This window comes from Mesorhizobium sp. YM1C-6-2, from assembly GCF_003666685.1.
Classification (GTDB): domain Bacteria; phylum Pseudomonadota; class Alphaproteobacteria; order Rhizobiales; family Rhizobiaceae; genus Mesorhizobium_K.
Genome location: NZ_RCIZ01000008.1, coordinates 1 through 57,671, shown reverse-complemented (window position 1 = coordinate 57,671; position 57,671 = coordinate 1). Strand labels below are relative to the sequence as shown.

The window sequence follows — 57,671 nt, the reverse complement described above, 5'->3', positions numbered from 1 at the left end:
ATCCAGACGCTCGGCCCAGTAGCGCTTCAGAAGGCCGATCCGCTGCTTGAGCGGAGGACCCGGCGCGCATCGCTGAAGGTGGCGCAGCTCTGCGACCGATATATGAGGGCGGCAGAGAGTGGGCTGATACTTGGTAGGCGCAAGAACCGTCCAAAGAAGGCGTCCACGCTCGAGATCGACCGCGGCAGAATTTGCCGACACATCAAACCGCTTCTCGGAAACAAGCTCGTGATCGACCTCACCCGCGCGGATATCACCAAGTTCATGCGCGACATTTCCGCGGGAAAGACAGCTGTGAAGAACCGCACCGGCAAAAACGGAGCTCGAGTCGAGGTGAAAGGCGGCATCGGTACAGCTGCACGCACCACGGGGCTCTTGGGCGGCATCCTAACCTACGCTGTCGACGAGGGTATCATTACTAGCAACCCGACTCAGGGCGTCAAGTTGCCAGCCGATGGCGTGAGGTCACGACGCTTGATAGCAGACGAATACAGGGCACTGGGACAGGCTCTGAGCCGGTCTGCGACGGAATATGACACACCCCAAGCCGTGACAGGCGCCTGGCTGCTGGCGCTCACTGGATGTCGCCTCGGAGAGATTGAAGCGCTGCGCTGGTCAGAGGTTGACGAAGAAGGCCAATGCTTCCGGCTGGCCGACAGCAAAAGCGGCCCATCAGTACGTCCGGTGGGCCGGGAAGCATTCGACGTGTTGCGGACCGCCCTGCGCGTTCCCGGAATCCCCTACGTTCTGCCCGCGCTACGAAAGACAGGCCACTACAAGGGCCTCGCCGGGGCATGGGTGAGGTTGATGAATCGGGCGGCACTGGAGGGAGTTACGCCACACACGATGCGCCATTCTTATGCGTCTGTTGCTGGCGACCTTGGCTTTGCTGAAAGCACTATCGCAGCCATGCTAGGCCATACCGCTGGGACGGTGACCAGCCGGTACATTCACCGGCTCGACACGGTGCTGGTCGCGGCAGCAAATCGGGTCAGCGGGGAAATCTGGCGCCAAATGACCGGCTATTCGGCAAAGGTATTGGATATGTCGAGGCGGGCTTAGTCTTTTTTCTTGGCCGATGGGTCGTGCTGCGACATTCGTTCCCCAGCGTGGGCGCCGGTCTCGACTTCACCTACTGCACGATCGGCGCCTGTCTCGGGCATGGACGGCAAGGGATCACGTCATGCTATACGCACCGGCTCGATGCCGTGCTGATCGCCGCGGCTGACAAGATTGCTGGCGAGGTCGAGCGCCAAGTGCGGGACTGAAGTCGGGCACCCTATTCGTTGGGTTTTTGAGGAACGTGTGATCGGGGCCTTCGGTGACTACCGGAAATATGCTATAAAAATAGTCGATCGCGAACAAGTTAAACTGAATGCATAAAAACGAGAAATAAGCGGCTCACGTTTGGCGACCTGACCGCTTATTCCCCGATGAAGCCCACTCTTTTTAGGGAGCCGACCATAATGTCGAGCATACCACTGGCCGCGCCGTCCGCAAACCCCATCGTGCCTGACGACGTGAAACCGAAACGCCTTTTGCGGCGTAGGGAAGTGCCAAAATATCTTGAAGAAAAGCACGGCATCAAAATGGCGGAGGCCACGCTAGCTAAAGCGGCATCCGTAGGTGGGGGGCCGCCGATACGGTATTTCGGGCGCATTCCCTACTACGAAGAGGATGCGCTCGACCGCCATGTGCTTGAGCGACTCTCAAAGCCGGTGAACTCCACGGCTGAGCGGGATCAGGCGTGATCGCGTCGGAGATGGACCCGAAGGTCCTTGAAGCCGCTCGCTGGCTCGTGCTCGGCGACCACGACAATCGGCGCCCTGCCGTCCCGCAGTTGCGCGAACGCTTCGGCGTCAACCTTCACGAAGCCGCCGCCCCAAGCAGGGAGGCGCACCTGATACGGGCGCGCACCCACTGATGAAGACGAAAAGCGGCAGGAACCGCTCACCGAGAGGTGAACATTGGACGAAAATGCTTCGTGTCACGATGGAAACGCCAGCTTGGAAGGCGCTCTCTTCTACAGCCCAGGCGCTATATCCTTGGATCAAGTTCGAATGGCGCGGGCCTGAAGCCAATAACAACGGAAAGCTTCGGCTAAGCGTCCGGCAGGCAGGCGAGAAGCTGGGTGTGCGCCCCGATACCGCGGCAGAGGCGTTCCGTGATCTCCAGCGCAAGGGCTTCATTGTCCAGACCGAGCCTGGCAGCCTTGGTGTTGACGGCGCGGCACGATCACCTGCCTACGAGATCACCGAATTGAAGATGCCGCGAACGGACGGTGACGGCCGTAAGCTATATCGAAGCTGGGAGCCTGGACGTGACTTCCCGATAGCAATGTCATCGGCAAACAACCCCAACGGAAAGAATGGCCACAGAACAAAAACCTGTCACGAAAACCGAGACGGCAACGTCACGAAAACCGTGACGAACGGTTCTCACGCTGTCACGGAAACCGTGACGCCCTGTCACGAAAACCGTGACGAAAAGGGCATTTCTCAGCCCCAGGCCGTCACGGAAAGCGTGACATCCTTATCCTACCATACACCTACGGCGGTGCGCGGGGCTGCGCGCCAGCCCGCCTCCAAGAGCGGGCAAGCGCAGAGCGCGCGCACCACGGCGGAAGCCAGGGCAGCTGTCAATGAACTCGTTCGCGCCACGGCGTCGTCTATGTCGCTGAGCGGAGGGGAGGCGCGCGAAGATGCAGCTTGATTTGCCCCATTGGTCGGCTCCCTGCAAAGTCATCGCATTCCCGGCTGACAAGCGGAAGGGGCATGCCTTCAAGGTGGCGCATCAACTTTCCAAGGCCCGCACGAACAAGGAAGCGGATTGGATCCTGACGAGGGCCCTAGTTTCGTATCACGATCATCTTATTCGGGCGGGCTTATCCGCGTCAGTCGCCAGCCGGCAAACGGAGGTGTTCAAGCGCTTAATCTTCGAACGATGCGAGGTCATCGACTCGCGGTGGCGTCCGACCATTGACATCCCTGAGCACGGCGGGGGAGCGGCATGACTCCGACGGATCGCCACAACACGTTCCCGCAAGTCAATGTACTCGCGATCAGCTCCAATGGATAAAGACGCATAACACAATGCCAGTTCTGAAGAACGCCAAGCACGAACGTGTGGCACAAGCACTCGCGAAGGGACTCAGTGCCGAAAAGGCATATGCCGCGGCGGGCTACAAACCTCACCGTGGCAATGCTGCGCGTTTGAGTGCAAATGAGAGCATCAAAGCCCGCGTCGCGCAGATCCAGCAAAAGCAGGTCAGCCGTATCGTCGAACATGCCGCCATCAACGCTCGCGAAGAGATGCAAATGTTGCGTTCGCTCGTCAGAGACGCCCGTGAGGCCGGCGACATCAGGTCAGCAATGCAGGGCCAGATGTTCATCCTGGAATGCTTCGGCTTCAAGGATCTTCCGACACTGACGCACGAGATGCTAGGCGATCGCAGCGCCAACACGGCCGCGGGACCGCCGACAGCCGAGCGCCAGGCTGAGGTGGTGAAGAAGAACGTCTTGCAGTTCGGGAGAGTGCATCAAGAATTGGAGCGCTTGGCCGGCCCGCGCGTGATCGAGCACGATCCAACGAGGAAGTAGTGTATTGCGCAATACGATCCGCTGTATTGCGCAATACACGTCCTCCGCTCGTTAGCGCGCAAGGCAGGAGTGATGTCAGCTTCGCGCCCCCATACCGGCCGTTCAGCCTGACCGGCCGTGCGCTCGAAAGCTGCCGTTCGCTAAGATGGTCAGCCATATTTGGTGGATCGGATTAATACTCAGTTTCCGGCTCAGCGTCGGGAGGCCGTCCGCTCAGCCTTGGCGAGCGGCGCGCGCTTCTTGTCCCGGATCCTGCATAGAGGATCCCTTTCTTTCCTCGCTATGCATCGGCACGCGGCCACCGCAACTTCCCGCGGCCGACGCGCTGGGCATCGACCAGCCTGGTGTCTCCCGGGAGCCGTCCGGAAAAGAGACTTGGCTTGGGATCCACCGCCGGCTTCCTGAACGGAGCGACCTGTTGGTAATCAGGGGTCGTGAGCCATGTCCGTCCGTCTCCCTCGTCGGTGATAATCCGATAGAGGCCTGCGGGCGGCGTGGCCTTCATATCCAGCAGGCGCTGGTAGCGTTCGACGGACCACTTCTGGATGCCGCCGCTAAGGGCCTCGGTGCGGAACCGCGCCCAAAGTGCGGCGGTTTCCGGCGTGGGCCAGTCACCGGCATCGGTGTGGGCGGTGATCTCGTCGGACTCGAGCCAAGCCCGCATCTCTGCCGGTGTGACGAAGACTGGTTGGGCGTCGGTAATGGCGGCAATGGCCGCACGCCGCGATGGAAGGCCCGCCCGGATCAGCATTGCCATCATGAACTGCGGGACACCGGTTTCGACCGCGGCAGCCGCGCCGCCCGCCACGGTCTCTGGCGACCAGCCGAGAGACACCCGGCGGGTGCGAATGGCTTCCAGCGCCCAGACCAACCGATAGGTGAAGGCCTCCTCGACCACTCGCATGTTCTGGGGTCCGATCGTCGAGACCTCTTCACCAGCGACCCAGGAGCGCAGGATCGCCTTCCAGTTGGCGGGCAGCGCATTTTTCTTGTCGGGAATGAAGGGACGCATGAACAGCAGGCGCTCGCCCAAGCCGGCGAGAGCATCGGCGAGTTCGTCGACGTCTCCGCTCAGCGCTGCGCCATCGGCCCGGTCGACCAGCTCGGCCAGGACATCGGCCATCGCGTCGATCGAAAGGCCCGCCTCGAGGCCTACCCCCATCGCGAAATGCCCGCGCCGCGATTGTTCGGTGGTGGTATTCCAGATGAGGTCCGCACGCGCCTCGAACACCTTCTTGTGCAGCGGCGCGACATCCTCTTCCTCGCGAGCGATCTGGCGGGCCCAGAGCGATCCCTTGAGCGCCTCATCCAGCAGTCTCGGAAGATCGGCGCGATCGGCATCCAGCGCTTCGATCAAGCCGAACACGGTTGCATCGAGGCGCTCCACAAGCTGCGACAGAGGTTCTTCGTCTATCGTTTCCTCTTCGTCTTCGCCTTCGTCCTCGTCATCGCCTTCGTCGTCGCCGTCGTCAGCATCGTACTCCGCGGCGGCTGCCAGACGTTCGGCCACCTCGGCCTCTTCACCCGGCGATCTCCAGGCCTCCCGGGAGTTGGCGAGATATTCCCAGGCGTCTACACGATCGAGAACACCCTCCCTCGACAGGCGCTCAAGAATTTCGGCGACGATCTGGATGAGGCCGCTCTTCAGGGTTCGAGCCTTCGCGGAGTCGACCAGCTTCTTCCATTCTCCTTTTCGCCAGTCGGTGTTGTCGAACATGACGTGGACGATCAGGCCCTCGACATCGACGAAAGCGCGTCCGGCTCGACCGGCCACGTTCGCGAATTCCTCGCCCTTGATCTTTTCACCGGCCCGGTACAGCGCCGGAACGAGCAGGACAGCAGCGTTGAGGTTGAGCCCTTGCGCGAGGGTGGGCGATGCGACGATGACCTTCAGGACGCCCTCAGACAGTAGGACCTCAAGCTCGCGCAGGAACGGGCTCGGCAGGCGGCCGTGATGAATGGCGACGCCAGCCTTGAGGCTCCCGATCGCCGGATGGTCGTCGCCCAGCCATTCCTTGCCGACCTCCAGTGCCCGGGCGATCGGGGCTTCATCCTCGAGAAGTGACTCAAGATAGCCGCGCTTGCACAGATCAACGACCTGCTTGCCGTAACTCTCGACCCAGTTGGCCTGGGTCGAGAAAATGAGGGTGCGCTTGCCCTGGCCGGCGAATTCCCACGCCGCGAACAGGGCGAGGTGCGAGTTCTTGCGCGGATAGGGCTTCTTCTCCCTGCCGCGGGCCGGCTTCTGCTCGACGAATTTGTCGAGGAAGGGCCCGCCGTCATCGAGGTCAAACCGCAAAAGCGCGTCCTTGCCGCGCCAGGTCAGTGCGCCGAACCTTTGGCGCGTGGGCCGCCAGTCGGAGCGCACCGGCTCGCCCGGTTCGTCCGAACGTATCCAGGCGGTGAGATCGTCCAGTTCGTCGCCGCTGGGCAGGATGGCCGAGAGGCAGACGATCCGGCGGTCGACGGCATCGGCGCGGCACAACAACCGCTGCACCAGCGTTTCGTAACGGATTTCGCGCTCGCTGGGTCCGATCATGTGACCCTCGTCCAAAACGATAAGGCCGACATCGTCGATAAGGGAAGGATCGCTCCGAAGCGCGAAGTCGAGCTTTTCGGGCGTGGCGATGACGATCTCGCGCGTGCGCAGGGCGTCCTCATCGCCCGCCGAAAGGCCGCTGGCGCCGTAGAGCGACGACACGCTGAACCCGAGGGGCGCAAAGGTCTTGCGGAAGGATCGTTCGGTCTGGGCGGACAACGCGCGCAGCGGCGTGACGATCAACAATCGCCGGGCCGAGGACAAGGTCATCAACGCGGCGATTTCCGCCACGCGCGTCTTCCCCGCGCTGGTAGGAAGCGCCACGACCAGATCGTCTGTGACATCGGTCGATCGCCGGGCGGCCTCGCGCTGGGAGGGCCAAAGCTCGACCTCGGACGTCTTGCGGGCGTACAACGAGCTGATGAACAGCCGCCGGAGCTCCGGATATTTCTCCTCCGTTCCGGCCGGCGGCTCGGTCGGCAAGTTCCGATGTAGCGAATGCTGCCAGAGGTCGTCAATGAGGTGCCGGCAGAGTTTCGAGATCCACCACAAGGGGACGTTCCCGGCGTTGTCAGCCAGCCTAATGGCGGTCGCGAGCAGATCGAGCGCTGCCTCGATCGGCTCATCCTCTCCCGTCTCCAGGGCAAAATCGAAGAAGGCTAGGGCTCGGCAGATCGTCGTGTTCAGGATGATCGACAATACGTCGTCAATGTCGGGGTCCTCGGCGCCGAGCGTTTCGGCCACCTGCTCGTCGCCATGTGCGGTGTCGCCAAGCCAATCGCGAACAAAGCGGCGCAACTGGTCGAGATTGCGCAGGATGAGATGGCGGATCGCCGTTTCGCCGGGCGATGAGTTGAGGTCTTCCGCCGTCTCATTGAACAGAGAATAGGCGACCGCGGAATAGCCGGCGAGATGATAGGCGGCAGCCGCTATGGTGCGGCGAAAACCGCGATCGGGCGCCTCGGGATCGCCGTTCGTCACCAGGGCCTCAAAGGCGTTGGCGGCGCGCTCAAAGGCCTTGTTCGTCAACTCGGACGCGCCAGTCTGGGCGCGCAAGGCCATCGCGCCTCGAAGCAGGGCGAAGCCATGTTCGGCAAGGTCGGTTTCGATCGCCGCGCCCAGCGCCGGCGCCGTCGCTGGCAAAACGCCCGATTCCCGCATAAGCGACCACGCAGCGCCTCGATAAAGCAGACGGCCGAGAATGCCGTCGGCAGTCGCGGTGGCCAGGAAGGCAGTCAGCTCCTCAGGCGTCTCCAAGATTTTGGGCTCCCTCGTACATGGCCGCGATGAAGTCCTGATGGTCTTCGACGTGAATGTTCACGACGTAGTGGTCGCGATTGGTCGCGGCAGCGTCGAGGTCCTCCTTCAGCGAGGCGTGAGGACCGTTGCCCGATACGGTGAAAAGCATGTGGTCGATGCGATCGGCGCGCAGCCTCTTCAGTCCCACTTCGTCGCGCAGGGCGCGACCTAATGCCTTTTCGTCGGGGTCGTTGCTCTCCAGCAGGCGGTTAGCGACGAACAGGAGGGAGTCGGGCGTGCAGCGGCCATTGTCGCGATCGAGCACCTTGCGTGCGCTTGTCACCGTGGCCTTGCCGAGCTTCTTGTTGCTTTTGGCTTCCCCTTTCAGGAGCCAGAGCTTCTCGTCGTCGCCGCCATATCCAGCCCCGATGAAGTCGTCGCCCCGCATGGCCATGTTCCGGCCGTCCTTGTAGCGGAGCCGGCGCACGGGGACGCGCAGGCCGATCTCTTCCTCCACCAGCTCCGTGGCAAGAATCTCGCCGAGGTCGCCGGAGCGACCATTGTCCGTCTGCGGCATCGACTCCTTCAGAATCTCGGCCGCAACCTTGTATCCGAGTCGCGCCACATCTTGGGCGATGAGCTCGAGCGGGTTGTAATGAGAGCGGATGGTTTCGGCGAGATCGCCGCTGATCTCGGCGCGCCCGCCGTCCTTCTCGACATAGGTCCAATAGCGCTTGCGCTTGTCCTTCTCCTTGGTGGCTTCGCACCACCGTTCATACAGCCCCACTCTGCCCCCCGAAGTTCATCCCGCCCACGATCTGCACGCTCGCCGATATCCTTGCGTCGTTCGATCAACTCGGCCGACCATTCTATGCGACGCTCCACCAATGCATCGCAGCGTAATGTCTCAAGGTAAATCGTCCGATCGAGTCGGCGGACCATGGTCGATTGACTGCATATATCGGCCGCTGCACAAAAGACAGCTACCTTCCGGTCTTGGCTTCCAGCGGTATGACCGCTTTTTGTATCGAGCTCCCCCAGAGCGGACAGACTGCTTCCGGCCCCATTTCGGTCATTGACCCTTTGGCGTTTATGGCGACCGATGGCTACAAGCCCCACAAGGCGAGCGCCTTTTCCGAACCGGCACGGTCGTTCCTGATGCGTAAGATCGATTGCCGCGTCAGACCGGTTTCCGCTGAGATGGCAGAAGCACCTTCGCCCGCATTGAGCATCGTAACGATCTTGTTGAACTGCGCGCGCGTATAGCTCGGCTTGCGACCACGATATGTTCGAGGATCGCCTTTGGCTGCTGCGATACCGGCCCGCTGAGCCTCCTTCGTCGCCATGGCCTGAGCTTCAGCGGTCGCAGCCATAAACGCGATCAGGGCGTCACGCACTGCCTGCTGAATGGGGTCTTTGGTCGATCCATCGAAGGTCATGCCATTTATGACGGTCTTGATCACCACGCCGTCTCGCATGAAGTGTCGAATGCTGTCGGAGACGTCGCGGTAGTCGCGGCCTAACCGATCGACCCATCGGACCACCAAAGTGTCTCCCGGTGCCAGCAGGTCGTATAGGCGTTTTCCCTGCGGTCTATCTGCCAGCCTGGTCGATACACCCGAGACACCGTTGTCGGCGACCACCTTGTCGATCTTAAACCCCGCAGCTTCAGCCTGGTCGCGTTGATGATCGAGCGTCTGGTCGGCGGTAGAGACACGGGCATAGAGGACGGTCTTAGGCATGGACAACTCCTGTACGGAAGAGTGTTGTCCATTAGCTAGCCTGTACGTTGATTAAAATCAACCTGTGCGTACGCATAGTTCGACCGCACGTGCTATGTACGCTGCGGTATACCGTAGCGTACATCGCGATTGTTCAGGGAACGGCCGAAAAGGGGCCGGAAGCTGACCGACAGCTTTGTGACAAGAACAGTTGAAAGCCGACACGGGCGTCCCTTTCCGACGCGGCTCAAGAAGCGAATGGCTTTCTGGCAATCGCGGGCCGCGCCGTGCTTCTTCTCATATCCGTTTGCGTCCGGTGTGCTATATTCACCACCGCGCATATCATTAGCCGTGCGAATGGCTGGCACTAGTCGTTGTCAACGGGGATGGAGAACATGAACGCCGATGCTTTGGACACCCTTAGAAAAGAAAACGAACTGGTCGAACTGCTCGCCGCGGTCGCGAGAGTCTTCACGGCCCAGCGCGCTAAGACACCGCTCGACGAATTGGCGTTGGGTGCATGGGAACCGGATTTGTTGAGACACATGGAAATCAACCAACAATTGATCAACCACGCGATGAGCGACCGGGCCGACGCTTTCGACGCGATGGCGAAGCAGGAACTTGTTGTCCTGTCACGGTTCGTGGAAAGCCTCGATCCGGGAGCCAACACCATAGAGAAAGGCTTCAGTCTGCATTTCGAGGACGACCGCAAGGTGATTGCGGCTATGCTCTAGCCCAGTCTCAAAGGCTGTCGGCTGACGCATGCCTGACGGGTAGGACGAGACAGGAAAGCAACGCTCCGGATTTGTAGAATTCGGACAAGCAGAACGTGTGCAAACTGCGTCCGAGGCGGCCGCAGATCTCTTCCAAGCGCCGGATTTTGGCTCTTTCGACTGCATACTGCCTGTTTCCTTCATCAAGCAGTCCGATGTCGGTGTCGCAAAGGATCTGGTCTGCCAGTACAAGGCTGTTGGTGATGCCCGCGCGTGCCTCGTCGAGAGTGACGTCTATAATTTGGCAGTGCTTCTCGAGTTCGCGCAGGAATCCCGGTTCGGCAAGCGAAGTGCAAACAAGCATAGCGTCATTCGTTAGACGCAATACGCAGCAGTCGAGGTGGTACAGGTAAGGATCGGTAATGCGGTAAGGGATGATCCTCATCCCGAACCGTTCGGCCGTCCACTCCAGCGCATTCAGAGAGGTGCGGAGACCGTATCCTCCCACATATACGTTGCCGTGAACGTGCTTGAGATCAGCCTCTCCCTCAAAAAACGCCTCGCTTCCTCCGACCGCCTCCGGCATCTCGTGCACGGAGAATTCCATAAGCCGGAAGAATTCCGTTCCGACCGCGCTCTCCCTCGCCCGGGCACTGGCCCGGAAGCGCGAGATGAGCACGGTATCCTCGTGGCAATGGGGCAGCACCGCCGCCAAATTCGCAACATAGGGTTGGTCTTGAAGCCCCGGGCGGCTTGGCAGGAGGTAGACTATCGCTTGGCCGGAAATGTGCCTGTAAAGTTCAAGGAACTGGCTTATGGCAGAAGCTGGCCTGACTTCCCGATCGACGGCGCTCATCTCGTCCATCCAGGCATTGTTGGCAACCTGTGCCGAGAGCGAAAGCGGAAGATTCATTAGATAGACCGGGACCGCAGTTTTTGCGCGCCTCAGCTCTTCCGAAAAGAAGCAGCCTGGGGCTGAAGGGGACGGCATTTCTCCGCTGGCAGCCAAGCCGGCCGTAGGGGGCGATGCGATTACCCCGATCATCGCACACACAGCTTCGTGTAGGCCACTTCGTCCCTCCCCGCTGTTTTTCTTCGCGAACGAATGCTCGGCGGAGCTTAGCGTATATGTGCCCGTGCCTTCCAAAGAAGCGACGTCGGCAACAGGCATGACAGAACAAATACCGGGATTGGTGAATACGCACAATTGGGATATGCTTTTTAGCGGGCCTCCTCACGTCTTGGGATGATGCCAATGCAGGTGCCGTCGCAACGCGCCGATCACGCCGCAATCATTCGGGAATTCTACGACTACATCGTCGCCTTCGTCGAAGGGCCAAGGCCTGAATTCGGCAACTTGCCGATCTGCCCTTTCGCCAAAAGGGCGCGACTTGAGGGACGGATGAGGATCGAGGTCCTGGAACTGGGTACGGACTCGATCGCATCCCGGCTCCAATGCTTCGAAGACGATCCCACGCTGGACCTGCTCCTCCTTGTCCATCCGGACACGGGGACACTTTCTTGTCCTGAGGTCTACGGAATTGCGCAAGAGTTGAACCGGTTGCTGTCCGCCCGGAATCTGCTGGCTCTGGCGGGCCATCCTGCCGACCCGTTCAACATAGACGGACTCCACACGAGGAGGGACCCGTACCCAAACATCCAACTTCTCCGCGGCGACGTGGCCGAGAGAGCCTACAAGAGCCTCGAGAAATCGGCCTATTATGACCGATGGTCCGAAGAAAACTTCCGGGATATCGTCCCCGTTGCTTCCGACTGAACGGGGGCGCTACTCCGGCAGTCCTGCCGACCGGAGAGCGCTGGCATAACGGTCAGCAGCTTCCTTGGTTTGGTACGGCGACCGCTCGAGAACGTCCTTGATCGAGAAGGAAGGGTCGAGCGCGAGAATTTTCTGGACGACCTTGTGGGCCTCCTCGAGATTGCCGACTTTTGGGTCGGCATATGCCGCGGCCAGCGACGGCATGACCCAAAGCTGTTCCTCCGAACCTTCGGATTTCAAGGCGGTCTTGAGCGTTTCGATAGCTTTCTCGGGCATGTCGGCCTCTTCGTACGCCCAGCCGAGGTATTCGAGATACCAGGTTTCGTGGAAGGGATTGAGTCGGATCGCCTGCTCGACCTGCTCTACGGCCTTTGCGGCCTGGCTGGTGTAGATAAGGACGTTCGCCATCTCCGCCAGCAGTTCCGCGTCGTACGGGTTAAGGCCCCTGGCCCTTTGGTAGCTTGCAAGCGCCTTCTCCTGCTGCCTGCTGTACAGATAGGCCCAGCCGAGCGCCCAGTGCCCCTTGTAGTCTGTATTGTCCAGGCTGACTGCTTTCGCTGCCGCCTCCATCATAAGGTTTAAGGTTCCCTCATAATCCTCGGTCCAGCCGAAGTCGTAGTCGGAAGAATACGTCCACGCCAGTCCGGTATAGGCGTACGCGTAGTTGCCGTCCGCCGCGATGGCCTTCTGGAAATAGTCCCTTGCAAGAGTGTTGTTGGTCTGGGCGAATTTGTGCCATTCGAACCAGCCTTTCATCAGGTTGTCATACGCGGAGAAGTTTTTCGGGTTCTTTGTCGCCAGCCGGGCAGTTTCGGCGCCGGCAAGCTTTCCGAACGTTCCCATGACCGTTGCGGCAACGGCACGCGTTATGTCGTCGCGAATGTCGAAGATGCTGCCGACACGGCGGTCATAGCGTTCCGCCCACACGTGGCGGCCCGAAACTGCATCGATGAGCTGCGCGGTGACCCTGACATCCTGATCGGAGCGCTGGATCGAGCCCTCGACGACGTAATAAACGCCGAGTTCCTTGCCTACCTGCCTGATGTCGGTCGGTTTGCCTTGGTAGGCAAAAGTCGAGTTCCGTGCAACGACATCTAGGTCGGGAAACTTGGCGAGACCGGTGATCAGCTCTTCCGTGACGCCGTCGGCCAGGTACTGGTGCTCGTTGGTGGCGCTCATGTCGTCGAAGGGCATCACCGCGATCGAGGGTCTGGCGGTTTCTCTCCTGTCCGGCACGCCGATCCACGCGGTCACCGGCTCCGGGAGACGCAAGACGCCCAGCAATGCGGCACCCCCGAACACGATGCCGGCGGCGGCGACACCCAAGATCAGGGCGCGCTTCAAAGTAATCCTCGCGGGCGGGACGGGCGGGACAGGCGTTTCCACAATCCGGTATACCCGCACCGGGTCGGCGATATTCTTCAGTTTGACCTCTCCGATGTCCTCGAACACTATCTCGACGATCTTGCGGACCTGGTCGTACACCGATTGGGATACGCACACGCCGCCCGGTTTGGCCAATTGCTGGAGGCGGGCGGCAAGGTTCACGCCCGTGCCGTACATGCCGCCGTCTTCGACGATGATGTCGCCGAGACTGACGCCGATGCGGAATTCCATCCGCTCTTCGTCCTTCAGTTCCCGGTTCAGGTTGGCAATTTCATGCTGGATGTCGACCGCGCACCGAATGGCTTCGACGATGCTGGGAAACTCGGCCATCACGCAGTCGCCTGCGCGGTTGAAAACACGGCCACTATGGGCCGCGATCTTCTCTTCCACGACCCCGCAATATGACTGCAGGGTCATCATGGCCGTCTCGTCGTTCCGCTCGGTGAGGTGGGTGTAGCCCACGACATCTGCGGCGAGAATTGCTGCGAGCCGACGCTCCATCGACGGTTGCGCCCGAAGAGTTGACGACATCATTCTATAAGAATTGCCGATTTCAAACCAGACCGGGCCGCCGACGCCAGCGTCTTCAGGGGTTTTCCTCTTTGCCCCTGTCCGCCAATGCGGACCAGCTAGTGTCGAACGAAAGTTCCATAACGAACCTGGCGCCGCAAGCGTCCTCAAGGCCGCTGACGGACAAACATCCCTCGTCCGTCAGATCCGTGTCGGAATAGTAGGCCGCGAGCGTAACGGCCTCCTCCCAGGTATACGACAAGCCGGCCTTCCAGCTCAGGTAGTTGGACATGTTCTCGTCCTGAAAGAACTGATAGCCGACCGCAGCCGACAGCGCGAACTCGTCCGACAGGTGGATGTCGCCGACACCTTCGAGATAGGTCGCGGTCGTGCCGCTTTGATAAATGTCGGGAGCGTAAAACGCTTCGGCACCAATCGAAAAATCAGCGAACCTGTATTTCAGCTTTCCGAATATTTCGCCGTAGTCCGGAGTGATCTCTTCGGGGGAATAGAAATAGTGGATGTACCCTGCATCGAACCAGAGCGGATCGTCGGTGTACCATCGCTTGAGCCCGCCGGAAACGTCGATCTCAGCGCCCCGGAACCCTTCCCCGAAGTCCACGTTCGATGACCAGACGTTCAGATATGCCCACCCGAAACCCGGCTCGATGTAGCCTTGGATGGCAGGCCCCGAGTCGGAATTGCTGACGCCGCGCGAAACATAGTCATTCGTCGCAGTGATGCCGATCAAGATGTCGAAGGCAGCCTTGGAGGCGGTTTCCCCGGCCGCGCCCTCCTCGGGATCGGCCGCTGCCGGGCCCAGCGACAGGCATGTTACTACGGTTCCGGCAAAGAAGAGCCGGACACCGCACCGTAGACAGGACAAATCCCCCATCGGAACACCAGTGCCCCAGCGCCTTCTGGTATCATGCCAAGTCGAAACCAGACTGTCAAATAAGACAAAGCAAAGCGCGCTAGTTTCGGATAAGCAGCGTCGATTTCACAACACTTCCACTGAAGAAAGTCCTGCAAAATTCTTGGGCAACACCCTCGTCGAAGTCCTTGCAGGAGAAGATGTTCACGTAGACGCGCCCCAGCATGTCAAGAGCATGGACCGTAATGCTGCTGGTCGAGATGAACTGGACCGCCGACGTTCCCGTCACCATGGGATCCGTCCAACGTTCGCCTGGCGGAACACCATGGTCATCCCACCAGGCGAGTTTGCACCGCTGCATGTCGATCAGATCGCAAAGCTCCCGGAAAAAGCGCTTAAGAAGCCGCCGATTGAAGGTTCTGGGATTACAGTCGGACAGATCGAGTATCAGCTCCTTGCCGTAGGTTCCGGATGGCTGTTCCATCGTCCTCTCCCTCCCGCGTCAACCGAATGGCCGGATCCCCTGCAAATATCACGGGCGGTGCGAAAGAGCGATAACTCAAGGAGTTTGCTAGCTTCTAGTGCGTTCAGACATCATCCTGACGCAACGGGGCGTGGCTGCATTCAGCCTCTTGGAAATGCATCGTCCTGGGGAAACTGCTGGAAGCCTAACCGCGGAGGTTGTTTGGGATGTCTGCTTTCGGTTGGCGGGAAGCTTATCCGCAGGTCCGATATGGGGGCGCTTTCCTGACCGGCGGCTAAGGAGCCGTAAAGCAGACCGGCAACTTCAGACGGCGGCGTGTCTAAAAGCCCACTTTCATTGGCTTTCGGTCAGTTCAACAGTCCGATCCGCTCGAGGTCACGGCTCGGGGCGCTTGCGAGCGGCATTCCTCTCGCCGCCATCACCAGTCCAACACGATTGCGGACCTTCAGCTTCTGCATGAGCAGGCTCATGTAGTTCTTGATGGTCTTTTCGCTGAGATGCAGTTCCTCCGCCATCTCCCGATTAGTACGGCTTTCAAGCAGCAGGGCAACTATCTGCTCTTCTCTTGCACTCAGCTTGATCTTGGCTCCCTGAGGACTGGTAAGGGCGGCAATCACCTTTGTAGCAAAGCCCTTGGTGATATACGTCTCACCGGCCATAACGGCGTCGATGGCTTCCGTCAGGCTCTCAAGCGAGCTTCCCTTGAGCACATATCCACTGGCCCCGGCCTGCAATGCATCGATCGCGTGGTTGATGCCGGATGATGCCGTGAAGACGATGATCTTGATTTCCGGCGCCAGATTTCGCATCCGCCTTATACACTCGAAGGCGTTGCCTGGCATGTTCAGGTCAAGAATTACGATGTCGGGCTTATGAGTTACTGCAATATCCAATGCAATTTCGCAGCAACCGCCAGTGGCCACGACCTTATAGCCGTTGCGGCGGGCAAATATGGCCCTCAAGCCCTCCAACAATGTTGGATGATCATCTACAAACGCAACTGATACGGCCTGCATTTCGACGAACTCCCCAGCCCGAAACGCACTACAATTTTAGGCCGATTGACCGCCGAATGCAATAAACATTGTTAAGTGCTGGTTAATGTGCCGGTCTGTTGTGTGGCATCTCTGCATCTTCTGCTGGCCTTCCTGGCGACGCTTTCTCGCGCGAAAACGTGGCGCCAGCCCGCTCTATCGGCAGCGAAACGCGGACATCCGTCCCCGTTTCCGTCTTGTCGATTTCCAGCGTGCCCCCAAAAGCCTGGACCCGGTTGCGAATGCCTTTGTGGCCGAGCTTTGTATGTTGCGTTTGGCTACTAATCTCCATGGCGAACTGTGCGCCCTGGTCGCTGATCTTCAATTTCAGGGAGTTTTCCCGAACGCCTGCCTCGACGCGCTGCCCTATGCCGCCGGCGTGCCGGAAAGCATTGGTCAGAGATTCCTGCACGATGCGGTAAATGCAGATCTTCATCGCCTCGGGCAGAACGCCCGGGAGTTCTCCCAGATCGGTGCTGACCCGGGTGGCCGTCATGCTCTCATGCCGGCTGCAAGCCAGCTCGATCACCGCGCGTGGGGTGAGCTCGTCGAGTTCGGGCAGGAGGAGGCCGGTCGACAGATGGCGCAACTCGTCGATCGATCCGGCAAGCGTGTTGCGCGCCTCATCCAGGTAGGTAGACACGTCGTCCTTCCGCTTTTGCCGTCGGCTCCAGATGCCGGCGATCTCGTCGAGCCGAAACCGGGCGAGCGTCAGGACCTGGATGGGTCCGTCATGGATGTCGGAGCCAATTCGTCCGAGCAGTTCCTCGTTCGCCTCGTTTGCGGAGAGCCTGAGTTGCTCGTTCTGGGCCGCCATGTTCTGTGCCTCGGCGATGCGTGTCCTCAACTCCGAGCGTTGCATTGCGATCGTGTAGCTGCCGCGACGGACGATGACATACAGGAATGCGAGCATCAGGAGCGTGGTCAGGCAGACGACGATCCACGTCATGAACTGGCTGGATTTGAGTTGGGCGGCCAGTTCCTCCGCATCCTCGTAGATCTCGCCGACGGCGACGACCGTCTTGGTGCCGGCCTTGTAGAGCGGTGCGTAGACCTCGATCAGCGACTTGTTCAGGCTTTGCTCGTAAGCGCTCTCGGAACTGACCATGTCCTCGAATTCGGAGACAATGCGGCCGGACGCCGCCTTCGCCACATCACTGGAAACGAAATGCTGCCCGATGATGTCCTTCGCCATATTGGTGTAGATCACGACCCCGTCCGGCCGCCAGATCTTCACCGAAACAATGCTCCTGGTAACGGGCGTGCCAACGAAAAGCTGGTCGAGGCGCTGTTGATTCTCGATCGGCATGGTGCCGTCGGGGAGGAGGTTCTGCACCTCCGCCTCAAGGAAGCTGATCATGAATTGCGATCCACCTTCGCCCGAGGTGACCAGCACGCTTCGGGTGATGCGGTGCGTGACCCATGTCCCCAGAACGGCCATCGAGATGCAGAGCACCAGCGCTGCCGTGATCAGAAACTGGGTCGAGAGGCTGAGCTTGTCGCGCCAGTTCATCGCAAGACCTTCAGTCTTTCCGATGGGGTGCCAAAAGTCCCGAAATAGAAACTGACCAAGGTCGCAAAGATCGTCCGACTTCCTCACGCTGACAGACCAAGCTTTCGAGCGACATAATCTGACCATCCGCAGTTTTGTGAACGACGATCCGATCGTTCCGATTTTTGGAGGGTGTTCAAATGGCTGTCAAACTTAATCAGCACGACCTCGAGTTCATCCTCAAGCAGATCAAGATCGCCGAGGCGAACTCGACCGCGCATGCGGGCGAAGACGCCGTTCCGCTGCTCCACGTCAGGATCGACGGCGACGGCAACTACGGCGCGGAGGGCACGCTTGCCATCTCGCAGCCGCATCTGCCCTACGGCCTGCGGACGGTGGATGGCAGCTACAACAACCTGATCCCGGGCCGCGAACTGTGGGGCGCGTCCGACCAGATCATGCCGAGAATGCTGCAGCCTAACTGGGTGAGCGAGCAGGACGAAGGCACGGTCGACATCAATGGTCCGGTTGCGCCCGGGGGTGTAGTCGATAACACCGACTACGGGATCGGCGGAAATCCGGCAAACCCGGCGCTTCCGGGATCGAACGGCGGCCACACCGGCAACGTGATCGATTCCGACCCGCGCATCATCTCGAACCTGATCGTCGATCAAACGCTGAAAAACCCCGCCGCCATCATGGCAGCGCTGAAATATGCCGAGTACGACGGTGACGTGCTGGCGGCGGTCAACGCCATTCAGGAACTCTACCAAACTTACCTGGCCAACATCGCCGGACCCGTGGCCACCGCGCTTGCGGCTCTGGCACCCGGGGCCACCGCTGCGGAAAAGAAAGCTGCGATCGACGGCGTCGCCGAACCCTTCAAGGCCGTTCTCGACGCGGCTCTCGTCGCTGACTACGGCATCGAGATGGACGGCAACAGCATCGTGCTGCCGAACGTCGCCCCGGACGAGGGCTTGTCGGCGCCGTTCAACGGCTGGATGACCTTTTTCGGCCAGTTCTTCGATCACGGTCTCGACCTCATCCACAAGGGCGACAACGGCACCATCTTCGTGCCGCTGGCAGAAGACGACCCGCTCCGCACGCACGGTCCTGACGGCATCGCCGGCAGCGGAGACGAAGTGCCGCCCCACTTGGCCTTCATGGCGCTGACCCGGCTGAAGCCGGAGGCTGGTCCCGGTGCGGACGGGGTGCTCGGCACCGCCGACGACACGATGGAGGCCAAGAACAAGACCACGCCTTTCGTGGACCAGAACCAGACCTACACCTCACATCCTTCGCATCAGGTGTTCTTGCGCGAATACACGATGGTGGACGGCAAGCCGATGGCCACCGGACACCTGCTCGACGGCGTCAATGGCGGCCTCGCCACCTGGGCGGACGTCAAGACCCAGGCCGAGGAGAAGCTGGGCATCGTCCTGAGCGACATCGACGTCCTCGGCGTGCCGCTGATCCTCACCGATGCCTATGGCGAATTCATCCGCGGGCCGGACGGCTTCCCGCAGGTCGTCTACAACATCGGTCCGGACCTGATCCCGAACACCGCCGACGACCTCACGGTCAGCGCCACGCCGGGAAATCCGATCGTGCTCGCCGACATCAATGGCGGACTGGGGCCCGTCCGCACGGCGCACCAATTCCTCGACGACATCGCCCACAATGCGAACCCGGTGGGTACCGTCAACGGCCAGCCCGCGATCCTGCAGCCCGACATCAACACCGAGACCGATCCGCTCGGCAATCCCATTCCGAACAATCCGGATCTGGCGCCTGCCTACGACAACGAGCTTCTCGACAAGCACTTCATCACCGGCGACGGGCGCGGCAACGAGAACATCGGCCTGACCACCGTGCATCACGTGTTCCACGCCGAGCACAACCGGCAGGTCGATTCGGTCAAGAAGCAGATTCTCGAAATCGCCTCGAGCGGGCTCGACGCCGACATCGCCTTCCTGAACGAATGGCTGCTGGTCGATGTCGAGACGGTGCCCGCTGATCCATCCACGCTACAGTGGGACGGCGAGCGGCTGTTCCAGGTCGGGCGTTTCTCGACCGAGATGCAGTATCAGCACCTGGTCTTCGAGGAGTTCGGCCGCAAGGTCCAGCCAAACATCGACCTCTTCGTCTTCAACACGATCACCGACGTGAACCCTGGGATCTTCGCCGAGTTCGCGCACACGGTCTACCGGTTCGGCCATTCCATGCTGACCGACCACCTCAAGCTGCTGCCGCTCAACGAGGCCGGCAATCCGGTGGACGCCGACGGCAACGAAATCGACATCGCTGACTGGGGTATCGATGTCGGGCTGATCGAGGCCTTCCTCAACCCCGTCATGTATGACGACAATGGCGGCATTTCCGCCGAACAGGCGGCGGGAGCCATCGCCCGCGGCATGACCTACGTGCATGGCAACGCGATCGACGAATTCGTGGTCGAGTCGCTGCGCAACAACCTCCTCGGCCTGCCGCTCGATCTCGCGGCGATCAACATCGCACGCGGCCGGGACGCCGGCGTGCCCTCGCTCAACGAGGCCAGGGAACAGCTCTACGCGGCAAGCAACTCCACCTGGCTCAAGCCCTATGAGAGCTGGGCCGACTTCGCCGCCAACCTCAAGACGCCGGCCTCCATCATCAACTTCATCGCCGCCTATGGCGAGCACCCGCTGATACTGGCTGCCGACACGCTGGAGGAGAAGCGCGACGCGGCGATGACGCTGCTCGGCTTCGGCGGGTCGGAGACGGAAGAGGCGGTTGCGATTGCGAACGGAACGTTCGAAGAGCCTCCCGCCGGAACCGTCATCGTTGATCCGCTCGGGGATTATACGACGTCGGCGCCGGACGGCTGGACGCTGACCGGCACAGGCGGCCTCTTTACCCCGGCGCCGAGTGTGGTGGATTCGGCCGGCCTCACGGGACCCAGCGTCGCCTGGCTGAGCGCGAATGCGATCCTTTCGCAGGCGGCAGGCACACTTGAGGAGGGCGCCAGCTATCGCCTGACGATCGACATCGCAGACCGCTACGATATGGATGCAGGCTGGCCTGGCGGCGAGGCGCGGCTGGTGGACGAGAATGGCAACGTATTGGCTTCGGCGCCGCTGGGCGCGCCCGACGCCGACGGCGGCTGGTCCACCGTCACGCTCCAGACTGGAACGATCTCCAACGCTCAGAACGGCCTCGGCCTTCGCATCGAAATCGTCCATGGCGGCGGCAGCGGCGACCAGATACTGGTCGATGACGTTCGCCTGGATGTGCTGCGGCCGACCGCAGCGCCGGCCGACAGGCTGGATTTCCTCAACGGCACCGGCGCATGGGCCAACAAGGAGACCGGTCTCAACAATGTCGACCTCTGGATCGGCGGCCTGGCTGAGCGGGTCATGCCGTTCGGCGGCATGCTCGGTTCCACGTTCAACGCCGTGTTCGAACTGCAGATGGAGAACCTGCAGGAAGGCGACCGCTTCTACTATCTGTCGCGGACGCAGGGCCTCAACCTGCTCAATGAACTCGAGAACAATGCCTTCGCGAAGATGATCATGGCCAACACCGACCTGGTGCAGCCTGGTCCGGACGGCATTCGCGGCACCGAGGACGACATCGTCACCCATCACATCGGCCTCGATTCCTTCGCCAAATATGACGGCGTTCTCGAGGTCGACCCCGATGCACAAATCGCAGCCGACAATGCCTGGGGCGCCAACGATCCGTTCCTCGAGGCGCTTCGCGCGAAAGTGCAGCGCGATGATCCGAGCACGGCCGGGGCGGACGCCAACTACCTGCGCTTCACCGGCGGCGAGCACATGGTGATGGGCGGCACGGATGGCGACGACACGATCATCGGCGGCGACGGCGACGACGGCATCTGGGGTGGCGACGGCGACGACCGCATCGAGAGCGGCCACGGCGTGGACCTCGTCAGCGGCGGCGCGGGCGACGACATCATCACCGACAGCGGCGACACCGGCGACTTCATCAAGGGCGAGAGCGGCGATGACGTCATTGCCAACTCCAACGGCCTCGACGTGCTGATGGGCGGCGACGGCAAGGATGTCTTCCTGGTCGGCGTCGACGCCACCGAGGTCTTCGGCGGCGAGGGCGACGACTTCATGCTCGGCGGCCTCGACCACGACTTCCTGCTTGGCAACGAGGGCGACGACTGGATGGAGGGCGGCGACGGCTTCGACGTCCTCAACGGCGACAATTCGGAACTGTTCTTCAACTCGACGATCCTCGGCCATGACGTGCTGATCGCCGGCGAGAACGAGAACGATTTCGACGCCGAGTCCGGCGACGACATCATGGTCCAGGGCGAAAGCGTCATGCGCAACGAGGGCATGTTCGGCTTCGACTGGGCCATCTACAAGGGGAGCGCGGTGGCGGCCGACGCCGACATGCGCATCCCGATCTTCACCACCGTCGCCGACGATATCCTGCGCGACCGTTTCGACCAGACCGAAGCGCTGTCGGGCTGGGACCACAACGACATCCTTCGCGGCGACGACCGTGGCCAGAACGAGGAGATCGAGGTCGAGCTGCAGCTGCACGAGAACCACTATCTCAGCCAGGCCGGCGTCAACCGCATCGACGGGCTGCGTGAACTGCTCGGCCTTGCCGAATACACGAATACCGATCCGAACGTCGATCTCGAGAAGGAGGTCGCCTGGACAGCCGGCAACTTGCTGATCGGCGGCGACGGCAGCGATCTTATCGAGGGCCGTGGCGGCGACGACTTCATCCACGGCGATGCGTGGCTGAACGTGCGCATCCGCATCGTGGGCGTCGACGGCGCCGGCAATGCGCTGGAGAACAACGCTGCCAACGAGATCGCCACGGTGGACACGCTGAAGCACGTCTTCCAGGCGACCGACGTGGACAGCGACGGGACTCCCATCCCGGCCGCCTGGGTCGGCAAGTCGCTCAGCGAGCTTCTGCTCGGCCGGGTGATCAAGCCGAGCCAGATGCACATCCAGCGCGAGATCAAATACGACGAGGATCCCAGCAACGATACCGACACGGCCATCTTCGCGGGCAACCGCGACTGGTATGAGATCACCCATGTCGGCGACAAGACCTTTGTCGCGCGGCGTGAGATGGAGGAAGTCGACCCGCAGGTCAGCGAAGGCACCGACACGCTGGTGGGCATTGAGCGCATCCTGTTCGCGGACGGCATCTACACCATCCGCGAGACCGGCAACCACGATCCGTCGGGGCGGCTGACGATCGAAGGGCTGCCTGCCCGGGAAGGCGTATCGCTGACCGTCAATGCGGCTGCGATCCGCGACCTCAACAACCCTGATGGAACGGTCGATCCCGCCACGATAACCTTCCGCTGGCAGATCGAGCGCAACGACGGGACCGGCGACTACATCAACATCCCGGGGGTGTCGGGCAACACCTTTACGCCCGGAGACGATCATGTCGGGCTGCGGATCCGCGTGCTCGGCACCTATCAGGACGCCGGCGGCGTGATCGAGATCGTCACTTCGCAGCCGACCGACGTCGTGCTTGGCGAGAATGATGCGCCCACCGGGGCCGTTCTCATCAGCGACATGACGCCGACCGAGGGCCGCGAACTGACGGCGACGGCCGCCTTCAACGATCCGGACGGCATCACGGACGCCTTCGAGGAAGGGCTGCTCACCTATAGATGGCAGTCTTCCGGTTCGACGCTCGGTCCGTGGGTGGACGTTCCTGCCGAGGATGGCGGAAACGCCCGCAGCTTCGTGCCTGGACCGGAACTGGTCGGCCGATATCTCCGCATGGTCATCGACTACACCGATGACGGCGGCACCCAGGAGACAGTGGTCTCCGCGGTGACCCAGATCGTCGGCAACTACATCGATCTCAATCTGCCGGTTATCGACGCCGACAACGGCGACGGCGACGGCACCGACGCCGCCAATGGCGGCATCACCAACGGCGGCACCACCGTCGGCGACGATTGGGTCGTGGCCGGCGCCGGCAACAATGCCATATCGGGCGGCGATGGCGATGACGCGCTGTATGGCGGCGCTGGCGAAGACGAACTCGACGGCGGCGAGGGCGACGACACGCTTGACGGCGGCTTCGACGACGACGTGGTCAATGGCGGCGACGGCAATGACATCATCATCCATGGCAACGGGCATGGCTCCGATGCCATCGACGGCGGCGACGGCCTGGATACGCTGCGGATCACCGGGAGCAGCCCCGGCGCGAACGACCAGGTCCAGATCACGCTGGCTGGGGGGCTAATCACAGAAATCAACAGTTCCACCACAGTCGCCAGTGTCGAGGCCGCCGAACTCCGCCTCGACCACGGGACCGACACGCTGATCTACGACACGGATGAGAATGTCTCGGTCAACCTGCTCTCGGGCGCGGCGACGGGATTCTCGTTTACCCGTGGCGTCGAGAACGTCACCTCCGGTTCCGGCAATGATGCGCTTACCGGCAACAGCCTGGCCAATGTGCTGGATGGCGGCGCCGGCAATGACGACCTGCGCGGCGGCTTCGACAACGACACGCTGCGGGGTGGCGAGGGCAACGACCAGCTCTGGGGCGAACAAGGCGACGACCTGCTGGAGGGCGGTGCTGGCAACGACCGCATCGACGGCGGCGCGGGCAACGATACCGCGTCCTATGCGAACGCCGCGGGACCGGTGACGGTTTCGCTGTCGGGCCAGGGCGGCAACGCTCCGTTCGAGGAACAGGACACACTCGGTGCAGGCATCGACCGGCTGATCGATATCGAGAACCTCGTCGGCAGCGCCTCGGGCGACCACCTGACCGGCGACGGCGACGACAACCGCATCGACGGCGGCGCCGGTGCGGATACGATGGTGGGCCTTGGCGGCGACGACACCTACGTGGTTGACGATGCCGGCGATGTCGTGACGGAAGCGCTCAATGGAGGCAGCGACACGATCGTCGCCAATGTCGAGAACCTGACGCTGGCCGACAATGTCGAGAACCTGGTGCTGGGTGACGGGATTGCCGCCGGCAACGGCAACGGCCTCGACAACAGCCTCACCGGAAACGCTGGCAACAACATCCTGGACGGTGGCCTCGGCAACGACACGATCGTGCTGGCCGGGTCAATACAGGACTACACGTTCACCTATGTCGACGCGAACACGACGACTGTGCAAAGCACCGCCGGCGGCACCGACACGCTGATCAGCGTTGAGCGCGCCTCCATCGGCAGTGTCGTCTACAATCTCGTACGCGGTGACAATGCCGTGAATGCGGCGCTGAACGGAACGGCTACGGCCGATCTTGTCCTCGGCTTCGACAGCAACGATACGATGCGGGGCGGGAACGGCGACGATATCTTGGTCGGCGGGCTTGGCAACGATTCGATGGGCGGCGGCGCCGGAAACGACACCTATGTCGTTACGCAAGCCGGTGACTTCGTTACTGAGGATCCGACCGTGGTGCCGGGCAGCGGCGGCATCGACACGATCGTCTCCACGGTCAGCCGCAATCTCGGCGCCGCGGGGCAGGTCGCCGGCAACGTCGAGAATCTGACGCTTGTCGGAACCGCCGATATCAACGGCACCGGCAATGGCCTCGACAACGTGCTGATCGGCAATTCCGGGGTCAATACGCTCGGTGGCGGCGCTGGCTCGGACACCCTCATCGGCAACGAGGGGGCCGATACTCTCAACGGCGGTGGAGCCAACGATGAGCTCGAAGGCGGCGCCGGCGATGACACGCTCAACGGCGGCGCCGGCAACGCGGACGTCGCAGTCTTCTCCGGGCCGGCCGGTAACTACACCTTCGGTCTCACGGGCGGGGCGCTCGCCACGGTGACGGATATCGTCGGGAACGAGGGTACCGATACGCTGAGCGGCATCGAGCGGCTCCGTTTCGGCCAGGGTGGTGAAGATCTCGTCATCGTCACCAATGCCGGGCTGGTCGACGAAAACACGGCGTCCATCGTCTTCGGCACCGATGGCGACGACGACATCGTCGGCGGCCATGAAGGCGACGTCATCATAGGCGGATTGGGCAACGACACGCTCAGCGGCTATGATGTGGGCACCGCCGACGACGACGTGGTGCCGCCGCAGAACGATGACGACGTGTTCATCTGGCGCGCCAATGCGGCAGGCACCGAGACCGATGGCTTCGACATCATCAACGGCGGCGGTGAAGGAGCGGCGGGCGATCTCTTCCAGGTCGTCGGCAACGACGAGGCCGAAACCTACCGCATCTACACCGAGGAAGAGGCGGTGGCCCGGGGGATCGCCATCCAGGGCGAAGAACCCGAGATCTTCGTCACCCGCCAGGTCGGCGACGGCCCCGAGGTGGTGATCGCCGAACTGATCGAGATCGAAGAGATCGTGATCAACGGCAACGGGGTGAGCGGCAGCGGCAGTCTCGGCGGCGGCGACACCGTGGAGATGTACGGCAACTTCGATACCACGACCAGCCTGAGGCCGAACACGATCACCATCCTGGGCACGGAGGGCGATGACACCGTCAATCTCACGTCGCTTCTCTCGGAGCACCGCATCGTGTTCAAGACCCGCGGCGGCAACGACACCATCATCGGCACGCTGAGGCCGCAGGATGTGATCGAGTTGCCGGACGGCGCGACGATCGCCGACTACGCCGTCACGATCGACGAGGAGACGGGCCTGACGAAGCTGGTGGGCGACGGTCACTCGCTGACCTTCGTCGCTCCGCATGGCATGCCCAATTTCAGCTCGGGCCACCATGACGAAGATGACGAGGAGGAGGAAGACGACGACAACAATGTCGGGAATCCTCCCGTCGACGACGACCAGTCGTCGGAAGACGACGATGACACCGACGAAACCGACGAAGGCGACGACCAGGACGACGAGGAGGACGAGGACGACACTGGTATCGTCTCGCCCGGATCCATCACTGGAACGCCGGTTGCCGATGCCCTGCTCGGCACCACATCGAGCGATGCCATCATAGCGCTGGCTGGCGATGACGTGCTGCGCGGCGAGGGCGGCGACGACTTCCTGTCGGGCGGCGAGGGCCGGGACATGGCCTTTGGCGGCGGCGGCAACGACGACATCCTCGGCGGGGCAGGCGCTGACATGCTTTACGGCGACGGCGGCTCGGACCGTATCTTCGGTGACGAAGGCGACGACCTGATCGATGCCGGCACGGGCAACGACCACGTACAGGGCGGAGCCGGCAACGACACCATCCTGGCCATGGCTGGCGATGGCGACGACACCTACTGGGGCGACGGCATGTCGGCATCCTGCGGCGACGGCGTGGACACGCTCGACATGTCGGCGATCACCGCCAACATCACCGCCGACCTCGGCACCGGTGCTGGCGGGCGTGGCAGCGCGACATCGAGCCAGTCGGGGTCGGATGCGCTCTGGGGCATCGAGAACATCGTGACGGGCTCGGGCAACGACGTGATCACCGCCAGCAGCGCCGCCAACGTCATCGATGCCGGAACCGGCAACGATACGTTCCGCTTCCTGTCGGCGGCGGATGCCGACGGCGATACGATCATGGGCTTCCAGCCAGGCGATCGAATCGACCTTTCGGGCATCGATGCCGACATCGGCTCGGCCAACCACCAGTTCACGCTGGTCACCGGCTCCGGCTTCAATGCCGCTGGGGCCCTGAGGGTCACCCACGAGAGCTGGCAGGGCCAGGACTACACATTGGTGGAGGGCAATACGAATGGCGGCAACGACGCCGAGTTCACGGTCAAGATCAAGGGCCACCACACTCTGACGGCCAGCGATTTCGACCTGTGATTTGAACAGGCGGGCCGGTCGCGACAGCCGGCCCGCCTGAGCCGACGCCGGGGAGGGGTACCCGGGCGTCGGCCTCTCTTAAGGGCAATGGGGTGGGTTCCATGAGCAGTGGCAAGGGTGCTGGCAGGAGTGCCGGGTCGCAGCGGCGGACGGCACGGGATCTGACGCGCGGTTTCCGAAGCATCATCGTCTTCCTGTTTTCGATCTCCGGCATCATCAACGTGCTCGCGCTGACCGGCTCGATCTACATGCTGCAGATCTACGACCGGGCGCTGACCAGCGGCAGCGTGCCGACATTGCTGGCCCTGTCGCTGCTGGCGATCGGGCTTTATCTCTTCCAGGGCGTCTTCGACATCATCCGCTCGCAGATACTCGTCAGGGTGGGCGGCCGGCTCGATCGCAAGATCGCGCCGCTCGCCCATCAGGTCGCCATCGACATGCCGCGCTTCGGCTTCTCCACCGCCGAGGCTTTGGAGCGTGGCCGTGACGTCGACACGGTGCGCGGCTTCCTCGGCAGCCAGGGACCGGTGGCTCTTTTCGACCTGCCCTGGATGCCTCTCTATGTGGTCTTCGTCTACATGCTGCATCCCTTTCTCGGCGCGCTGACGTTCGGCGGGGCTCTCGTGCTGGCATTGCTGACCGTCGCCACCGAACTGATGACGCGCCGCCATGCCTCCGACACCCACAAGGCCGCGATCCTGCGCAACCAGATCGCCGATTCCAACGCACGCAACGCCGAGGTGCTGAAGGCCATGGGGTTTGCCGGCCGGGCCGTGGAGCGGTTCACCGCGGCCAACGCCGAGCACCTGTCTCTGCAGACGCGCACCAGCGACATAAGCGGCACGTTCGGAGCCATTTCCCGGGTGCTGAGGATGCTGCTCCAATCCGCCATTCTCGGGCTCGGGGCGTTTCTGACCATCCAGGGCGACCTTTCCGCCGGCGCGATCATCGCGGCATCGGTTGCGTCGACGCGAGCATTGGCTCCGGTCGATCTGGCGATCGGCAACTGGAAGAGCGTCGTCCAGGCGCGCAACGCATGGCGGCGCCTCAAGGAGACAGCCGTCGCCCTCGGCAAGACGCCCGAGCCGATGGAACTGCCGGCGCCGTCGCGCAATCTCAAGGTGGAGAAGCTCACGATCGCGGCTCCCGCTTCGGGTCGCGTGCTTCTTACCGACGCGGAGTTCCAGCTCGAGGCCGGACAGGCGCTTGGCGTCATCGGCCCTTCCGGTGGCGGCAAGACGACCCTGGTGCGGGCGCTGACGGGAATCTGGCCCGCCCTGCGCGGCAGCGTACGGCTCGACGACGCCGAACTGACCCAGTGGAGCGACGAAGTGCTCGGCCAGCATATCGGGTACCTGCCGCAGGAAGTAGCGCTGCTTGACGGCACCATCGAAGATAACATCTGCCGCTTCGATCCGGCGGCCGACCCGCGCGCGATCGTCGAAGCCGCACGCGCCGCGGGCGTTCACGAGATGATCGTACGCATGCCTGACGGCTATCATACCCAACTCGGCGCCCAGGGAATGGCGCTTTCGGCCGGCCAACGCCAGCGTATCGGGCTTGCGCGCGCTCTTTACGGCAATCCGTTCCTCGTCGTCATGGACGAACCCAACTCCAACCTGGATGCGGATGGGGAAGCGGCGCTGACGGAAGCGATCAAGGCGATCCGCGCCCGCGGCGGCATCGCCGTGGTCGTGGCGCACCGGCCAAGCGCACTGGCTGCGGTCGAGCTCATTGCAGTCGTGCAAAACGGCAAGATCACCGCGGTCGGGCCGAAGAGCACGATCTTGCAGTCGCCGGCGCAGGCTGCGGTGGCAAATGCCGACACCGCAACCCAGAAGGCACGCCCGCGCGTAAACGCGAGGGTACGGGCATGATGATCAACGTCAAGGCGACGAAGCCCGAGGCCGCCGAACCGGCAGCCGTCGACCCCTACCGCTTCAGCGAGGAGCCGAAGAATTCGCGTTGGCCGTTTGCCTTCGCGGCCATGCTGATGGGCGTCGCTCTCTACATAAAATCCATGTTTCCCGGGTGGAGCACGGCGGGGGCCGAAGCCCGTCCGGAGGCGAACCCCGATGATGGGGCCGGCAAAGGGAACATCCCGGCCGACGCCAGCCCGCTTCGCGACGCGGGGATGCAATATACCCCGGAGGAGGCGCCGAAAGACAAGGCCGAGCCAGCCGAAGGTCCGATCGGATCGGGCGCCAGGCTGTTCGATCTGCACGGCCCCGCGTCGTTCGAGGCGATCGTCTCGCCTGAGTTCGATCTCATGGACTACGCGTCCTTCGGCCCGATCTCGGCCGGACCGTTCAATTTCGCCGGCCCTTTCATGGCCGCGAATGACAATCCTGCTCCCGGCACGGCCGATCCCGGCGGTGGCGAGGCGGGAGGCGAGAACCCCAACCCGCCTGATAGTCCGGGCGATCCCGACGACCCGGATGGGCCGGACAACAACGAACCGGGCGACGAGGACGAAGAAGAGATCAACCGCGCTCCACGGGTCAACGGTCCGGTTTACCTGGCAGACGTCGGAGGCTGCGCGATCGCCCTGATCGGCCTTACCGATCTCCTGGCAAACGCCGTGGACCCGGACGACGACACCCTGTCGGTGACGAACCTGACCGTGTCTTCGGGCATGCTGACGGCGACCCTGGGGGGCTGGCTCTTCGATTCCGCCGGCTACGGACCGGTGACGGTCACCTACGAGATCACCGACGGCGAACTCTCGGTTATGCAAACGGCGCATTTCGACGTGGTGCGCAACAGCATAGCGGGTACTTCCGGCGATGACCTCCTGGTCGGCACCGAATGCGGCGACGACATCGACGGCGGCGACGGACACGACAACATCGATGCGCGCGGCGGCAGCGATACCGTGCTCGGCGGCGCCGGCAACGACCACATCGTGGCGGGAGCCGGCTCGGACATCGTCTTCGCCGGTCTCGGCGACGACATCGTGTTCGGCGGCGATGGCGACGACTGGATTTCCGGCGGCGAAGGCGACGACAGGTTGTTCGGCGAGGCAGGCGAGGACACGTTGTTCGGCGATGGAGGGGCGGACTACCTCTCCGGTGGCGATGGGAAGGACCTGCTCTTCGGCGGCGATGGCCACGACCACCTGTCCGGCGATGGCGAAGACGACAGGCTTCTGGGCGGCGATGGAGATGACGAACTCGCCGGGGGAGACGGCGACGACGTCATTATGGGCGAGGCAGGCGCCGATCTGCTGCGCGGCGATTCCGGCGACGACACGCTGTCGGGTGGCGAAGGCAAAGACCACGTCCACGCCGGTACAGGCGACGATACCGTGATCGGCGATCTGGATGGCGCAAACGACAGTTATGACGGTGGCGAGGGCGTCGACACGCTCAGTTACGCAGCATCTATGGAGACCGTCGCGGTCTATCTTGATGACGGAGTGGCGGAGGGCGAGGAAATCGGCACCGACCAGGTCTCTTCCTTCGAGGTGGTGGAGACCGGTGCGGGTGACGACGAGCTTCTGGGCAGCAGCGCTGCCGAGATGCTCCTAGGCAACGAGGGCGACGACTACATCGCGGGCGAGGATGGCGACGACGTCGTCGACGGAGGCGACGGCTGCGACACGCTGTCTGGCGGCGAAGGCGAGGACGAGGTCTATGCCGGCGCCGGCGACGACACCGTGGCCGGCGATCTCGACGGCGCGAATGACACTTATGACGGTGGCGGTGGCATCGACACGATCGACTATTCCGCGGCGACCGCCAGCATTTCGTTCGATCTCGTTTCCGGCACGATCAGTGGCGTCGAGGTGGGCGAGGACACGATTTCCAACTTCGAGGTCTTCCTCGGCGGCAGTGGGGACGACCACTTCAAGGGCAACGCCGGCGGCACCTTCAGCGGTGGCGGCGGCAACGACATTTTCGAATTCGAGGCGCTGTCGGCGGCCGGCCAGCGTGTTGCCTACGAGATCCTCGATTTCATGGCAGGCGATCGCATCAAGGTGTCCCGCTACGAAATCTTCGAGGAGGTCATGGACAGCCTCGAGGATCGCTTCGAGGAGGTCTATGGCGAGGGCATCGACCAGGACGACCTGCCGATCCTGATAAGCCACGAATACACCGGCAATGTGCGGCGCACGCTGGTCGAGGCTGACCTCGACAATGACGAGTACTACGAACTGGTGATCACAATCAGCGGCGACAGCAAGATCGCGGTGTCGGAGACCGTATAAGGACGGAGTAATCAACATGGACGCGCATCGACAAGGCCATCTGATCAACCGCAACCGCGATGACGAGGAAGACGAGAGGCGGTTCCGTATCGGCGGTCGCGTGGCGGCCGGTCTCACCTTCGGCCTGCTCTTGCTGGCAGGTGCCGGTGGCTGGGCCGCAACGGCCGAATTGACAGGGGCGGTGATCGCAACCGGGGCTGTGAAGGTCGATCGCAACCTGAAAGCCATACAGCATCGCGACGGCGGCATCGTCAGCGAGATCGCGGTGCGCGAGGGCGACTTCGTCGAGGCGGGCCAGGTCCTCCTGCGTCTCGACGACGTGCAGACGCGGGCGGAACTGTCCATAGTGCGCGCGCAGCTTGCCGAACTGGCGGTCAAGAAGGCAAGGCTGATGGCCGAGCGCGACGGGCTCAGCCGGATGGAGCTTCCCGAGCTCTCGGACGATGCCGGCCGGCACATCGATGATGTCGTGCGCGGCGAGACGCGGTTGCTTGAAGGCAATCTGCGCAACAGGAAGACCGAGACGGAGCAACTGACGCTCAGCATGGAACAGCTCGGCGAGGAGATCGCGGGACTGGAGGCGCAGCACGCGTCCAAGCTCGACGAGATAGAACTCGTCGAGCGCGAGCACGGCAAGATCAAGGGACTTGCCGACCAGAAGCTGATCGAGGGCTCGCGCGTCTTCACCACGAAGCGCGAACTCGCCCGGCTCAATGGCGAGAAGGCGGAAATCGAGGCCGGCATCGCACGCGCCAAGGTCCGCATCAGCGAGGTCAAGCTGCAGGTCCTCGCCGTCGACGAGACAGCCCGCACCGAAGCCCAGCGCGAGCTTTCCGCCGTCGAGCCGAAGCTCGCCGAGCTCAGGGAAAGAGCGGCAGCGATCGAGGACCGCCTGCAACGGACCGACATCCGTGCGCCGATCGCAGGCATAGTCAACGAACTCTCCGTCAACACGCTGGGCGGCGTCATCACGCCGGCTGAGAAGCTTGTCACCATCGTGCCGGAGGGGGCGGAGCTGAAGATCGAGGCCAAGCTGGCGCCCACCGACATCGACCAGGTGCAGGTCGGTCAAGCCGCGAAGCTTCGCTTCAGCGCCTTCAATCAGCGCACGACCCCGGAGATATTCGGCGAAATCGCCTATGTCTCCGCCGCCACGTCTGTCGACCCGGCGAGCGGCCAGCCGCTCTATCTCGCGGAGGTCAAAATATCCGCCGACGAGATGGCGAAACTCGGCGACAACAAGCTACGCCCCGGCATGCCTTTGGAAGTCTTCATCTCGACCGAGGACCGTACCGCCATCTCATACCTGGCAAAGCCTCTCCTCGACCAGTTCGAGCGTGCGCTTCGCGAACAATAGCCAGCGATGGCAGCGCTGGACAAAAGGGCGGCCTGCATGGCCGCTTTGGGAACGTCGCAGAGGCCGGAACAACGACTGACCTGGGGCGCAAAGTAGTCGTTCATCATGTATGCCGAGAGCGATAAGAGCAGTTCCGAAGCGGCGGTCGCCCGGATGTCAGATTTATCAATGTGACCAGGCAGGCCAAGAGACGCTCTGCGCCGTCATGGGCAATTCAGCAGACTGTGAATTGTCCTAGCGCCAAGCTCCGAAACGACATCAAATGGTGAGTAGACGGTGAGTACAATACTGCTGTCGCTGGAAAATGGTTGGAAGACAGATAATTATCGGTCATAGTGGCTGCCTTCCTTGGGCAGGTCGGCGGGCGCGAGATTGACGGTCACCTTCTTGGCCGGCATCGACAGGCCGGAAGCGTGCAGCGCGGCCTGCACGCGCTCGCGGCTTTCGGCCACCGCCTTGTCGGGCAGGCCGACGATATGGATGTTGGGCTTGCCGGGCGCGATCATGACCTGAACGTCCACCGGCACCGCCTCGATGCCCTGGAACGCAACCGTGCGCACACGCGAAACCATGCCGCCCCTCCGAAACCGGCGGTGACCGCCGCCCCACGATCGGATCAGATTTCCCTATGCGTCAACTAAGCACGGGTTTTCGAATAAAGCAAGAACAAGAAGAGAACAAACATATAGTTCCGGCTGCCGTCAGGTTGCATCGGGTTGCAGCCCTGGAACAAACCGGGAGCGCGGAAGATATGCGGCGTTATGCGCCCTGTGCCTTGCGCGCCTCGACGGCGTCCCAGAACAGGGACGCGATATCGGCGCCGCCGAACCGCTTCACCTCGCGGATGCCGGTCGGCGAGGTGACGTTGATCTCGGTCATCCAGTCGCCGATCACGTCGATGCCGACGAGCACGAAGCCGCGCTCCTTGAGCGACGGCCCGATGCGCGCGCAGATCTCGCGTTCGCGCTCGGTCAGCTCGGTTTTCTCGGCACGTCCGCCGACATGCATGTTGGAGCGGGAATCGTGCTCGGCCGGCACCCGGTTGATGGCGCCGACCGGCTCGCCCTCGATCAGGATGATGCGCTTGTCGCCCTTGCGGACATCCTTGAGATAGCGCTGCACGATGAACGGCTCGCGGAACATCTGCTGGAACATCTCCAGCAGCGAGGCGAGGTTGCGGTCTGCCTCGTGCAGATGGAAGATGCCGGCGCCGCCATTGCCGTAGAGCGGCTTGACGATGATGTCGCCATGCGCCTTGCGGAACGCGTCGACCTCGCGCGGGTCCTTGGTGATCAGCGTCTCCGGCATCAGGTCCGGGAACTCGGTGACGAAGATCTTCTCGGGGCTGTTGCGCACCCAGGCGGGATCGTTGACCACCAGCGTCTTCGGATGGATGCGTTCGAGCATGTGGGTCGTGGTGATGTAGTTCATGTCGAAGGGCGGGTCCTGCCTGAGCAGGATCACGTCCATCTCCGAGAGGTCGGTGCGAACCGGCTCGCCGAGCGAGAAATGGTTGCCCTTCTCGTCGCGCACGGCCATCTCCTCGATGCGCGCGAAAACCTTGCCGCCGATCATCGACAGCCGGTCGGGCGTGTAGTGGAAGAGCCTGTGGCCGCGCCGCTGCGCCTCCAGCGACAGCGCGAAGCTGGTGTCGCCGGCGATCGACACGGTCGAGATATGATCCATCTGCACGGCAACGTTCAGCGGCATGGGTTTGCTCCGGTCGGACTGACGTCAGCGATATAGGGGCATGCGCGGCCTCTGCCAATCGGGCCACGCAGCCAATGTTTGGCGCAAGGCCCTCAGCGGTCGAAGACCAGCCGCGAATAGCCGAGATAGGAAAGCGCCATCGCGGCGGCCGAGGCGACGACCAGGGCCGCGAGCGGCGGCATCCACGGCAGGGCGATCAGCAGGCCGCTGTAGACCAGATAGTTGAAGATGCTGACCGCGATGGCGACGCCGCCATAGCGCGCGCCTTCGTGCAGGGCGCCGCGGCTGGACGGCTGGAAGGTCAGCGAGCGGTTGCAGAGCCACGTCACGGTCATCGCGCAGCCGATGGAGACGAGGCGGGCGAGGAAGGGGCCGAGCGGTGTCGCCGCAAGCAGCAGTGCAAGCACGGCGGCGTCGGTCAGGAAGCCGACGCCGCCTACGAAGCCGAAACGTAGGATGCGGCTCATGCCGCGCGCGAGGAGCCGCGCCTGCCCGCCGGCCGCGGCAGTTCCTGCGCGTCGCGCCTGGGGCGGCGCCCGGGAATGCTGAGATAGAAGATGCGCTTCTGCTCGGCGCGGCCGCGCGACACCGAATCGAGGATCAGCCCGGTGACGACCATCATGGCCGAGAACATCAGCATGCCGAGCGACAGCACCCAGGTTGGCATCCTGGGCACGAGGCCGGTCTCGGCATATTCGATCAGGATCGGCGCCATCAGCACGAGGCTGGCGGCGGCGATGAGCGCGGCGATGGCCCCGAAGAAGCGCATCGGCTGCGTTTCCTTGGCGAGCATGGCGAACATCCAGAGGATCTTCGCGCCGTCCCGATAGGTCGACAGCTTCGACGCCGAGCCCTCCGGCCGCCGGCCGTAGTCGAGCGCGATCTCGCTCACCGGCAGCTTGAGCTGCGAGGCGTGCACCGACATCTCGGTTTCTATCTCGAAGCCGCCCGATACTGCCGGGAAGCTTTTCACGAAGCGGCGGGTGAAGGCGCGGTAGCCGGAGAAGATGTCGGTGAAGTCGCGGCCGAACAGGCGCTTGTAGAGGCCGTTGAAGAGACGGTTGCCGAAAGCGTGCCCGGCGCGGCCGGCATCGTCGGTGACGCCGCGGCGCGTGCCCACGGCCATGTCGGAATGAGCCGTCAGGAGCGTGTTGACGAGCTGCGGAGCGTCCTCCGGCGCGTAGGTGCCGTCGCCGTCGACCATGATGTAGATGTCGGCCTCGATGTCGGCGAACATGCGCCTGACCACGTTGCCCTTGCCCTGGCGTGGCTCGCGGATGACGATCGCGCCGGCCGCGCGGGCCTTCAGCGCCGTCAGGTCGCTCGAATTGTTGTCGTAGACATAGACCGATGCCGCGGGCAGCGTCACGCGGAAGCGCGAGACCACGTCGCCGATCGTCTGCTCCTCGTTGTAGCAGGGGATGAGGACCGCGATGGCAAGGTCTTCCAGGCTGCTGTGATGCATCGAAACCTCCCGCCCCGCCGCTGGATGCGGCGGTGCCGTCACGCGGCGCTTTACTATTTATTGAAGCCGTTAAGGCTAGGTTTAGGACTGGTCCCAACTTGGCGGATTTGTTCTCTCCGGAAAGTTCGATGGCGAGCGAGATGACGATGGCCGGTCCGCGCCTCGGCGGAGAATCGTTCTGGCGTGGCGACGTCGTGAAGGCGATTGCCGCGACACTGGTCGTCGCGGCCGTCGCCGCGGTGGGCGGTTTCAAGGATCTCGCCGGCAACGCCGACAATGACAGCCTGCTCAGGCTGGTCGAGGTGCGCGACCTCATCGCCGGCCAGGGCTGGTTCGACCTGCACCAATATCGCATGGGCGCCGGCGGCGGCGGACTGCTGATGCACTGGTCGCGTCTGGTCGACGCGCCGATCGCCGCCATCGTGCTCGTGGTCACGTCTGTCACCGGCTCGCAGGCGGTGGGCGAGACCGTCGCGCTGATCGCCTGGCCGTTCGCGCTCTATGCGCTTTCCGTCTATCTGCTGCTGCGCATAGGCCGCCTGGTCGGCGGTGAGGAGACGATGTTCCCGCTGCTGGTCATCGGCGCGACGACGCTCTACTACACCGGCATCTTCGCGCCCGGCGCCCTCGACCACCACAACGTCCAGCTGGTGCTGATGCTGGCCATGGTGCTGTTCCTGCTGCGGGCGGGATTGCACAGCCGCTCGGCCTGGCTCGCCGGCGTCTCCGCCGTGCTGATGCTTGCGGTCGGCATGGAGACGGTGCCCTATGTCGCGGCCGGCGGCATCTTCGTCGCGGGATGGTTCCTCGTCGGGGGCGGCGAGGCGGCCAAAGCAGCGGCAGGCTTCGGCGCCGCCTTTGCCGCAACGTCCGCCGCCGTCTTCGTCGCGACGGTCCCCTCGTCCGAATGGGCGGCCGCCCATTGCGACGCCTACTCGGTCGCGCAATTCGCCATCGGCGCGCTGGCCGGCGCAGGGCTTGCCATCGTCGCGTCGACGCCGGCGCTCGGCGCAACTCCAGCCCGCCGCGCCGCATCGCTGGCCGTGCTCGGCGGCGCCGTCGCCGGCCTCGTGCTCGTCTATTTCCCGCAATGCCTGGGCGATCCCTATGCCGGGCTCGATCCGATGCTGCAGAGCTACTGGCTCGACGCCGTCAGCGAGGCTCAGTCGCTCTGGCGCGTGCTGGCCGCGGAGCCGGACGCGGCGGTGGGCCAATACGCGACCGTCCTCGTAGCGCTCGGACTGCTTGCCCGGCGGATGCTGGTGCGCGGCCTTCGCCGCGAGGAGGTGTTGATCGCGATGGTTCTGGTCGTCGCCTTGCTGGTCAGCGTCTGGCAGGTCAGGGGCTCGCGCTTCTCGCTGCCGCTCGCCTGCGTGCCGCTGGCGGTCTGGGTCGCCGGCTTTCGCCGGCATGCCGAGTCCGCGCCGGGCACCGCCTCCTCGCTCAAGCTCGTCGGCGCTTGGCTCGTCTCCTTCCACATCACCTGGACCCTGGCGGCCAGCGGAATCCTGTATCTCGTTTCGCCGTCGGAAGCCGGCAAACAATCGCCCGAGGAAAGCTGCTACGAGCGGTCGGACTACGCGGAACTGGCCGCGATGCCGGCCGGCAACGTGCTGGTCATCTCGAACCTCGGCGCGCCGATGCTGCGGTATACGCCGCATCATGTGCTCGCCGGGCCCTACCATCGCAACATGGCCGGCAATCTGGCGGCACTCGAGGCCTTTATCGGAACGCCCGAAAAGGCGCGCGAGGTCGCACAGGCGAACGGGATCGGCCTGGTGGCCTTCTGCCGCGGCAATACCGAGACGGATTTCCTCGCCCGACGCGCGCCGGACGGGCTGCTGGCAAATCTTCTGGCAGGCCGCGCACCGGACTGGCTGGAGATCGTGCCGGAAAGCAGCGGCAAGCCGATCGAACTCTACCGCGTCCTGCCGCCTTGGTGACCTTGGCCGCCGGCTGACTTCGCGCCGCTAACGCGGCGTAAGCATCCCGTCCCGTCCTTGGACGACTGCCGAGGCGGTCTTGATACTTTTCCTAAACGCTTTGCTGGCAAGTTGCGCGCCAATTCAAGAACAACAACAAGCAGGACCGAAATGCAGCCCGTTTTTGCGAACGGCTATACTGGCAGGGAAAGCACGGAACTCGCGTTCACCGACCCCCTGACCGGCCTCGGCAACCATCGCCGCTTCTACGACAAGGTGGAGCGCCTGATCTCTGATCGCGCCGACGATCCGGCACCCTTCGCGATCGGCATTCTCGACCTGGACGGCTTCAAGCCGATCAACGATCTGTTCGGCAGCAGGGCCGGCGACGACATCCTCGTCCAGGTCGCCATGCGGCTGCGCGCGTCGATGGATGCGCATTCGACGGTGACGCGCATCGGCGCGGACGAGTTCGCCTTCCTCTACCCGCTGGTCTTCAGCGAGGACGCCGCCACCGACAAGGCCCGGATGCTGATCGAGATATTGTCGGCGCCCTACGACGTCGGCGAGCGTACGGCGCGCCTGTCGGCCTCGGTCGGCTGCTCGCTCTATCATTTCGGCGACGAGACCACCAATATCCTGATCCACAAGGCCGAAACGGCGCTCTACCAGGCCAAGCGCTCCGGCCGCGGCCGGGTCGTCGTTTATACACGCGAGATGGAGGAAGCCGCCAAGCGCGTCACCCGCATCGAGCAGGCGCTGAGGCGCGCCGTCTCCGCCGGCGAGGTGGAGCCGCATTTCCAGCCGATCGTCGATCTCAAGACGCGCCGGACGGTGGGCTTCGAGACGCTGGCGCGCTGGACCGACCGCGACCTTGGTCCGATCTCGCCGGTCGTCTTCATCCCGATCGCCGAGGAGCGCGGCATCATCGGCCCGATGTCGCAGCTCGTGCTGAGGAAGGCGACCGAGGCGGCGCGCGACTGGCCGCAGGACCTGTTCCTGTCCTTCAACCTGTCGCCCTCGCAGCTCGTCGACCAGAACACCGGCCTGCACATACTCGCCATTCTCGACCGCACCGGCTTCGACCCGCGCCGCCTGGAGATCGAGATTACCGAAACTGGCCTCATGTCGGACCCGACATCGGCCGAGAAGATCGTCGAGGACCTGCGCCGCTGCGGCATCCGCGTCTCGCTCGACGATTTCGGCACCGGCCAGTCCTCGCTCGGGCGGTTGCGCGAGTTCCATTTCGACAAGCTGAAGATCGACCGCGCCTTCATCGCCTCGCTGCTCGACGACCGTCCTTCCGAGCACATCATCCGCGCCATCCTGGCCATGTGCGAGGGGCTCGGCATGGACGTCGTCGCCGAAGGCATCGAGGAAGAGGAGCAGGCCGAGCGCCTCGTGCAGTTCGGCTGCGGCGGCGGTCAGGGTTATCTGTTCGGCCGTCCCGCCAATGCGGATGCGACGCTCGGCTATCTCAGGGATTCCTTCCGCGGCGCGCAGCGCGCCAGGGCGGTCTGAACCGAGCCGGCGACGGCCGCTCGCTTCGGCGGCAATTCCGTAAACCCCGGCAGCCGCCAGCGCCGGCCACCTTTGGCGCTGGACCAGCTCCCGCTTCTCCGAAGCGAAGATCGGTCCGGTCCCTGTCTGTCGCATTCCGGCCGGAAAACCGGTTTCCACTTTTCCTGGAATTGCTCTAAAGCCGCCAGACGAAGGAGGAACGGTGACCCTGCGCTTCTGGGAAAGAATGGAATTCTCGGTTCTGCTCGCCGGCATCATCGTCGCGGGCGGCCTGTGGGGTTTCGTCGAGCTGACCGAAGTGGCGCGCGACACCGCCACGCATGCCTTCGACACCGAGATACTGCTTTTCTTCCGCGAGGCGGGACGGCCCAACGATCCGATCGGCCCGCTCTGGATGGAAGAGGCGGTGCGCGACGTCACCGCGCTGGGCTCGATGATCGTCCTGGTCATGGTGACGGCGGTCACAATCTTCTACCTGCTGCTGGTCCGCCGCTGGCGCTCTGCCCTGCTCGTGCTTGTCACCGTCGGCGGCGGCCAGATCCTGTCGAGCGTGCTCAAGCTCGGCATCGACCGGCCGCGCCCCGACCTCGTGTCCCATCTGGCTCAGGTGCAGACGCTCTCCTTCCCGAGCGGCCACGCGATGATGGCGGCGGTGACCTACCTGACGCTCGGAACCATGCTGGCCGGCATCGTGCCGGGCAGGGCGACGAAGATCTATGTGCTCGGCGTCGCCGTTCTGGTCACCCTGATGGTCGGCGTTTCGCGGCTCTATCTCGGCGTGCATTGGCCGTCCGACGTCCTGGCCGGATGGTGCGCGGGTTTCGCGTGGGCGATGCTGTGCTGGCTCGTCGCGCGCCGTCTGCTGCGGCGCGGCGAGCCGGAGCGCAGTTAGAGATCATGGTTCATGTGTAAGGATTGATGCTTGAAACATCATCATAATGATATTATACATGCATACTGCAGTCTCAGGCAGGAACGCGTTTCGTGATCACCGCCCAGCAGATGCGCGCCGCGCGAGCGCTCGCCGGCATCGACCAGAAGACCCTCGCCGAGCGGGCAGGTGTGTCGTTGCCGACGATCCAGAGGATGGAAGCAAGTGACGGCGTCGTGCGGGGTGTGGTCGATACGTTGATGAAGGTGATCCGCGCGCTGGACGAGTCGGGCGTCGAGTTGATCGGCGTCAACCAGGCGAGCAGCGGCAGCGGCAGGGGCGTTCGCCTCAAGGCGCCGGCGACCGACGAAGGCCTCACCGGCTGAGATTGCAACTGCGGAGCCGCGTCGCGCGCTTCGATTGTTGAAGTCAGTCGCGACGGCGACCGCCGACAGATTGCCGACGATCCCGCCGCTCCTTGATCGAGCCTCGGACGATCCAGAACCGGTTCCGGTCCGATGCTCGAATGTGCGGAAGGCCGTCATGAGCGCAGCTGCCGGGTCGGAGCGATTGCATTCCACCCCCACTTTCCTGGAACTCTACACGCCGAAGCTCGTCACCGTGCTGCGGGAGGGCTACGGGCTCAGGCAGTTCCGCATCGACGTCATCGCCGGGCTGACAGTCGCGATCGTCGCCCTGCCGCTCTCCATGGCGATCGCCATCGCCTCGGGCGTGTCGCCCGACCGCGGCCTCTACACCGCGATCGTCGGCGGCTTCCTGGTGTCGGCGCTCGGCGGCAGCCGTTTCCAGATCGGCGGACCGGCAGGTGCCTTCATCGTGCTGGTGGCGTCGACGGTGGCGCGCCATGGCGTCGACGGGCTGATCCTCGCCACCATGATGTCGGGCGTCTTCCTGCTGGCGGTCGGCTATCTGAGACTCGGCACCTACATCAAGTTCATCCCCTACCCGGTGACGGTCGGCTTCACCGCCGGCATCGCGATCATCATCTTCGCCAGCCAGCTCAGCGAGCTGTTCGGCCTGTCGCTGGACGGCAAGGAGCCGGGCGAACTCATCCCGAAGCTGAGAGCGCTCACCGCCGCCTGGGGCACGTTCAACCCGTCGGCGATCGTCGTCGCGTTCCTGACCATCGCCGTCATCGCCGGGCTGAAGCGCTGGCGGCCGTCATGGCCGGGCATGCTGATCGGGGTCGGCGTGGCATCGATCTTGGCGGCGGCGCTGGCGCTGCCGGTCGAGACGATCGGCACGCGCTTCGGCGGCATACCGCGCTCGCTGCCGCTGCCGGCGCTGCCGGCCTTCGATCTTGCCGCCATGCAGGCCGTGCTGCCCGACGCCATCGCCTTCACCCTGCTTGGAGCCATCGAATCGCTGCTGTCGGCGGTGGTCGCCGACGGCATGACGGGACGCAGGCATCGCTCCAACTGCGAACTGGTGGCGCAGGGCTTCGCCAACATCGGCTCGGCATTGTTCGGCGGCATCTGCGTGACCGGCACCATCGCGCGGACGGCGACCAATATTCGCGCAGGCGCGCACGGCCCCGTCTCCGGCATGCTGCATTCGGGCTTCCTGCTTGTCTTCATGCTCGTGGCCGCGCCGCTGGCGAGCTACATACCTTTGGCCGCACTTGCCGGCGTGCTTGCGGTCGTCGCCTGGAACATGGTCGAGAAGACCGCCTTCGCGGCGCTGCTGCGCTCCTCCTGGGGCGATGCGCTGGTCCTGCTGGTCACCTTCGCCCTGGTCGTCTTCCGCGACCTGACCGAGGGCATCGTCGTCGGCTTCGCGCTGGGCTCGGTACTGTTCATCGACCGCATGTCCAAAATGGTTGCCGTCGAGATCGGCTCGGCCGACGTTCCCGACACCAGGGGCAAGGAGCGTGTTGCCTATGAGGCCGCCGAGTCGTCCGACCCGGACACGGTGATCTATCGCATCAGCGGCGCCTTCTTCTTCGGCTCGGCCTCGACGGTGGCGACCGTGCTCGACCGCATCGCCGACCGGCGCACGAATTTCGTGCTGGATTGCTCGGCCGTGCCATTCCTCGATTCGACGGCCGCCAACGTCATTGAAGGGGCGGCTCGAAAGGCCGAGCGCGCCGGCGTGCGTTTCTTCATCGCCGGAGCGTCGCCACCGGTGCGCCGCATGCTGTTCACGCATGGCGCGCGCCCGCCGCATGTGCGCTACAAGACGACGGTCGCGAGCGCGCTGAAGCAGATACGGCGCGAACGGCCCCAGGAGGAAGCCGCCCCGGCGGAATAGTTCATCAAAAGCACGATCCCGAAAGTACTCCTACCTGCGCCGGGCCTTCGGAGTTCCGCATTTGCCGCCCTGATCGGGCGGCCATGACCATTCGTTGCCAACGGTTCCGATCGTGACAAGCTGTGACCAGTCACCGCCGTGGCACTGATAACATTGAGCGCAACGGCGGTTGCCGACCTTGAGGAAGCCGTCCAAGGTCTGATTGTGAACGCCTCCGTTTCTGACCGCGAACGAGTCCCTGAAAAGCTCCGCGCCTAACCACTCTTCCAAAACCTCGTAAGCCCGATCGTTGTTGCGCGATCCGTGATGGGCAGCGGTAAAGATGCAAGCGCGATCGGTGGGCTTGAGATGATTTGGAAAATTTTCCTCAGGTTCATCAATTCCGAACGCAAGGCGTGAATCCGCGACGAAGATGACAGCGGGCTCCCCTTCAGTTTCGACCCGCTGGAATACCAGCGAAGACACGTTTTGCTCGGTCAGCTTGAGGGAATAAAAAAGCGCCAGACTATTCGCTTCCCTTCTTACGTCTCGCTGCTCGACCGTGTTCAGGGGTTCCAGGAATCCCGAGATTCCGCCTTGAGGGGCGGCGCCTTCGTTCTCGAACGCAGTGAAATCGAACCACCGAATGGGAATCGAATGCGAGACGGCTAAGGTCGCAATCGCCTGGATCGCCTCAGCCGTTTCAATGACGCTCCTCGTTAAAGTCTCCGCCAATTGGAACGCCTCCGGTGACGCTCTCTCCGTGTCGACGAAATACCAATGGATTTGCGGTCGATTCGCGCCGAGACGCTCGCCCAGCGGCACCGTGAGAAGATGGCTCTCCTCGAGGTTCCTCCGCACGACCGCAAGTTCCTGCAAGCCGAGACCCAATGACCGCGCGACCATCGCCTCCCCCGACTCTTCCGTTCTGTCAGCAAGGATAGCTGTCTCCATACGGTCGGTCCTTGGCCTCTCCCTCAGGTATTTCAGCCCTTCGCTGCGAATCCGCTGGTCGATGGATCGAAAAGCCGGGATCCGGTCCTCGGTCGCCAAGATTGCTTCCGTCCCACGGAGCCGTTCTTCTGCGACAATTGACCTTGCTGCCAGGGCTGCGCCCTCTCGCAAACGCGTGATCAACCTGTCCGGGTCGGTCAGGACTTCGGGCACCGCCGGCGACCAAAGCGCGGGCAACCAGAATTCTCCGATCTCGTTTCCCTCGGAAACCCAGGTCTCGACGAATCGCGGAAAGCCTGCGGAATGGTCATGATCGCTATGACTGCAGATTGCGATATCGATCCGATTGCCGACGGTGGGGCAATGATCTTTGAGAGACTTGAACAGTCCGTTTTCCGGACCGCGCGTCTTGCTTTGCCCACCGTCAAAAAGAACCACGTAACCCCTGTGGTTGTGTTCTGTTTCCAACACGAAGGCTTCACCGCTACTCAGCGGCAGGGCAGTAAACCTGGACGACAATTCACCCTCCCCCAATTTAACCAATGGGAGGAAAGTAGACTCGTGTCCAAGGAAATAGAAAGAGCGAAAATCCTGAAAGTCGAGCTTTAACTTATGTAATCAGGATGCCTGCTCTTCTTGCGCCCAGGTCACGCTCCTGTAGTCGAAGCCGTATTCGAGCGTCGGCTTCACGATCCTGAAATAGGGCGACAGGTCGAAGTCGCGCGGCGTGTAGAGCGAGTGGTGGCGGATGTGCAGGATCTCGCTGCGAGAGTAGGAGGACTGGGCCGACGCCCGTCCCGGCGCGCGGGTGATCTCGGGCAGGATCGGATAGCGGATACCTTCATAGGCCTGGGCGATCAGCGACGAGCAGATGGCGCGGGTAGGGTCGCCGGAACCGAAGGCGATGGCGCGCCTCCGCCAGCGCACCGGCATCGGCACCGGAAAGAAATAGCGCAGCATGTCGAAGATGTTCTTCAGGTCGTATTTCAGGCCGAGCCGCTCCAGCATGAAATCGACGACATGCTGGCGGTCCTCCGGCGACAGTCCGCTCGCCCGGCAGATGCGCGTGTTGTAGGTGCGGTATTTCGACAGCGGCACCGCTACGCAGCCCTGGCCGAGATTGACCTCGATCAGGCGCGGCCGCTCCGACCCATCCTCCGGTTCCGGCAGGGCGTCGCCGACATAGAGCGCCGAATGCGACCACGTCGACTGGGTCAGGTATTTGATGGTCGCGGAAATCCTGAGATTGCCCTCGATCAGCAGGATGTCGCCCGGCTGCAGAATGCGTCGCAGGGTCTCCGGGTCAGACGGCGTGTAGGGCTCGTAGCCGGAGGTCTCCTGCTGCAGCCGGCCCGCCAGGAACCGGCCTATCCTGTCGAGGATCGTGTCGCCCGCTTCGCTCATCCGCTAGCCGTAACACGCCCCGGTTGCGGATTGCCACATGGCCGGCGCTATGCCGCCGGATGCGGCTCGGCGAACTCGCGCCGGATCTTGCGCGCGGCCTTCTTCGCCGCCCGTTTCGGGCTGTCGCGGAAAAGCTTCGATGCCTCGGCCAGGCTGGCTTTCCTGAGCTGGCGCTCGGAGCGTTTGCAGAGCCGGGCGAGCAGCTGCGTTTCGGTGAGGGCGCCGAGCGGGTGCTCCTTGTCCTTCAGCAGCGCGCGCATGACGAATATGTCGTGCAGCTCGCCGAGCCTTTCAGCGAGCGCGTCGACGGCCTTTCGCCTGGCCTTGACCGGCGACGGCCACAGCTTCTTCAACAGGGACAGGTGCTTGGAATGCGCCTTGAGCGCCTTGCGCAGTTCATGGAAGTCTTCTGGCGCGCCGCGCGCCTTGGCGCTGGCAAGGCTTTTGCTGGCTCGGTGCATGGTCTTGCCCATGCCCTCGGCAAGGATGTCCGCCGCGCCCTGGGGTTCGTCGGGCAGCCGGAGCTTGCGGATTTGCCGCAGGCCGGTCTTGCAGGAGGCGACGGCTGCATCGATGGCGGGGCCGGCGTCCTTGCCGACGATGTCGTCGCGATGCGCGACGAGCCTGTCGCGCACGGGATCGAGGTCGCCGCCGGCGGCTTCGTCAGGAAAAGCCTTGCCCAGCCGATCCACCGTCTCGACGAGGGCGGCGGCTTCGCGCGGGCCGGCGAGCCCCGCCGCTACGTCGCGGTAGCGCGCATTCTCGGCCCGGAAGAAGGCTTCGTCGCCGGAGCGGACAAGCCGGAACAGCGCTCGCAGGCTCTTCAGCCGCTTGCGGCATTCGTGCAGGGCCTCGTCGGGATTTTCGCGCGCCGCCGCGAGCTGCTGGAGCGCGCCGTCGATTTCCGCTGCGGCGATGCGCCGAACCTCGGTCGTCAGCGGCAGGTGCGGATCGATCAGGAAGCTCATGCCGCGAACTCCGGAAGTTCTCCGAGGGCCAGCGATGCGTTGTAGTACCTGTTGTCCTGCGTGACCTCGCGGCCGAGCCATGACGGCAGCTTCTCCACCGGCACGATATCAGGCGTCTCGAGCTCGGCGATCACCAGGCCTGCAAGTCCGCCCTCGAACACATCGATCTCGTAGAGATAGCCCTCATGGCGGACGTGATGGCGCGTCTTCTTGATGATGCGACCGATCGCGAAGGCCTGCATCTCCTCCGCCTCCGCCAGCGGGACGGGGTACTCGAACTCTTCGCGTCCGCGGTCCCGTGCAGGAAACTTGAGCGTGAGCATCGCCGCCCTGCCGTCACTGATGCGGATGCGGACCGTGCGCTCGACGGCCGCAACCAGGTAGAACTGGCGGATGCGGATCTCCGCCTCCACGAAATCCCGCCAGGCGGGACTGGAAACCAGAAACTTCCGTTCGATTTCCTTCGCCATTGACCAAGTCCCAAAGAAGCGACAATAGCAAAAAGCGACGGAGCTTGGAGCGCCACCCCTCGTCCGCTTTCGTACCCGCATCACTCAGCGCAAGTCGCCATTATTTCATATCCTGCGCGCTGTTTCGCGTCTTTGATACGCGTCAAGATTTGCGATCTGACCTTTACTTTAATCATTCGATTGATTAAATAAGCGATGGCCAAAAAACCTGAAAATGTCCTCTCCACGAGCCGTGCTCATCCCTCGCCCGCCGACCAGACCCGCGCCGCCCTCATCCGCGTCGCGCTGAAACTGTTCGGCCGCCAGGGTTTCGAGGGCACGTCGACCCGGGAGATCGCGGCTCTCGCGAAAGCCAATATCGGCTCGATCGCCTATCATTTCGGCGGCAAGGAAGGTCTCAGGGCGGCCTGCGCCAACCATATCGTCGAGACGATCGGCGGCGTTGCCGGCGCCGCCATGGCGGAGACGGCCGGCGACGTCCAGGGCGAAGATGCGGCGCGGGCGCGGCTGAACACCGTGCTGGAAGCCATGGTCGGCTTCATCGTGGCCCGGCCCGAGGCCGGCGAGTTCGTGCAGTTCGTGCTGCGCGAACTGTCCCAGCCGAGCGAGGCGCTCGACATCATCTATGACGGCGTGTTCGAGCCGGTCCACCGGAGTCTCTGCAGGATCTGGGCGGAGGCAAGCGGCGAGGACGCCGAAAGCGAACGCACCAGGATCACCATCTTCACGCTGATCGGACAGGTCGTCTATTTCCGCATCGCGCAAGCCGCCGTCATGCGGCGCATGGACTGGGACAAGGTCGGGCCGGCCGAGGCGACGGACATAATCGCGGTGGTCAGAAGCAACATCGATGCGATCCTCTCCGCGCGGAAGGAGGCAAAGCCATGAGCATCCTTTGCTCGATCCCCTTCGCCGCCGCTTTGTTCTCCGCATGTGCCGGGCCGGCGCCGCTCGCCGTGGGTTATGTCGAGGGCGACTTCGTGCTGCTCGCCCCGATCGAGGTTGCGCAGGTGCAGTCGATCTCGGTGAAGCGCGGCGACCGCGTCGAGGAAGGCGCAGTGGTTGCCGAAATGGAGACGGACGACGCCAGGATCGCGGTCGCGCAGGCCGAAGCGGCGCTGGCACAGGCGCAGGCGCAGCTTGCCAATCTGCTCGTCGGCAAGCGGCAGGAGGAAATCGACGTGCTGGAGGCCATGGTGCGCTCGGCCAAGGCGGAAGCCGAGGAGAGGCGGCGCACCCTGGCGCGCGTCACCGACCTGCTCAAGCGGGGCACCGCGGCCCAGGCGACGTTCGATGCGGCGAAGACGGCGGTCGAGGTGGCCGAGGCGCAGATCAACCAGGCCGAGGCCAATCTTGCGGTAGGAAAACTGGCGGCGCGCGCCGAGGAGATCAAGGCGGCCGAGAACCAGGTGAAGCAGGCCGAGACCGCGCTCGAGCAGGCGCGCTGGCGGCTGACCAAGCGCTCGCTGACGGCCCCGGCGGCGGGACGCGTCGACGACGTGATCCGCAATCCGGGCGACGTCGCCGGCCCCTCCGCGCCGGTCGTCTCCATGCTGCCGGACGGCGCGGTGAAGCTCTCCCTCTACGTGCCCGAAGCGTCGTTCTCGAAGCTCGAGGTCGGCAAGCTGCTGAAGGTGCGCTGCGACGGTTGCCCGGACGGGCTCGAGGCGCGCATCAGCTACATCTCGCCCGATCCGGAGTTCACGCCTCCGGTCATCTACTCGCTCGAGACCAGGCAGAAGCTCGTCTACCTCATCGAGGCAAGGCCGGTCGACGCGACCTCGCGGCTGCAGCCGGGGCAGATCGTGGATGTGGAGTTAGGGGAGTAGGGGAATAAGTGAGTAGGTGAGTAAGGAAACAGGGCGGCCGACTGCACGGGCTTCTTTCCCCTACTAACCTATTCCCTTACTCACCTCCCTCCCTGCCGGAGGCAGTCATGAACGCCATCGACGTCAGGAACCTGGTGAAGCGCTTCGGCGACAAGACCGTCGTCGACCACGTCACCATGACGGTCGCCGAGGGCGAGATCGTCGGCTTCCTCGGCCCCAACGGCTCCGGCAAGACCACAACCATCCGCATCATGTGCGGGCTGCTGACCCCTGACGAGGGGGAGGGCGAGGTGCTCGGCCACGACCTCAGGACGGAGAGCCTGAAGATCAAGCGCGAGGTCGGCTACATGACCCAGAAATTCTCGTTCTACGAGGATCTCACCATCGCCGAGAACCTCGAATTCGTCGCCCGGCTCTATCAGCTGAAGCCGGTCGCCGAACATGTCGACCGCACGCTGGAGGACCTCGGTCTCGCGAGCCGCCGGAACCAGCTCGCCGGCACGCTTTCGGGCGGCTGGAAGCAGCGCCTCGCGCTCGCCGCCTGCATCATGCACAAGCCGAAGCTTCTGCTGCTCGACGAGCCGACCGCCGGCGTCGACCCGAAGGCACGGCGCGAGTTCTGGGACGAGATCCACCGGCTGGCGCAGGACGGGCTGACCGTGCTCGTCTCGACCCACTACATGGACGAGGCCGAGCGCTGCCACCGCATCAGCTACATCTCCTACGGCAGGATGCTTGCCACCGGCACTGTCGACGAGGTGGTGAAGAACGCCGGGTTGACGACCTTCGTCATCGAAGGTCCGCGGCTCGACCAGATCGCCAGGGCGCTCGAAGGCCGTCCAGGCGTCGAGCAGGTCGCCCCCTTCGGCACGACGCTGCACGTCGTCGGATCGGACAAGGCGCTTCTCGAAAGCGCGCTCGACGACATTCGCGGCCGGGAAGGCATTGCGGTCAGGCCCGGCGAGACCAGCCTCGAGGACGTCTTCATCCAGTTCATGGCGAAGTCCAGGGACAACATGGCATGAACACGATCTTCTCCTTCGCCCGGCTGGGCGCGCTGCTGATGAAGGAGTTCATCCAGATGCGGCGCGACCGCATCACCTTCGCCATGATGCTCGGCGTGCCGCTGATGCAGCTCGTGCTGTTTGGTTATGCGATCAACAACGACCCTAAGAGCCTGCCGGCCGCGCTGGTCGCAACCAGCAACGACCACTATACGCGCGCCATGGTCTCCGCATTGCAGATGACCGGCTACTATCGTTTCGACCACATCGTGCAGACCGCGGCCGAGGCCGAGGCGCTGATGGCGAACGGTACGGTCTCCTTCCTTGTGACCATACCGGCCGACTTCGCCCGCCGCGTCGAGAGCGGCGACAATCCGCAGATCCTGATCGAGGCCGACGCCACCGACCCGGCGGTCGCGAGCGGCGCCATTTCCACGCTCGGCACCGTGGCGCAGACGGCCCTGCTGCGCGAGCAGGGCAGGCAGGCGGAAGCGGCGGAACGCGCGAGCACACAGCTCGAAGTGGTCGTCCACAGACGCTACAATCCCGAAGGCATATCCCAATACAACATCGTGCCTGGCCTGCTCGGCGTCATCCTGCAGATGACAATGGTGATGATGACCTCGATCGCGCTGACCCGCGAGACCGAGCGCGGCACGATGGAGAACCTGCTCGCCATGCCGGCCTCGCCGGTCGAGATCATGCTCGGCAAGGTGCTGCCCTATCTGGTCGTAGGCGCCGTGCAGGTCGCGGTCGTGCTGATTGCCGCGAAGCTCCTGTTTTCGATCCCCTTCCAGGGCTCGCTGACGCTGCTTCTGTCGGCGATCCTCATCTTCGTGCTGGCGCTGGTGCTGCTCGGCTACACGATCTCGACCATCGCCCGCACGCAGATGCAGGCGCTGCAGCTTACCTTCTTCTTCTTCCTGCCGTCGCTCCTGCTGTCGGGCTTCATGTTCCCCTATCGCGGCATGCCCGGCTGGGCGCAGGTCTTCGGCGAGATATTCCCGCTCACGCATTTCCTGCGCGTCACCCGCGCGGTCATGCTGAAGGGCGCCGATTTCGATGCGATCGCGCTGGAGGTCGCGGCGCTCTGCTTCTTCGTCGTGCTGTTCGCGGGACTGGCGCTGTTTCGCTTCCGGCGTACGCTCGACTGAGCGTTACCTTCTGCAAGCTTATTTGATGCAACCCTAATATGGGTGCACCGTTTCGCTGCGATGAAGCCAAACGGGAGCTTTTGGAGACATGCGAAATATTCTGATCGGCTGCGCCCTGCTCGCCGGAGCGGGCATGGCTATGCCCATGCAGGTATCGGCGCAGGACCTGGAGTTCGGGATCGGCCGCGACGGATTGCGGATAGAGCGCGACTGCAACCCGCGCTACGAGGACTGCTACCGGGATGACCGCAGGCGCGACTACTACGACGACCGTCCGCGCTGTTCGGCGGGGCGCGCGCTGAGGAAAGCCGAGCGCATGGGCATTCGCCACGCCCGCGTCGCCGATGTCGGCAGGCGCACTATCGATGTGTTCGGGCGCGATCGCTATGGCGATCGCATCTACATCACCTTTGGCCGTCAGCCGAGTTGCCCCGTGCTCAGCTGACGAAAACGCCCGGTGCATCCTGCGCCGGGCGCTTTTTTGATCTCGCACCGCGAGCCACATTCAGCCCATGAGCGACCGCACCCGCTTCTCGCCGCCGGCGTTGCGCCATGCGTTGAAGCGATGCGTCGCGGCGGCGAAGGAGATCTTCATCGCGCGGGCGACCGAGTAGCGGCTCGCACCCTCGTCGAACATCCGGTAGCAGCATTCGACACCGTCCTTCGACAGCTTGCCGTCGGCCATCTTGTTGGCGGGATTGGCCGGGTCGTATTTCGGTGCGGCCTGCTCGACCAGGCCTTTGAGACGGTCGAGATCGGCCTGGATGCCGGCGATGAGGTCGAGGATCGGCTGCGGATCGAAGGAGTCGGCATGCGGATCGGCCGGATGGCCGGCGACGGGCTTCTGCTGCTTCACGGGCGGCTCTCCTATAAGCGAACGTTAACCTATATAGTGTGGAGTCCGGCTATAAAAAGAGGGCGTCCTCCGGGAAGCGTTATCGCCGCTTCGGATAGCAGGACGCCCATTGCACCGGCACGACGAACGCTCTAGTTTAGAACAATTCTAAACTAGAGCCAGAATCTCATGCTTTCACGTGTCTTCGGTTTCGGACGCCGCCCCTTCGATTCGCTCGACGAGCAGGAGATTCTCGCGCTCGCCATTTCCTCCGAGGAGGATGACGGCCGCATATACCGTGCCTATGCCGACGGCCTGCGCGACGACTTTCCCGCTTCCGCCGCGGTTTTCGACGGCATGGCCGACGAGGAGGACAGGCATCGCGCCGCGCTGATCGAAATGCACCGGCAGCGCTTCGGCGAGCGCATCCCCCTTATCCGCCGCGAGCATGTCAAAGGTTATTACGAACGCCGGCCGGACTGGCTGGTCCGTCCGCTCGGCATCGAGAAGGTGCGCCTGCAGGCCGAGGAGATGGAAGATCAGGCGCATCGCTTCTACCTCGAGGCCGCGAAGCGTACGGAGGACGCCTCGACCCGAAAGCTGCTCGGCGATCTCGCGGCGGCGGAGAAGGGCCATGAATCTTTGGCGCGCCGGCTCGGCCTGGAACATGTGCCGGAGGACGTGAAGGCCGAGGAGGGCGTCGCCGAGCGGCGGCAGTTCATCCTGACCTATGTGCAGCCGGGGCTGGCCGGCCTGATGGACGGCTCGGTGTCGACGCTGGCGCCGATCTTCGCCGCAGCCTTCGCCACCGGCGACACCTGGCAGACCTTCCTCGTCGGCCTGTCCGCTTCGGTCGGCGCCGGCATCTCGATGGGCTTCACCGAGGCCGCCCATGACGACGGCAAGCTGTCGGGCCGCGGTTCGCCGGTGAAGCGCGGCCTCGCCTCCGGCATCATGACGGCGATCGGCGGGCTGGGCCATGCGCTGCCCTATCTGATCCCGCATTTCTGGACGGCCACCGCGATCGCCATCGCCGTCGTCTTCGTCGAGCTCTGGGCGATCGCCTTCATCCAGAACCGCTACATGGAAACCCCCTTCTTCCGCGCCGTGCTGCAGGTGGTGCTGGGCGGCAGCCTCGTGCTGGCGGCGGGCGTGCTGATCGGCAATGCGTAATCGTCCATAGCGCCGAGCGAAAGGGCCGCACCTCTCGGCGCGGCCCTTTCGGTGGCGCGATCGGATCGTGCCGTTGCGATCCGCTATTCGGCGGCCTGCATGTTGACCTTGCTCTCGCCGAGCTGCGATAGCTTCTTGTCGGTCGCTTCTTCTTCCTTGAGGTTCTTGGCGAGCACGGCGGCGCAGTCGCTGCGGCCGAGCTGCTTGGCCCAGGCCATCAGCGTGCCGTAGCGGGTGATCTCATAATGCTCGACGGCTTGCGCCGAGGCGATCAGCGCCGCGTCCAGCACCTGCTTGTCGTCGATGTCGCCGGCAATCTCGTCGGCTTCCTCCAGAATGCCGTCGATGGCCGGGCAGTTGACCGCCTTGGCCTTGACGCCGTGCATCTCGAAGACTTGCTCGACGCGTTCGACATGGCCTTTGGTCTCCTGAAGATGCTTCTCGAAGCCAGCCTTCAGCTCGGGGCTGGTCGCCTTGTCGACCATCTTCGGCAGCGCCTTCTCGATCTGCTTCTCGGCGTAATAGATGTCGCGCAGCGTGTGCACGAAGAGGTCGTCCAGCGTCTTGATGTCCTTGGAAAAGAAACCCATGGCTTTTGCCCTTCCTGTTTCTTGGTGTTGTTGGAAAAGCGCCGGAGCCGATCGTCCCTCATGCGAACGATGCCGGCGTGCCGGACACCGTCCGGCTCGGGACCAACGTGCCGCGCGCGAGCACGTTCCGGCAGGCAAGGAAATTCATCGCCGAGACAATGTGGAAACCGGAAATCACCCGGACGGCATCGGCGCGAAACAGCTGTGTCGGAAAAAGCACATGCCGGAGAAGTTTCCGGCCGGTCGCGGAAAGACCCGGACTCAGCCGTGATTCGGCCACGGTCGAGGTCGATCCAGGGCCGAAGATTAATATCGCGTTCACCGAAGATTCACGACTGAACGCTAAAAGTGTCCGTAAATCGGAAGGGACATCCGAGGGACAGGGACTGGTACGATGAACGTCTGGAATCACATCACGCATTTTGCGTTCGCGCTGCGCGAATTCGTTGCACCGACCTACCGCCCCGAGCGCCACTACATGCGCGGCCCCGGCCCGGCCTGCGCACGCCGTCTCGGCACGCCCGCAGCCTTCCACTGATCCGTTCACGGCGATGCGGCGGCAATGCCCGCCGTTCGCCTACCGGGTCTTGTCCGCCGCCTCGCACACGGAAAGCTCGACCGCCGCGCCTGCATCGGCCCCCAGCTCCAGGCAAGTCCCCTCCGCGCAGAGCCGCCACCCCGCGCCGGTTGCTCCCGATGCGGCAAGCATGACGACAGGACGCGGACTCAGCTTCGGCGGGTAGCTCCACCATCCATCCTTCAGGACGGCGCTCTCCGGCGGCTCCATCCCGGCGCCCGATCCCTTGACGCGCGCCTCGACGATTTCGAGGCCGGCCGGGGTCACGCGCCAGTCCTCCTCCCAGCGCGTCTTCTCGATGGAATGGCTCCACGACAGGGTGAAGGCTGACACGGCGAGCACAGTCATCTTGCCGGCGGCGAGGATGCAGAGGCTCATTGCAGCGCGGGGATGCCCCGCGCCCGCCACCAGTGCCATCCGATCCACGAGGCGGCGAGCGCCCAGCCGATCTCGTCGGTCAGCGGCAGGGCAAGCACCAGGAGCACGCCGGCGGCGAAGGCGACGATCCGCTCCCAGACGGCGAGGCGGGTGAAAAGGAAGCCGACCACCGCCGCGCCCCACAGCGCGATGCCGAGGCAGGCCTTGGCGACGATGTAGACGACCTCGACAGGGTAGCCGAAGTTTTCGGCGATCGGCCCCGGATCCTGCAGCATGAGCGCTGGCGTGTAGACCGCCATGAACGGCACCACGAAGCCGGCGACCGCGAGCTTGGAGGCCTGGACACCGATCTTCAGCCCGGATTCCTTGGCCATCGGCGCTGCCGCGAAGGCGGCGAGCGCGACCGGCGGGGTGAGGTCGGCCATGATCCCGAAATAGAAGACGAACATGTGGCCGACCAAGAGCGGCACGCCGAGTTCGAGCAGCGCCGGCCCGGCGAGCGAGGAGGTGATGATGTAGTTGGGGATGGTCGGTATGCCCATGCCGAGCACCAGGCATGTGAGCATGGTGAGCACCAGCGACAGGAAGAGGTTGTTCTGGCCGATCGCGATGATCGCACCGATCAGCGTCGAGGCGATGCCGGTCAGCGTCAGCGTGCCGATGACGATGCCGACGATGGCGCAGGCGATGCCGACCGGCAGCGCGTTCTTGGCGCCTTCGGCGAGCGAGTCCAGGCAGATGCGCAGCGTCTCGCGGCCGCCCCGGAAGGCGAGGCAGGCAAGCACCAGCGCCGCCATGACGGCGGCCAGCACGTTGACGCCGAAGCGCATGAAGGCGGCGGCGGCGAGGCCGAGCGCGATCCAGAAGACGACGCGGAAGGCAAATGGGCCGATGAGTGCTGCGAGCGGTGTGCCGAGGATGAGCACGACGGTCAACGCCAGGCCCATCGTGCCGGCGAAGATCGGCGTATAGCCGGCAAAGAGCAAATAGACGAGCGCCGCCAGCGGCAGCACCAGCGGCCAATGCTCCTTGATGGCCGTCCAGGCGCTCGGCAGTTCCTCCTTGCGCATGCCGCCCAGGCCCGCCTTGCCGGCTTCCAGATGGACCTGCCAGAAGCAGGCGCCGAAATAGAGGATGGCCGGGATGATCGCGGCTTTCACCACGTCGGCATAGGGGATGTTCAGCGTCTCGGCCATGATGAAGGCGACCGCCCCCATCACCGGCGGCATGATCTGGCCGCCCATCGACGAGGTCGCCTCGACGCCGCCGGCGAACGCCGCCCGGAAGCCGAAGCGCTTCATCAGCGGGATGGTGAACTGGCCGCTGGCGACGACGTTGGCGACGCCCGAGCCGGAGATGGTGCCCATCAGTGCGGAGGAAAGCACGCAGACCTGCGCAGGGCCGCCGCGCCAGGAGCCGACCAGGCCAAGCGCCACGTCGTTGAACAGCGCGATCATGCCGGCGCGTTCGAGAAAGGCGGCGAAGACGACAAAGATGAAGATGTAGGCGGCCGAGACGTAGACGGGCGTGCCGTAGATGCCTTCGGTGCCGAAGGCGAAATAGTCGATGATCTGCGCAAAATCGTAGCCGCGGTGGATGAGGGGCGGCGGCAGGTAGTTGCCCAGGAAGCAGTAGGCGAGGAAAATGCCGGCGATGATGGCGAGCGGCCAGCCCATCAGGCGGCGCGCGGCCTCGAAGACCAGCACGATCAGCACGGCGCCGATGGTGACGTCGAGCGGCGTCAGGAAGCCGCTGCGATGGAGCAGCGGGGCGTATTCGGCCCACTGATAGACGCCGGTGGCGAAGCCGAGCACACCGAAGGTCCAGAACAGCGCCCGGCCGGCCGTCGACTTCGCTCGCAAGGTCGCCAAAAGGCCGAAGCCGAGCAGCAGCAGGAAGCCGACATGCATGGCCCTGACGACCTGGCTGGGCAGGAACGCGTAGGCGGCGGTGACGAGCTGGAAGGCCGAGAAGGCGACGGCGATGGCGAAGGTCACCCTGCCGCCGAGGCCTTCCCCCCAGCCGGGCGGCAGGCCGTCGACGATCTCGGCTTCGGCGGCTTGTTGCGACGCGGATGATGGAAGCGGGGTCGTGGCGGACAGTGCTCAGCCTCTTTCTTGCGTAGAGTTCTTCATGGACAACCCCCCCGGCGGTTTTGCCGCCGCCCTCCCCTCAAGGAGGAGGGAAAGCCGGGACTACTTCAGGATTCCTGCCTCCTTGTAGTAGCGCGCCGCGCCGGGATGCAGTTCGACCGGCATGCCGTCGAGCGCCTTGGCCGGGTCGATCGCCTTGGCGGCGGCGTGGGCGGCGACGAGCTGCGGCAGGCTCTCGAACAAGAGCTTGGTCATCTGGTAGGCAGTCTCCTCCGGCACGCCGTCATGGGTGATCAAAAAATTGCCGACGGCGGCGGTCTCGACGTCCGCGGCCTGGCCGTCATAGGTGCCGGCCGGGATGGTGACGGGAATGTAGGGCGAGCCGATCTTCTCGACTTCCGCCTTCGGCACGGCCACCACATTGATCGGCACCGAGGTGGCGAGATCGCGGATCGAGGCGACGCCCAAGCCGGCCGACTGCAGCGTAGCGTCGAGCTGGCGGTTTTTGATCAGCTCGACGGATTCGGCGAAGGGCAGGTATTCGACCTTGCCGAGATCCTCGTAGGACATGCCGGCGGCTGCGAAGATGGCGCGCGCATTGAGCTCGGTGCCCGAGGCCGGGGCGCCGACCGACAGGCTCTTGCCCTTGAGGTCGGCGAGCGTCTTGATGCCTGAATCCTGGCTGGCGACGATCTGGATGTAATTGGGATAGATGGCGGCGATGCCGCGCAGTTTGTCGAGCTTGCCGGGGAAGCCGGCCTCCGCGTTGCCCTCGGCGGCGAGCTTTACGGAATCGCCGAGCGAAAAGGCGATCTCGCCCTTGCCCTGCTGCAGGAGGTTGAGGTTCTCGACCGACGCCTTGGTCGCCTGTACCTGGGTGCGCGCACCCTCGATGCCCTTGCCGTAGATGTCGGCCAGCGCGACGCCGAGCGGATAGTAGACGCCGGACGTGCCGCCGGTCAGCACGTTGATGAACTCCTGCGCCTTGGCCGGCACGGCTGCCAGCCCGAGCGCGAAGGCGGCGGCGGCAACGAGGCGGGTTGCGGATCGCGGCATCTGTTCCTCCCTGGATGCGTTGGGAGGGCGAGTTTAGACGCCGGAGCCGATTTGCCAACCCGCCATCCGCTACGACGAACGGCTAAGCGGCCCTTGCGGGGACCACCGGTGCGGGCGGAGAATGCTTTCCATGTTTTTTCGAGCCGCCTGTCGATTTGAGGCAAAGCGGCGCGACTTAGGCGCGGATCGCAAGGACGCGACCGTCAACCCATGGAGATTCCGATGCAGTACATGTTGCTCATCCACACCGACGACACGCCGTTCAGGACCGCCACCGACGAGCAGCGCGCGCAGATGTCGGCTCCCTACGCGGCCTACAACGAGGCGCTGATCAAGGCCGGCGCCATGGTGTCGGGCGAACGGCTGCGGCCGGCGTCGGCCTCGACCACGGTCAAGGTCCGCGACGACAGGACCGAAGTGCTGGACGGGCCTTTCGCCGACACCAAGGAGCAGCTGGCCGGCTTCTACATCGTCGAGGCCGACGACATGGACGGCGCCATAAAATGGGCCGCGCGCTGCCCCGGCGCTGCCCACGGCACGGTCGAGGTGCGGCCGATCTGGCCGATGCGCTGACGCATGGACGGCCGGGCCAACGCGGCGCGCGCGGCGGCGGAGGCCGCCGCCGAGTCCGCGGCGCGCGCGAGCTACGGCAAGCTGGTCGCGTATCTGGCGGCACGCTCGCGCGACGTGGCGGGGGCCGAGGATGCGCTGTCGGAGGCGTTCGCGGCGGCGCTGGCGCAGTGGCCGCGCG

Annotated in this window: 46 protein-coding genes and 2 pseudogenes (1 of these 48 running past the window's edge); 26 read left to right on the top strand and 22 right to left on the bottom strand. The window is 63.7% G+C overall.

The annotated features are described in order from the left end of the window. The 6 genes from D8676_RS19055 to D8676_RS27715 all read left to right on the top strand — a co-directional run. On the top strand, positions 1 to 1,062 hold the 3' portion of the coding sequence (locus D8676_RS19055; protein ID WP_121582679.1) for a site-specific integrase. The gene continues 213 nt to the left of window position 1, outside the view; only the last 1,062 of its 1,275 coding nucleotides appear in the window; its start codon lies beyond the left edge, outside the window; it ends in the stop codon at positions 1,060 to 1,062. A 23-nt stretch (positions 1,063 to 1,085) separates the two neighbouring features. Beyond that, positions 1,086 to 1,268 (top strand): hypothetical protein, encoded by a 183-nt coding sequence (locus D8676_RS19050; RefSeq protein ID WP_183097165.1) that lies wholly within the window; start codon positions 1,086 to 1,088, stop codon positions 1,266 to 1,268. Positions 1,269 to 1,466: 198 nt separating this feature from the next. Beyond that, complete coding sequence (locus tag D8676_RS19045; protein ID WP_121582825.1) at positions 1,467 to 1,751, top strand: hypothetical protein; 285 nt, start codon at positions 1,467 to 1,469, stop codon at positions 1,749 to 1,751. Then, positions 1,748 to 1,924, top strand: coding sequence for a hypothetical protein (locus D8676_RS27415; protein WP_183097173.1), 177 nt, complete (start codon positions 1,748 to 1,750; stop codon positions 1,922 to 1,924). Before D8676_RS19045 ends, D8676_RS27415 begins: the two co-directional genes overlap by 4 nt. Before the next feature lie 53 nt (positions 1,925 to 1,977). After that, positions 1,978 to 2,712 carry a hypothetical protein gene (locus D8676_RS27410; RefSeq protein WP_210210737.1) on the top strand — a complete coding sequence of 245 codons (735 nt, stop codon included), beginning with the start codon at positions 1,978 to 1,980 and terminating at the stop codon, positions 2,710 to 2,712. A 380-nt stretch (positions 2,713 to 3,092) separates the two neighbouring features. Next, positions 3,093 to 3,599, top strand: a complete 507-nt coding sequence (locus tag D8676_RS27715; protein ID WP_245426907.1) for a terminase small subunit — start codon at positions 3,093 to 3,095, stop codon at positions 3,597 to 3,599. 280 nt (positions 3,600 to 3,879) lie between these two features. Here the strand turns inward: D8676_RS27715 and D8676_RS19025 are convergent, their stop codons facing one another. The 3 genes from D8676_RS19025 to D8676_RS19015 all read right to left on the bottom strand — a co-directional run bounded on the left by D8676_RS19025 (position 3,880) and on the right by D8676_RS19015 (position 9,119). Then, positions 3,880 to 7,395, bottom strand: coding sequence for a DEAD/DEAH box helicase (locus D8676_RS19025; protein ID WP_121582677.1), 3,516 nt, complete (start codon positions 7,393 to 7,395; stop codon positions 3,880 to 3,882). Then, the gene (locus D8676_RS19020) at positions 7,382 to 8,164 is read right to left on the bottom strand and encodes a DUF1837 domain-containing protein (RefSeq protein ID WP_121582676.1); all 783 of its coding nucleotides are present in this window, start codon (positions 8,162 to 8,164) and stop codon (positions 7,382 to 7,384) included. Before D8676_RS19020 ends, D8676_RS19025 begins: the two co-directional genes overlap by 14 nt. Before the next feature lie 319 nt (positions 8,165 to 8,483). After that, a complete protein-coding gene (locus D8676_RS19015) occupies positions 8,484 to 9,119 on the bottom strand; it encodes a recombinase family protein (protein ID WP_121582675.1) in 636 nt (211 codons plus the stop codon). 374 nt (positions 9,120 to 9,493) lie between these two features. Between D8676_RS19015 and D8676_RS19010 the strand changes: the two genes are divergently transcribed. Next, positions 9,494 to 9,835 carry a hypothetical protein gene (locus D8676_RS19010; protein WP_121582674.1) on the top strand — a complete coding sequence of 114 codons (342 nt, stop codon included), beginning with the start codon at positions 9,494 to 9,496 and terminating at the stop codon, positions 9,833 to 9,835. Between the two features lie 7 nt (positions 9,836 to 9,842). On the opposite strand, the gene D8676_RS19005 is transcribed toward D8676_RS19010, so the two are convergent. Further along, positions 9,843 to 10,985 carry an arginine deiminase-related protein gene (locus D8676_RS19005; RefSeq protein WP_147448225.1) on the bottom strand — a complete coding sequence of 381 codons (1,143 nt, stop codon included), beginning with the start codon at positions 10,983 to 10,985 and terminating at the stop codon, positions 9,843 to 9,845. Positions 10,986 to 11,069: 84 nt separating this feature from the next. Here D8676_RS19005 and D8676_RS19000 point away from each other — a divergent pair, with 84 nt between their 5' ends. Beyond that, complete coding sequence (locus D8676_RS19000) at positions 11,070 to 11,591, top strand: hypothetical protein (protein ID WP_183097163.1); 522 nt, start codon at positions 11,070 to 11,072, stop codon at positions 11,589 to 11,591. Between the two features lie 9 nt (positions 11,592 to 11,600). Here the strand turns inward: D8676_RS19000 and D8676_RS18995 are convergent, their stop codons facing one another. From D8676_RS18995 to D8676_RS18975, 5 genes are all read right to left on the bottom strand, one after another. Beyond that, entirely contained in the window at positions 11,601 to 13,478 is a 1,878-nt protein-coding gene (locus tag D8676_RS18995) for an adenylate/guanylate cyclase domain-containing protein (RefSeq protein WP_183097162.1), read from the bottom strand. Positions 13,479 to 13,563: 85 nt separating this feature from the next. Continuing rightward, positions 13,564 to 14,382 carry a TorF family putative porin gene (locus D8676_RS18990; protein ID WP_121582670.1) on the bottom strand — a complete coding sequence of 273 codons (819 nt, stop codon included), beginning with the start codon at positions 14,380 to 14,382 and terminating at the stop codon, positions 13,564 to 13,566. Positions 14,383 to 14,461: 79 nt separating this feature from the next. Continuing rightward, the gene (locus tag D8676_RS18985) at positions 14,462 to 14,845 is read right to left on the bottom strand and encodes an S-adenosylmethionine decarboxylase (protein WP_121582669.1); all 384 of its coding nucleotides are present in this window, start codon (positions 14,843 to 14,845) and stop codon (positions 14,462 to 14,464) included. A gap of 347 nt (positions 14,846 to 15,192) precedes the next feature. Next, positions 15,193 to 15,861 carry a response regulator transcription factor gene (locus D8676_RS18980; RefSeq protein WP_121582668.1) on the bottom strand — a complete coding sequence of 223 codons (669 nt, stop codon included), beginning with the start codon at positions 15,859 to 15,861 and terminating at the stop codon, positions 15,193 to 15,195. An 82-nt stretch (positions 15,862 to 15,943) separates the two neighbouring features. After that, positions 15,944 to 17,392 (bottom strand): ATP-binding protein, encoded by a 1,449-nt coding sequence (locus D8676_RS18975; RefSeq protein ID WP_183097161.1) that lies wholly within the window; start codon positions 17,390 to 17,392, stop codon positions 15,944 to 15,946. A 179-nt stretch (positions 17,393 to 17,571) separates the two neighbouring features. Between D8676_RS18975 and D8676_RS27405 the strand changes: the two genes are divergently transcribed. From D8676_RS27405 to D8676_RS18940, 4 genes are all read left to right on the top strand, one after another. Further along, positions 17,572 to 27,129 (top strand): peroxidase family protein, encoded by a 9,558-nt coding sequence (locus tag D8676_RS27405; RefSeq protein WP_183097160.1) that lies wholly within the window; start codon positions 17,572 to 17,574, stop codon positions 27,127 to 27,129. A 101-nt stretch (positions 27,130 to 27,230) separates the two neighbouring features. Then, on the top strand, positions 27,231 to 29,006 hold the full coding sequence (locus D8676_RS18950) for a type I secretion system permease/ATPase (RefSeq protein ID WP_121582666.1): 1,776 nt from the start codon (positions 27,231 to 27,233) through the stop codon (positions 29,004 to 29,006). Further along, complete coding sequence (locus D8676_RS18945; protein WP_121582665.1) at positions 29,003 to 31,339, top strand: cadherin-like domain-containing protein; 2,337 nt, start codon at positions 29,003 to 29,005, stop codon at positions 31,337 to 31,339. The genes D8676_RS18950 and D8676_RS18945 overlap by 4 nt, the downstream gene beginning before the upstream one ends. A 16-nt stretch (positions 31,340 to 31,355) precedes the next feature. After that, complete coding sequence (locus tag D8676_RS18940) at positions 31,356 to 32,696, top strand: HlyD family type I secretion periplasmic adaptor subunit (protein WP_121582664.1); 1,341 nt, start codon at positions 31,356 to 31,358, stop codon at positions 32,694 to 32,696. Between the two features lie 326 nt (positions 32,697 to 33,022). Here D8676_RS18940 and D8676_RS18935 read toward each other — a convergent pair. The 4 genes and pseudogenes from D8676_RS18935 to D8676_RS18920 form a co-directional block, all read right to left on the bottom strand. Beyond that, positions 33,023 to 33,268: pseudogene (locus D8676_RS18935) on the bottom strand (magnesium chelatase domain-containing protein); the annotation flags it as partial. 187 nt (positions 33,269 to 33,455) lie between these two features. Further along, on the bottom strand, positions 33,456 to 34,406 hold the full coding sequence (gene gshB, locus D8676_RS18930; RefSeq protein WP_121582663.1) for a glutathione synthase: 951 nt from the start codon (positions 34,404 to 34,406) through the stop codon (positions 33,456 to 33,458). Between the two features lie 92 nt (positions 34,407 to 34,498). Next, positions 34,499 to 34,873 carry a GtrA family protein gene (locus D8676_RS18925; protein ID WP_121582662.1) on the bottom strand — a complete coding sequence of 125 codons (375 nt, stop codon included), beginning with the start codon at positions 34,871 to 34,873 and terminating at the stop codon, positions 34,499 to 34,501. Continuing rightward, positions 34,870 to 35,871 (bottom strand): glycosyltransferase, encoded by a 1,002-nt coding sequence (locus D8676_RS18920; RefSeq protein WP_121582661.1) that lies wholly within the window; start codon positions 35,869 to 35,871, stop codon positions 34,870 to 34,872. The genes D8676_RS18925 and D8676_RS18920 overlap by 4 nt, the downstream gene beginning before the upstream one ends. Before the next feature lie 128 nt (positions 35,872 to 35,999). Here D8676_RS18920 and D8676_RS18915 point away from each other — a divergent pair, with 128 nt between their 5' ends. The 5 genes from D8676_RS18915 (at position 36,000) to D8676_RS18895 (ending at position 42,456) form a co-directional block, all read left to right on the top strand. Continuing rightward, a complete protein-coding gene (locus tag D8676_RS18915; RefSeq protein WP_245426906.1) occupies positions 36,000 to 37,814 on the top strand; it encodes a GtrA family protein in 1,815 nt (604 codons plus the stop codon). A gap of 150 nt (positions 37,815 to 37,964) precedes the next feature. After that, complete coding sequence (locus tag D8676_RS18910) at positions 37,965 to 39,314, top strand: EAL domain-containing protein (RefSeq protein WP_121582660.1); 1,350 nt, start codon at positions 37,965 to 37,967, stop codon at positions 39,312 to 39,314. A 226-nt stretch (positions 39,315 to 39,540) separates the two neighbouring features. Next, complete coding sequence (locus D8676_RS18905) at positions 39,541 to 40,206, top strand: phosphatase PAP2 family protein (RefSeq protein WP_121582659.1); 666 nt, start codon at positions 39,541 to 39,543, stop codon at positions 40,204 to 40,206. A 92-nt stretch (positions 40,207 to 40,298) separates the two neighbouring features. Continuing rightward, positions 40,299 to 40,571 (top strand): helix-turn-helix transcriptional regulator, encoded by a 273-nt coding sequence (locus tag D8676_RS18900; protein WP_121582658.1) that lies wholly within the window; start codon positions 40,299 to 40,301, stop codon positions 40,569 to 40,571. A gap of 157 nt (positions 40,572 to 40,728) precedes the next feature. Next, a complete protein-coding gene (locus D8676_RS18895; RefSeq protein ID WP_121582657.1) occupies positions 40,729 to 42,456 on the top strand; it encodes a SulP family inorganic anion transporter in 1,728 nt (575 codons plus the stop codon). Between the two features lie 30 nt (positions 42,457 to 42,486). On the opposite strand, the gene D8676_RS18890 is transcribed toward D8676_RS18895, so the two are convergent. The 4 genes from D8676_RS18890 to D8676_RS18870 all read right to left on the bottom strand — a co-directional run bounded on the left by D8676_RS18890 (position 42,487) and on the right by D8676_RS18870 (position 46,231). Beyond that, positions 42,487 to 43,908, bottom strand: a complete 1,422-nt coding sequence (locus D8676_RS18890) for a hypothetical protein (RefSeq protein WP_147448224.1) — start codon at positions 43,906 to 43,908, stop codon at positions 42,487 to 42,489. A gap of 99 nt (positions 43,909 to 44,007) precedes the next feature. Beyond that, the gene (locus tag D8676_RS18880) at positions 44,008 to 44,793 is read right to left on the bottom strand and encodes a YiiX/YebB-like N1pC/P60 family cysteine hydrolase (RefSeq protein WP_121582654.1); all 786 of its coding nucleotides are present in this window, start codon (positions 44,791 to 44,793) and stop codon (positions 44,008 to 44,010) included. Positions 44,794 to 44,840: 47 nt separating this feature from the next. Continuing rightward, complete coding sequence (locus D8676_RS18875) at positions 44,841 to 45,761, bottom strand: CHAD domain-containing protein (protein WP_121582653.1); 921 nt, start codon at positions 45,759 to 45,761, stop codon at positions 44,841 to 44,843. Next, positions 45,758 to 46,231, bottom strand: a complete 474-nt coding sequence (locus D8676_RS18870) for a CYTH domain-containing protein (RefSeq protein ID WP_121582652.1) — start codon at positions 46,229 to 46,231, stop codon at positions 45,758 to 45,760. The genes D8676_RS18875 and D8676_RS18870 overlap by 4 nt, the downstream gene beginning before the upstream one ends. Before the next feature lie 195 nt (positions 46,232 to 46,426). Here D8676_RS18870 and D8676_RS18865 point away from each other — a divergent pair, with 195 nt between their 5' ends. From D8676_RS18865 to D8676_RS18845, 5 genes are all read left to right on the top strand, one after another. After that, positions 46,427 to 47,119 carry a CerR family C-terminal domain-containing protein gene (locus tag D8676_RS18865; protein WP_121582651.1) on the top strand — a complete coding sequence of 231 codons (693 nt, stop codon included), beginning with the start codon at positions 46,427 to 46,429 and terminating at the stop codon, positions 47,117 to 47,119. Beyond that, complete coding sequence (locus D8676_RS18860; RefSeq protein WP_121582650.1) at positions 47,116 to 48,060, top strand: HlyD family efflux transporter periplasmic adaptor subunit; 945 nt, start codon at positions 47,116 to 47,118, stop codon at positions 48,058 to 48,060. Before D8676_RS18865 ends, D8676_RS18860 begins: the two co-directional genes overlap by 4 nt. Positions 48,061 to 48,167: 107 nt before the next feature. After that, on the top strand, positions 48,168 to 49,085 hold the full coding sequence (locus tag D8676_RS18855) for an ABC transporter ATP-binding protein (RefSeq protein WP_121582649.1): 918 nt from the start codon (positions 48,168 to 48,170) through the stop codon (positions 49,083 to 49,085). Further along, positions 49,082 to 50,218, top strand: coding sequence for an ABC transporter permease (locus D8676_RS18850; protein ID WP_121582648.1), 1,137 nt, complete (start codon positions 49,082 to 49,084; stop codon positions 50,216 to 50,218). Before D8676_RS18855 ends, D8676_RS18850 begins: the two co-directional genes overlap by 4 nt. Positions 50,219 to 50,306: 88 nt before the next feature. Next, on the top strand, positions 50,307 to 50,663 hold the full coding sequence (locus D8676_RS18845; RefSeq protein WP_121582647.1) for a hypothetical protein: 357 nt from the start codon (positions 50,307 to 50,309) through the stop codon (positions 50,661 to 50,663). Positions 50,664 to 50,723: 60 nt separating this feature from the next. Here the strand turns inward: D8676_RS18845 and D8676_RS18840 are convergent, their stop codons facing one another. Continuing rightward, entirely contained in the window at positions 50,724 to 51,074 is a 351-nt protein-coding gene (locus tag D8676_RS18840; RefSeq protein WP_121582646.1) for a hypothetical protein, read from the bottom strand. Between the two features lie 168 nt (positions 51,075 to 51,242). On the opposite strand from D8676_RS18840, the gene mbfA reads away from it, so the two are divergent. Next, on the top strand, positions 51,243 to 52,226 hold the full coding sequence (gene mbfA / locus D8676_RS18835) for an iron exporter MbfA (RefSeq protein WP_121582645.1): 984 nt from the start codon (positions 51,243 to 51,245) through the stop codon (positions 52,224 to 52,226). Positions 52,227 to 52,309: 83 nt separating this feature from the next. Here mbfA and D8676_RS18830 read toward each other — a convergent pair whose 3' ends face one another. Next, on the bottom strand, positions 52,310 to 52,816 hold the full coding sequence (locus D8676_RS18830) for a ferritin-like domain-containing protein (protein WP_121582644.1): 507 nt from the start codon (positions 52,814 to 52,816) through the stop codon (positions 52,310 to 52,312). 394 nt (positions 52,817 to 53,210) lie between these two features. Between D8676_RS18830 and D8676_RS27400 the strand changes: the two genes are divergently transcribed. Continuing rightward, positions 53,211 to 53,354 (top strand): hypothetical protein, encoded by a 144-nt coding sequence (locus D8676_RS27400; RefSeq protein ID WP_183097159.1) that lies wholly within the window; start codon positions 53,211 to 53,213, stop codon positions 53,352 to 53,354. A gap of 39 nt (positions 53,355 to 53,393) precedes the next feature. On the opposite strand, the gene D8676_RS18825 is transcribed toward D8676_RS27400, so the two are convergent. From D8676_RS18825 to D8676_RS18815, 3 genes are all read right to left on the bottom strand, one after another. Next, entirely contained in the window at positions 53,394 to 53,771 is a 378-nt protein-coding gene (locus tag D8676_RS18825; protein ID WP_121582643.1) for a DUF1850 domain-containing protein, read from the bottom strand. Beyond that, positions 53,768 to 55,873 carry a TRAP transporter permease gene (locus tag D8676_RS18820; RefSeq protein ID WP_121582642.1) on the bottom strand — a complete coding sequence of 702 codons (2,106 nt, stop codon included), beginning with the start codon at positions 55,871 to 55,873 and terminating at the stop codon, positions 53,768 to 53,770. Before D8676_RS18820 ends, D8676_RS18825 begins: the two co-directional genes overlap by 4 nt. A 93-nt stretch (positions 55,874 to 55,966) precedes the next feature. Beyond that, on the bottom strand, positions 55,967 to 56,920 hold the full coding sequence (locus D8676_RS18815) for a TAXI family TRAP transporter solute-binding subunit (protein WP_121582641.1): 954 nt from the start codon (positions 56,918 to 56,920) through the stop codon (positions 55,967 to 55,969). Positions 56,921 to 57,142: 222 nt separating this feature from the next. On the opposite strand from D8676_RS18815, the gene D8676_RS18810 reads away from it, so the two are divergent. Continuing rightward, positions 57,143 to 57,493: a YciI family protein gene (locus D8676_RS18810; RefSeq protein WP_121582822.1), complete on the top strand. Its 351-nt coding sequence runs from the start codon at positions 57,143 to 57,145 to the stop codon at positions 57,491 to 57,493. A 3-nt stretch (positions 57,494 to 57,496) separates the two neighbouring features. Then, a pseudogene (locus D8676_RS27710) lies at positions 57,497 to 57,671 on the top strand (RNA polymerase subunit sigma-70); the annotation flags it as partial.

Excerpts from the sequence above, each read along its gene's own strand:
- D8676_RS19045 (WP_121582825.1), top strand. The coding sequence starts at position 1,467 with ATGTCGAGCATACCACTGGCCGCGCCGTCCGCAAACCCCATCGTGCCT.
- D8676_RS27410 (WP_210210737.1), top strand. The coding sequence starts at position 1,978 with ATGCTTCGTGTCACGATGGAAACGCCAGCTTGGAAGGCGCTCTCTTCT.
- D8676_RS27715 (WP_245426907.1), top strand. The coding sequence starts at position 3,093 with ATGCCAGTTCTGAAGAACGCCAAGCACGAACGTGTGGCACAAGCACTC.
- D8676_RS19015 (WP_121582675.1), bottom strand. The coding sequence starts at position 9,119 with ATGCCTAAGACCGTCCTCTATGCCCGTGTCTCTACCGCCGACCAGACG.
- D8676_RS19010 (WP_121582674.1), top strand. The coding sequence starts at position 9,494 with ATGAACGCCGATGCTTTGGACACCCTTAGAAAAGAAAACGAACTGGTC.
- D8676_RS19005 (WP_147448225.1), bottom strand. The coding sequence starts at position 10,985 with ATGCCTGTTGCCGACGTCGCTTCTTTGGAAGGCACGGGCACATATACG.
- D8676_RS19000 (WP_183097163.1), top strand. The coding sequence starts at position 11,070 with ATGCAGGTGCCGTCGCAACGCGCCGATCACGCCGCAATCATTCGGGAA.
- D8676_RS18995 (WP_183097162.1), bottom strand. The coding sequence starts at position 13,478 with ATGGAGCGTCGGCTCGCAGCAATTCTCGCCGCAGATGTCGTGGGCTAC.
- D8676_RS18990 (WP_121582670.1), bottom strand. The coding sequence starts at position 14,382 with ATGGGGGATTTGTCCTGTCTACGGTGCGGTGTCCGGCTCTTCTTTGCC.
- D8676_RS18985 (WP_121582669.1), bottom strand. The coding sequence starts at position 14,845 with ATGGAACAGCCATCCGGAACCTACGGCAAGGAGCTGATACTCGATCTG.
- D8676_RS18980 (WP_121582668.1), bottom strand. The coding sequence starts at position 15,861 with ATGCAGGCCGTATCAGTTGCGTTTGTAGATGATCATCCAACATTGTTG.
- D8676_RS18975 (WP_183097161.1), bottom strand. The coding sequence starts at position 17,392 with ATGAACTGGCGCGACAAGCTCAGCCTCTCGACCCAGTTTCTGATCACG.
- D8676_RS27405 (WP_183097160.1), top strand. The coding sequence starts at position 17,572 with ATGGCTGTCAAACTTAATCAGCACGACCTCGAGTTCATCCTCAAGCAG.
- D8676_RS18950 (WP_121582666.1), top strand. The coding sequence starts at position 27,231 with ATGAGCAGTGGCAAGGGTGCTGGCAGGAGTGCCGGGTCGCAGCGGCGG.
- D8676_RS18945 (WP_121582665.1), top strand. The coding sequence starts at position 29,003 with ATGATGATCAACGTCAAGGCGACGAAGCCCGAGGCCGCCGAACCGGCA.
- D8676_RS18940 (WP_121582664.1), top strand. The coding sequence starts at position 31,356 with ATGGACGCGCATCGACAAGGCCATCTGATCAACCGCAACCGCGATGAC.
- gshB (WP_121582663.1), bottom strand. The coding sequence starts at position 34,406 with ATGCCGCTGAACGTTGCCGTGCAGATGGATCATATCTCGACCGTGTCG.
- D8676_RS18925 (WP_121582662.1), bottom strand. The coding sequence starts at position 34,873 with ATGAGCCGCATCCTACGTTTCGGCTTCGTAGGCGGCGTCGGCTTCCTG.
- D8676_RS18920 (WP_121582661.1), bottom strand. The coding sequence starts at position 35,871 with ATGCATCACAGCAGCCTGGAAGACCTTGCCATCGCGGTCCTCATCCCC.
- D8676_RS18915 (WP_245426906.1), top strand. The coding sequence starts at position 36,000 with ATGGCGAGCGAGATGACGATGGCCGGTCCGCGCCTCGGCGGAGAATCG.
- D8676_RS18910 (WP_121582660.1), top strand. The coding sequence starts at position 37,965 with ATGCAGCCCGTTTTTGCGAACGGCTATACTGGCAGGGAAAGCACGGAA.
- D8676_RS18905 (WP_121582659.1), top strand. The coding sequence starts at position 39,541 with ATGGAATTCTCGGTTCTGCTCGCCGGCATCATCGTCGCGGGCGGCCTG.
- D8676_RS18895 (WP_121582657.1), top strand. The coding sequence starts at position 40,729 with ATGAGCGCAGCTGCCGGGTCGGAGCGATTGCATTCCACCCCCACTTTC.
- D8676_RS18880 (WP_121582654.1), bottom strand. The coding sequence starts at position 44,793 with ATGAGCGAAGCGGGCGACACGATCCTCGACAGGATAGGCCGGTTCCTG.
- D8676_RS18875 (WP_121582653.1), bottom strand. The coding sequence starts at position 45,761 with ATGAGCTTCCTGATCGATCCGCACCTGCCGCTGACGACCGAGGTTCGG.
- D8676_RS18870 (WP_121582652.1), bottom strand. The coding sequence starts at position 46,231 with ATGGCGAAGGAAATCGAACGGAAGTTTCTGGTTTCCAGTCCCGCCTGG.
- D8676_RS18865 (WP_121582651.1), top strand. The coding sequence starts at position 46,427 with ATGGCCAAAAAACCTGAAAATGTCCTCTCCACGAGCCGTGCTCATCCC.
- D8676_RS18860 (WP_121582650.1), top strand. The coding sequence starts at position 47,116 with ATGAGCATCCTTTGCTCGATCCCCTTCGCCGCCGCTTTGTTCTCCGCA.
- D8676_RS18855 (WP_121582649.1), top strand. The coding sequence starts at position 48,168 with ATGAACGCCATCGACGTCAGGAACCTGGTGAAGCGCTTCGGCGACAAG.
- D8676_RS18850 (WP_121582648.1), top strand. The coding sequence starts at position 49,082 with ATGAACACGATCTTCTCCTTCGCCCGGCTGGGCGCGCTGCTGATGAAG.
- D8676_RS18845 (WP_121582647.1), top strand. The coding sequence starts at position 50,307 with ATGCGAAATATTCTGATCGGCTGCGCCCTGCTCGCCGGAGCGGGCATG.
- mbfA (WP_121582645.1), top strand. The coding sequence starts at position 51,243 with ATGCTTTCACGTGTCTTCGGTTTCGGACGCCGCCCCTTCGATTCGCTC.
- D8676_RS18830 (WP_121582644.1), bottom strand. The coding sequence starts at position 52,816 with ATGGGTTTCTTTTCCAAGGACATCAAGACGCTGGACGACCTCTTCGTG.
- D8676_RS27400 (WP_183097159.1), top strand. The coding sequence starts at position 53,211 with ATGAACGTCTGGAATCACATCACGCATTTTGCGTTCGCGCTGCGCGAA.
- D8676_RS18825 (WP_121582643.1), bottom strand. The coding sequence starts at position 53,771 with ATGAGCCTCTGCATCCTCGCCGCCGGCAAGATGACTGTGCTCGCCGTG.
- D8676_RS18815 (WP_121582641.1), bottom strand. The coding sequence starts at position 56,920 with ATGCCGCGATCCGCAACCCGCCTCGTTGCCGCCGCCGCCTTCGCGCTC.
- D8676_RS18810 (WP_121582822.1), top strand. The coding sequence starts at position 57,143 with ATGCAGTACATGTTGCTCATCCACACCGACGACACGCCGTTCAGGACC.